Here is a 54348-nt window from a genome sequence, read left to right on the forward strand (position 1 = left end):
CACTGCCTCGCGCCCTCTCCGAACGCCCGGCGCGCTGCGCCGGGCCGGACGTCAAGGAAGGTTTGCGGGACCGCTTGCGAGGCACTGCCTCGCGCGTCCTCACCGCACCTTCGGCACCCGCACCACCCGCGTCCCGCTCGCCCGGTCGTGCCAGGTCAGCCGGTCGCGGTCGAACCACCCCCACCACAGGCCGAGCCCGGCCGCCAGCACCGACACCGTTCCCACGGCGTAGCGCAGCCACAGCGCCTTGCGGGTGGGCGCGGTGCCGTCGACGGCCACGACCCGGATCCGCCACGGGCGCATGCCCAGGGTCTGGCCACCGCGCCGCCAGCTGGCAGTGGCGTAGAGCCCGGTGACCACCCAGCAACCGGCCCACAGCAGCCACTGCAGCAGGCTGAACGGCGCGATGTTCTCGTGCGGGTCGTGGTGGCCGAGCCAGGTGTAGGCGAGCGTGAACACGGCCGACAGCAGCAGCCACAGCGCGACCACCGGCAGCAGGTCGTAGACCAGCGACAGCAGCCGGCGACCGACGTAGGCGGACGGTCGGGACGGGACGGGGGAGGCGGCGTCGGCGGGCATCGCAACAGGATAGCGGCTCGCGCGGTCGGCTAAGCTGGCGCCATGTCGAGCACCACCCCCGCCGAACGGCGCCGGCGCATGAACGCGCTGCCGCCCCTGCGCGAGTCCGACGCCGACGCGATCAACGGTTTCCTCGATGCCCTGTGGGCCGAGACCGGCGTCGCGCGCAATACCCTCGACGCCTATCGCCGCGACCTGGAAGGCCTCGCGCGCTGGCGCGACGGCGCCGGTGGCGGCCTGGCGATGCTCGACCGCGGCGCCCTGTTCGACTACCTCGCGATGCGCTCGCGCGAAGGCTATTCGCCACGCAGCAATGCCAGGCTCCTCACGGCGCTGCGCGCGTTCTTCGCCCACCTGCGCCGGCGCGGCGTGCGCGAGGACGACCCGGTTGCGCTGGTCGAGCCGCCGAAGCAGCCGAAGCCGCTGCCCAAGGCGCTTGGCGAGGCCCAGGTCGCGGCCCTGCTCGCCGCGCCCGACGTCTCCACGCCCTCCGGCCTGCGCGACCGCGCGATGCTGGAACTGATGTATGCCTGCGGCCTGCGCGTGAGCGAGCTGGTGCAGCTGCCGGCCACCGCGGTCAACCTGCGCCAGGGGATGCTGCGCGTCACCGGCAAGGGCGGACGCGAGCGGCTGGTGCCGATGGGCGAGGAAGCCCAGCACTGGCTGGAGCGCTACCTGTCCGAAGCGCGGCCCGCGCTGGCCGGCCGCCGCAACCTGCCGGCGCTGTTCCTGGGGCCGGACGGCCATCCGCCGAGCCGGCAGCAGTTCTGGGCCACGGTGAAGCGGGCGGCGGCCGCGGCCGGGATCGATCCCGCGCGGATCAGCCCGCACGGCCTGCGCCACAGCTTCGCCACCCACCTGCTCAACCACGGCGCCGACCTGCGCGCCCTGCAGATGCTGCTGGGCCACAGCTCGCTCTCGACCACGCAGATCTACACCCTGGTCGCGCGCGAGAAGCTGCGCCAGCTGCACGCGCGCCACCATCCGCGCGGCTGAAGGCGCGCCGCCTGTTGCACTGCCGCAAGGCACCCGGCGGCTTCGATGTTAGCGTTAACATTTTCGGCCCAGGGGAATGCCATGACACGTTCCATCCGTCCGCGGGCGCGCGCGAAGCGCCGGCTGCTGTCGTCCGTCCTCGCCGCGGCGCTGCTGCTGCCGGGCGCCGGCATGGCGCAGTCGCTGGAGCTCAACGAGCTCGAGTACTTCCATACCCGCGGCCTGGACGTGCTGGCCTTCAGCAACTACTACGACGGCCTGTTCAGCGATGCCAAGCATGCGGGCGTGGAGCTGATCCACCACGGCGCGCGCACCGCGACCAACGGCGACGTGCGCCTGTCGCCCACGCCCGAGCAGTGGGATCCGGTGGCGCAGATGGTCGACCGCAAGGTGGACCGGCGCACGGGCACCGTCACCACCCGCCTGGCGTATCCCGACCACGGCTTCGAGTACGACATCCGGGTCTCGCCGGCGGAGCAGGGCGTCCGGATCCAGGTGGTGCTGGACCGGCCGCTGCCGCGCGCGCTCGAGGGCCAGGCCGGCTTCAACCTCGAGTTCCTGCCGTCGGCCTACTGGGGCAGGAGCTGGGTGAGCGACACCGGCAGCGGCCAGCTGCCGCTGTACCCCGCCGGGCCGACCGCGCGCGGCGACGACGGCAAGCCCGTGCGCCTGCCGATGGCCACCGGCCGCAGCCTCACCCTGGCGCCAGAGGATCCGCAGCGCCGCATCACCATCCGCTCGACCAGCGGCGAACTGGGCATCTACGACGGCCGCAACCAGGCCCAGAACGGCTGGTACGTGGTCCGCGGCCTGCTGCCGGCGAAGCGCAGCGGCGTCGTGCTGGAGTGGACGCTGGAGGCCTCGACGGTCCCGGGCTGGACGCGCCCGACCGTGATCGGCCATTCGCAGGTCGGCTACCACCCGGCGCAGCGCAAGGTCGCGGTGCTCGAGGCCGACCGGTATGCGGACGCGCCCGGTCGGGTCCGCCTGCTGCGGATCGGCGAGGACGGCAGCGAACGCGAGGTCCATGCGGCCGACGCCGCACACTGGGGCCGCTACCTGCGCTACGAGTACTACACCTTCGATTTCTCGCACGTGCGCGAGCCGGGCATCTACGTGCTCGAAGGCGCCGGCCAGCGCAGCAACGCCTTCCGCATCGCCACGGACGCCTACGCCAATGCGTGGCAGCCCACGCTCGACGTGTTCTTCCCGGTGCAGATGGACCACATGTTCGTCAACGAGGCCTACCGCGTCTGGCACGGCCGCTCGCACATGGACGACGCCCGCCAGGTGCCGCCGAACAAGGAGCATTTCGACCTGTTCGGGCAGGGACCGGACCTCGATTCGCCGTTCCAGCCCGGCGAGCACATCCCCGGCCTGAACTACGGCGGCTGGTTCGACGCCGGCGACTTCGACATCCGCACCCAGACCCACTACGCGACGGTGATGGGGCTGGTGGACGTGTGGGAAGAGTTCCGGCCGCTGCGCGACGAGACCAGCATCGACCAGGAGAAGCAGCACGTGGAGATCCACGTGCCGGACGGCGTGCCCGACCTGCTGCAACAGATCGAGCACGGCACCCTGGCGCTGATCGCCCAGCATCGCGTGTTCGGCCACGCCATCCCCGGCATCGTCGAGCCGGACCTGGGCCAGTACACCCATCTGGGCGACGCGGCCAGCAAGACCGACGGCAAGGTGGACGACCCCAATGACCCCGATTCGCCCAACGACGACCGCCTGGCGTTCACCACCAACACCACGGCGCTCAACTACGGCTCGGCCGCGGCGCTCGCCGCCGCCAGCCGCGCCCTGCGCGGCTACAACGACGCGCTGGCCGAGGAATGCCTGGCGACCGCGATCAGGGTGTGGGATTTCGAGCATTCACGCGAGCCCAACCTGTTCCGGGTCGGCAACACCACCGGCGGGGATCCCCAGGACGAGGAGCTGCGCGCCGCCGTGCAGCTGCTGGCCACCACCGGCGATGCGCGCTACGCCGAGCGCATCCGCGAGCTGTGGCCGGTGATTGACGAGCGCTTCGGCTTCAACGGCCCGCTCGTCGTGCAGGTGCTCGACCGCATGGGCGAGGGCTTCCGTGCCCAGGTCCGCGAGCGGGCCGAACGCTTCCGCGCGGAGCGCGCGAAGATGGCGGAGGAAAATCCGTATGGCGTGCTCATCACACGCGGCGGCTGGGCCGGGAACGGCGCGGTGATCGGCATGGCCAACGGCAACTACCGCCTGCACAAGGCCTTCCCCGACCTGTTCGACATCGAACCGACCCTGCAGGGCCTGAACTACCTCTACGGTACCCACCCCGACTCGAACATCTCGTTCGTCTCGGCGGTGGGCGCGAAGTCCAAGCAGGTGGCCTACGGGTCCAACCGCGCGGACTTCAGCTTCATCGCCGGCGGGATCGTGCCGGGCGTGCTGGTGCTCAAGCCCGACTTCCCCGAGAACAAGGAGGACTGGCCGTTCTTCTGGGGCCAGAACGAGTACGTGATCAACCTCGGCGCCAGCTACATCTACCTGGTGCACGCGGCGCAGGCCCTGCTCGAGGGGCGGTAGCCGGGCGGCGGGGCGGGGCCGCGGCGCGGCCCCGCGACGGCCGTACGCAGCGGCGCGGCCAGCCGGCAGGAGCCGGCCGCATCGCGGCCGGGCTCAGCCGGGCAGCGAATTGGCCAGTGCGAACACCAGTGCCAGCACCAGCGCGGCACGCAGCAGCAGGATGCCGGCCTGCTCCCCCAGCCTGCGGAACCTGAAGTCCGGAACGCGCATCGACGTCGTCCTCGCCCGCCTTCCCCACGGGCATGCACGAAGCAGCAAGCAGGATCCGTGCCCGGCCGAAGCGCGAACGGGAGCACGGAAATCGGGGCCTGGAGTGACGCGGCGCGTCGGTTCCCGCCCGTTCGACTGCCGCGGCCTGGCACGGCGGCGCCTGCGCGTCGGGGCCGGAACGGACAAGCCCCCTGGACGGGGGCTCGGACCGGATCTGGCGGGGAGGGGGGGATTCGAACCCCCGAGGCGCTATAAACGCCTGCCTGATTTCGAGTCAGGTACATTCAACCGCTCTGCCACCTCCCCGGGAATGCGGGTGTCGCGCGGTCCCGGCACCGGATGCCGGGGGCGCAATGATACGGGCCGGGCTGCCCCCGGACAAGGCGCGAGGCTAGACTGGCCGTCCCCTCCGTTGTGGGAACAAGCCCCCCATGTCCGAGATTTCCGTGCCCGTGTCTTTCGGCGAGCTGCTCGACAAGATCTCGATCCTGCAGATCAAGTCCGAGCGCATGACCGACCCGGACAAGCTGGCCAACGTGCGCAAGGAACTGGCGGCGCTGGAGAACACCTGGATGGCCCATCCGGCCGCCGGCAGGGACATCGCCCGGCTGCGCGCCGAACTCAAGGCCGTGAACGAGCGGCTGTGGGACATCGAGGACCGCATCCGGCTCAAGGAGCGCGACCAGGCCTTCGACGACGAATTCATCCAGCTGGCGCGCAGCGTGTACTTCGAGAACGACGTGCGCGCCAGGGTGAAGAAGGAGATCAACCTCGCCCTGGGCTCGGCCTACGTGGAGGAGAAGTCCTACCAGGACTACGGCACCGGCTCGGGCGCCTGAGCGCCGGCGGTCAGCCCTGCGCCGGACTGCGGCGCGACGCCGCGGTGTCGGCGTAATCGGGTTCGCGGAAGGGCAGCAGCAGCTTTTCGAGCAGGCCCGGCTCGCTCGGCCCGATCCCGGTCTGTTCCACCGGCCCTTCCGAGTACGTGCCGAACAGGCGATCCCACAGGATCGCGTTGCAGGCGTAGTTGGTGTTGCTCTGCTCGAACACCAGCGAGTGGTGCCTGCGGTGCTGGTTGGCGTTGGTGAATACCCAGCGCAGCAGCGGCGTGTCGATGTCGAGGTTGGCGTGGGCGATCGAGGTGTTCACCACCGCCAGCACGGTCGCCCCGGCGAGGGCGTCGGCGCCCGCCCCGAACAGGCCGGCCAGCAGCACGGTCGGCAGGGCGAGCAGCAGGACCTCGAACGGGTGGTTCGCGCCGGTGTTGAGCGCGTGCAGGTTGTGGAAGGCATGGTGGAAGCCGTGCCCGCTGGCCCGCCACAGCCAGCCCCAGCGATGCACCGCGCGGTGGATCCAGTAGTAGATGAAGTCCGAGGCCAGGAACAGCAGCAGCACCTGGACCAGCAGCGGCCAGTCCGTCGGCCAGCCGAGGCCGAGTGCCTCGCGGGTCCTGGCCAGGGCGGGCAGCAGCGTGCGGCCGTACCAGGTCAGCACCAGCTGCAGCATCACCAGGGTGAGCAGGTAGAGGCCGACGAGCGTGGCCTTTTCGGCGGGACGCTGGCGCCAGCGCGGCACCGCCGGCACCAGCCGCTCCAGCACGGCGAGCACCAGGTGGGCGCCGGCCAGCGAAAGGATCGCGGCCGTGCCCTCGTCGAGGTCGAGGACGATCCACAGCGCCAGCGCGCCAGCCAGCAGCAGCGGCTGGGCGGTGTTGCGGACGGCCCGGCGCAGCCGGGGCCTGGGCGACAGGGGCTGGTTCGCGTGCATCATCGTTCCAGCGCGAGGTCGGCACGGTGACGCTAGCGCCGCGCACCGCCCAGCGCATGTGCCGGAGGCCACACCCCGGCGCGGCCGCCGGGACGGTTCAGCCGCGGTCGGCGACGTAGCGCTCGAACGCGGCCACCGCGTCGTCGACGGTCACCAGCTCCATCACCCCGTCGAACTCGATCTTGGTGCCCCACATCAGCTCGGCCGCGGGCTTGCCCAGGTACTTGCGGGCCGCGTCGTCGTAGCGGTCCACGCAGTAGCGGCGGTCGGAATAGGGGCCGCTGCGGGCAGGATTGCTGGCCGCGTGCAGGCCCAGCACCTTCGTGCCCATCGCATTGGCGATGTGCATCGGGCCCGAGTCGGGCGTCATCACCAGGTCGGCGCGGGCGAGCAGGGCGGGCAGCTGCTTGAGGGTGTCCTTGCCCACCAGGTCCAGCGCCGGGGCCCGCATCGCGGCGAGGATGGCGTCGGCGGTCTCGCGCTCGAGCCGGCTGCGCCCGCCGCACAGGACCACCCGCCAGCCGCGGGACGCGGCGTGGTCGGCGACCGCGGCGTAGCGGTCGGGGTACCAGTTGCGGCGCACGTGGCTGGAGCAGGGCGAGATCACCAGGGCGGGCGTGCCGTCCTCGGGCCACTGCGCGCGGGCCCAGTCGTGCGCCTCGCCGGGCACCGGCAGGTCCCAGCGCACGGTCTGCTGGCGCAGGCCCAGCGGCTCGCAGAAACTGCCGATGGCGTCGAGCACGTGGATGCCGGGGCGGTCGGGGATGCGCTCGCGCACGAACAGGCCGTGCAGGTCCTTCGAGCGCGAACGGTCGTAGCCGATCCGGCGCCGCGCCGGCACGAACGCCGAGAGCAGGTTGGCGCGGGCCGCCACCTGCATCTGCAGCAGCGCGTCGAAGCGGCGACCGTGCAGCTCGCGGCGCAGGGCACGCATGCCGGCCAGGCCGCTCTTCTTGTCGTAGACGAGGAACTCGACCCCGGGCAGGCCCTGCAGCAGCCGGTGCTCGCCGGTGCCGATCACCCAGGTCAGCGCCACCTCCGGCCAGGCGTCGCGCAGGGTGTGCACCAGGGGCAGCACGTGGGTCACGTCCCCCAGCGCCGACAGCCGCAGCAGGCAGATCGAGCGGGGGGCTTCGGGAGGATGCGTCACGGCTTGCTAGACTCGCTGGATGGTCATGGCCGCGTTCGACGCCAGCGAAAGCCTGACGCCCTTCCACGACACGCGTGGCAGCGGGGAATACGGGGCGATTCTGTTCGACTCCACGCAGTTGCGGCAAGTCGACCCGCGCTGGTTCGACCCCCGGGAGTGGGGCTCGCGCGCGCAGGAAGTCGGCGGCAGCGGCCGCGGCGGGGCGTGGTTCATCGAGGCCAGCCACGGCCCGCTGGTGCTGCGCCAGTACCTGCGCGGCGGCATGGCCGCGCACGTCAGCCGCGACCGCTACCTGTGGCGCGGCGCGCACCGGACCCGTGGCTTCGCGGAGTTCCGGCTGCTGCGCGAGCTGCTGCGGCGCAAGTGCCCGGTGCCGGTGCCGGTGGCCGCGTGCTACCTGCGCGGCCGCGCCACCTACCGGGCCTGGATCATCCTCGAGCGGCTCACCGGGGTGCAGTCGCTGGGAGCGCTGGCGCTCGCGGATCCGGAAGGCGCGCCGTGGGAGGCCGCGGGGCGGCTGGTGGCGCGCTTCCATCGCGAAGGGCTCGACCATGCCGACCTCAATGCCCACAACCTCCTGTTCGACGACGCCGGCAAGGGCTGGATGATCGATTTCGACCGTTGCCGGATGCACATCCCCGCCACCGCCTGGCGCGAGCGGAACCTGGCGCGGCTGCAGCGCTCGCTGCGCAAGCTGGCGGGAGCGGAGGGGCGCGAAGCGGTCGACGCCGGATTCGCGCGCCTGCGCCAGGCCTACGACGCGCGCTGGGCGCGGGGGATCTGATGGCCGCGCCGGCCTGGACGCTGCGCTTCCAGGGCGTGGGCAACGCCTCGGCCACGGCGCTCGGCGCGCCCATGGCCACCATCGAGCGCGACGGGGCCCCGTGGCTCACGATCGACTGCGGCAGCGAGGGCCTGACCGCCTACCTAGACCACTACGGCGAACCGCCGCGCGCGATCTTCGTCACCCACGTCCACCTGGACCACGTGGGCGGTTTCGAGCGCCTGTTCGTGTCCGAATACTTCGACCCGGCGCGGCGCGGGCGCATGCCGCTGTACGTGCCGGCGCCGGTGGTGCCGCTGCTGCACCGGCGCGTGGCCGACTACCCGAACGTGCTGGCCGAGGGCGGGGCGAACTTCTGGGACGCGTTCCGGCTGGTGCCGGTGGGCGAGGCGTTCTGGCACGACGGACAGCGGCTGGAGGTGTTCCCGGCGCGCCACCACTGGCCGGACACCGCCTTCGGCCTGCGCCTGCGCGGCAGCCTGGCCTACACCGGCGACACCCGGCCGATCCCGGAGCAGCTGCAGCGCCACGCCGGCGCCGGCGAACTGGTGGCGCACGACTGCGGACTGCACGGCAACCCGTCCCACACCGGCATCGAGGACCTGGAGCGCGAGTACCCGCGCGAACTGCTGTCGCGCTGCGTGCTCTACCACTACGGGTCCGCGGCGGACGGCGAGGCGCTGGCCGCGCGCGGCTTCCGGGTGGCGCACCCGGGCGAGGCCTTCCCGCTCGCCGATCCCGCGCCGCCGGGCGCCGGGGGATGACCATGCCGCGGGCGCCCGCCGGGCCGATGGACCTGCTGGGCCGGCCGCTGCGCGACCTGCGGCTGTCGGTGATCGAGGCCTGCAACTTCCGCTGCGGCTACTGCATGCCCGCCGACCGGGTGCCGGACGACTACGGCCTGGATGCCGCCAGCCGCCTCTCGTTCGACCAGATCGAGACCCTGGTGCGCGCCGCGGCGCGCCTGGGCGTCACCAAGCTGCGCCTGACCGGCGGCGAGCCGCTGCTGCGCAAGGGGCTGCCGGCGCTGGTGGCGCGGCTGGCCCGGATCGGGGGCATCGAGGACCTGGCCATGACCACCAACGGCGCGCTGCTGGCGCCGCACGCGCAGGCCTTGCGCGAGGCCGGGTTGCGCAGGCTCACCGTGAGCCTGGATGCGCTCGACCCGGCCGCGTTCCGCGCGCTGTCCGGGCAGCGCGGCCGGGTGGAGGACGTGCTCGCGGGCATCGCCGCGGCCGAACGGGCGGGTTTCGGTCCGCTCAAGATCAACTGCGTGGTCCAGCGCGGCGTCAACGAGGACCAGGTGCTGCCGCTGGTCGAGCGCTTCCGCGGTACCGGCCACGTGCTGCGCTTCATCGAGTACATGGACGTGGGCACCTGCAACGGCTGGCGCCGCGACGGCGTCGTGCCCTCGTCCGAGCTGCGCGCGCGCATCCACGCGCGCTGGCCGCTGCGGCCGCTGGACGCCCAATACCGTGGCGAGGTGGCCGAGCGCCATGGCTTCCTCGACGGCGGGGGCGAGATCGGGTTCGTCAGCTCGGTGACAGCGCCGTTCTGCGGCGACTGCCACCGGGCGCGGGTGTCGGCGGACGGGCGCCTCTACACCTGCCTGTTCGCGGACGCGGGCACCGACCTGCGGGCCGCGATCGAAGCCGGGGAGGCAGCCGTGGCCGCCCGCCTTGCGGAGCTGTGGCGCGCGCGCGCCGACCGCTACAGCGAGATCCGCGGCAGCGGCCGCACGCCCCGGCGCCGGGTGGAAATGTTCCTGGTCGGTGGCTGAGGCCTGCCGCCCGTGGCGGGTCCGCGGGCAGGGCCTGCGCCAGCGCGGCTGCGCGGCTACCATGCCCGCATGAGTCGCGCCGCGAAGCCGAAGCTGACCCACCTCGACGACGAGGGCCGTCCGGCCATGGTCGACGTCTCCGCCAAGGCGGCCACCACGCGCGAGGCGCGGGCCGAATGCCGGGTGCGCTTTCCGGCCCCGGTCGCCGCCGCACTGCGCGGGTCCGGGTTGCGCAGCGCCAAGGGCGGCATCGTCGACACCGCGGTAATCGCCGGGACGATGGCGGTCAAGCGCACCCACGAACTGATCCCGTTCTGCCATCCGCTGCCGATCGACGGCGTGCGCATCGCCATCGACTGGCACGGCGAGCGCGAGCTTCGGATCGAGTGCGCGGTGAAGACCACCCACCGCACGGGCGTCGAGATGGAGGCCCTGACCGGCGCCACCGTCGCCGCGCTCACCGTGTACGACATGTGCAAGGCGCTCTCGCATGCGATCGTACTCGGCCCGGCGAAGCTGCTGGGCAAGCGCGGCGGCAAGCGCGACTTCGGGAGCGTGGGCTGATGGCCAGGGTGACGCTGCTGTACTTCGCCAGCCTGCGCGATGCCGCCGGCGCGGCGTCGGAACCGCTGGAAACCGCGGCGCCGGACCTGGTCGCGCTGTATGCCGAGGCGCAGGCGCGGCACGGCTTCGCGCTTCCCGTCGAACGCCTGCGCGTGGCGGTGGACGGCGCCTTCGCCGACTGGCGCGACGCGGTGCGCGACGGCAGCGAGGTCGCCTTCATCCCGCCGGTGTCCGGCGGCTGAGCGGGAGCCGCGCGCATGCCGTCGCCGCGTTTCCGGATCGCCGATGCACCGTTCGACATCGCGCCGCTGCACGCGCGCCTGCAGCATGAGTGCGCCGGCGCGTGCGCCAGTTTCGAGGGCCGGGTGCGCGACCACAACGATGGCCGCCCCGTGCGCGGCCTGCGCTACGAGGCCTATGTCGAACTGGCCGAGGCCGAGGGCGCACGCATCCTGGACGAAGCGCTGGCCAGGTTCGACATCCTCGAGGCCTGCGCCGTGCACCGCACCGGCGAGCTGGCGATCGGCGAGCTCGCGGTCTGGGTCGGCGCCAGCGCCGCCCATCGCGACGCCGCCTTCGAGGCCTGCCGCTGGATCATCGACGAGGTCAAGGCGCGCGTCCCGATCTGGAAGCACGAGCGCTACGCCGACGGCGAAGCGGACTGGCTGCATCCCTGCCAGACGGATCCATCCGAGCCATAGGTCCTGCACCCCCCCGGTACGGGCGAAGGAGAGTGAACAACCGCGCCACGCCAACAGATCGCTCCGCCGAATCGCATTGAGACCGTCGCCACGGGCAACACATCCGACAGCCCGTCCAACCCTCCGCCAGAACCGCCTCCGCGACCACGCACACAAGTCCAGGATTCCGAAACCACTGCCATGCGCCACCCGACCGCCCGCCTCGCCCTTCTCCTGCTCGCCTTCGCGACCACGAACTCCACCGCGCAAGACCTCCTCCTCGTCGGCAACAAGACCGACGACACGCTCTGGCAGCTCTCGCTCGACGATGGCACGCGCGTCCGCGAACTGGCCAGCGGCGCCGGCCCGCACGAGATCGCGGTGTCTCCTGACGGCCGTGTCGCCGTGGTCACCGATTACGGCCAGGAGGAGCCCGGTCGCTCGCTGACACTGGTCGACGTCGCCACCGGCACGGTGCTGCGGTCCATCGATCTCGGCGGGCACCGCCGTCCGCACGGCGTCCGCTTCCTGCCCGATGGCGACGTGCTCGTCACCACCGAGCGCAGCCATGCGCTGCTGAAGGTGGACCTCGACGCGGGCGAGGTGGTGCAGGCGATCGACGTCGGCGACGGGCTCGGCCACATGGTCGCGCTCTCGCGCGACGGGGCGATCGCCTACGTGAGCAAGATCGTCGCCGGCGCCGTGGTGCGCGTGGACCTGGCCGAAGGCCGCGTCACCCACGAGCGCCCCGCCGGCAAGGGCGCCGAAGGCATCGAGGTCGCGCCCGACGGCACGGTATGGGTGACGAACCGCGGCGAGGACACCGTCACCGTGCACGATCCGGACACGCTCGAGGTGCTGGCCACGCTCGCCAGCGAAGGTTTCCCGATCCGCGTCGTCTTCACCCCCGACGGCCGCCACGCGCTGGTCAGCAACGCCACCGCCGCGACGCTGTCGGTGTTCGACGTCGCCACCCGCGCGCCGGTGGCGACGGTCGCGCTCAAGCCGCAGGGCGAGGCCTTCCGCGACACGATGCTCGGTCGCGACGCGTTGCCGATCGGGATCGCGGTCGATCCCGCCGCGCCGCGCGCGTACGTGGCAATCAGCGGCGCCAACCGCATCGCCGTCGTCGACACGGCGGAATGGAAGGTCGTCGATGCCTGGGAGACCGGCAACGAGCCCGACGCGCTGGGCATCGTCCGCGGAGGCGCGCGATGACGACGCGGCGGGGCCGGGCGATCGCCGCGTGCGCCGTCGTCCCGGTCCTGCTGGTGGCCTGCCGCAGCGTGCCGGTGGAGCCGCCGCCGCCCACCGGCAGCGTCGAGGTGGGCCTGGTGACGCCGCCGCCCGGCGCCACGCGCATGGAACTCGCTGCGAGCCAGCGCTTCGTCTACCCGAACCTCGAGGAACCGGTGGCGATGCCGGTCTATCCGCCCGAACTCCTGCCGCTGCGGCTCGCACCGCTGGACCTGTGCGTGGAGGTGGTGATCGGCGAGGACGGGCTGGTCCGCGAGGTGCGCCGGCGCATCGATGACGCCTGCCCGGGCGAGGCCGGGCCGCACGAGGCGCGCTTCGCGCAGCTGCTCGAGGACGCGGTGCGCCAGTGGATCTTCGAGCCGGCGCTGGTCTGCAGCACGCCCGACGGCCGCCCGTCGGAGGACGCCTGCGCGGAGCCGGACGTGGTCGAGACGCCGGTGGCGCTGCGCCTGTCGTACGTGTTCGGATTCAGCCAGCGCGATGGCGAACCCGTCGTCGAACTGCGCGGCGGCCGCCAGGGCGCTGCGGAGGGGCGCTAGCGCGCGGCTACGGTCCGGCGCGCTAGCGCGCCGGCGCCGGGCATGGTCGCGAACCCTGCTAGAATCCGCATCCCGGCCACGCATCGCGTGGCCGGCGTCTCAATGGTGGCCCCGTCGGCCCCTCGCGACGCTAGGTCGAAAACCCCGCCAGGGCCGGAAGGCAGCAACGGTATCGATCGACGCGGGTGCCGAGGCAAGCTGGCGGGGCCATCGCCATGTGTGGCCTTGGTTGTTGCTAGTGCGCATGGGCGGACAGGTGCTCGCCCATGGCGACGGTGGCAGGCCGCGGCGCCCTGGTGGGACGGGGGCGGTGGCTTCGCCACCGTGCCACCCGCTGCGCGGGTGGTCGAACCCCACTTGGGGTCCTCATCGCAACCTCTCTCCGCCAGATACGCAAAACGCCCCTTGCGGGGCGCTTCGCGTATCTGGCGGAGAGAGGGGGATTCGAACCCCCGAAGCGCTGTTTAGGCGCTTACACACTTTCCAGGCGTGCTCCTTCAACCACTCGGACACCTCTCCGGGAGGTCCCGGCGGGCGGCGTCCGGCCGCGCGCAGGGGCCGGAAATTCTAGCCGTCGCCCGGCTTTACCACAACCGAACGGGCGCGGGCCCGGGCCCGGCCGGAGGCGGCCGGACCGGACAAGCGGTGCCGTGGCACGGCACAATGCACGCATGTCCTACCTCGTCCTCGCGCGCAAGTGGCGCCCCCGGCGGTTCGCCGAACTGGTGGGCCAGGAACACGTGGTCCGGGCCCTGAGCAATGCGCTCGAGTCGGGCCGCGTCCACCACGCCTACCTGTTCACCGGCACCCGCGGCGTCGGCAAGACCACGATCGCCCGCATCTTCGCCAAGAGCCTGAACTGCGAGAAGGGCACCGGCGCCGACCCCTGCGGCGAGTGCGAGACCTGCCTGGCCATCGATGCCGGGCGCTACATCGACCTGCTCGAGATCGACGCCGCCTCCAACACCGGCGTCGACAACGTGCGCGACCTGATCGACAACGCGCAGTACATGCCCTCGCGCGGCCGCTACAAGGTGTACCTCATCGACGAGGTGCACATGCTCTCCAAGCCGGCGTTCAACGCGCTGCTCAAGACGCTGGAGGAGCCGCCGGAGCACGTGAAGTTCCTGTTCGCGACCACCGACCCGGAGAAGCTCCTGGTCACGGTGCTGTCGCGCTGCCTGCAGTTCAACCTCAAGCGCCTGGACGAGGAGCAGATCGGCGGACAGATCGCGAAGATCCTGGAGGCCGAAGGCATCGCCGCCGAGCCGGGCGCGGTGCGCCAGCTGGCGCGCGCGGCCGACGGCAGCCTGCGCGACGGCCTGTCGCTGCTCGACCAGGCCATCGCCTACAGCGGCGCCGGCGCCGCGGGCAAGGTGCTGACGGCCGATGCGGTGGCCGGGATGCTGGGCACGGTCGACCGCGCCCGGATCGGCGCGCTGCTGCAGGCGCTGGCCGACGGCGACGGTGCGGCGCTGATGGCCGCGATCGCGTCCCTGGCCGAGATGTCGCCGGACTGGGCGGGGGTGCTCGACGCGCTCGCCGCCGCGCTGCACCGGATCCAGGTGCGCCAGCTCGTTCCCGAGGCGGTCGTCGACGGCGACGGCCTGGACGTGGACGGGCTGGCCGCGTCGCTGCGGCCCGAGGTGGTGCAGCTCTGGTACCAGATGGCGCTCGCCGGGCGCCGCGACCTGCCGCTGGCCCCGGGGCCGCGCGCCGGCTTCGAGATGAGCCTGCTGCGGATGCTGGCGTTCCGGCCGGTGGAAGGCGCGGGGCAGGGGGCCGGCACGTCCGGTGGCGGCTCGGCCGGACGCGGCTCCCCGCGCGATGCCGCGACCGCCGCCGCGGCGGCCGCCCGAGCGGCGCTGGCCGACGAGTTGCCGCCGCGTGCGGAACCTTCCCGGCGCAGCGCTCCTGCGTCCGCGGCGCCGGAACCCGCGCCGCGGCCGGAGCCCGCACCCCCGCCGTCTGCCGCGCCATCGCGGCCGTCGGGCCCGGCCCCGGACGCGGGCGCCATCGAGATGGCGCCGAAGCCGCGGGTGACGGACCTGGACGCCGCCGGCTGGCTCGACCTCGTCGCCGGCCTTGCCCTGCGCGGCCCGGTGCGCGAACTCGCCGCCCACGCCGCCTTCATCGACTGGCGCGACGGCGTGCTGCGCCTGGGGCTCACGCCCGCCGACGACCACCTCAAGACCCCGTTCCTCGTGAACCAGCTGGCGCAGGCGCTCGCGCCCGCCCTCGGTGTCGCGCCGCAGCTGCGCTTCGAGGAAACCGCCGCCGCCGAGGCCGAGACCCTGCACGCGCGCACCGAGCGGCAGCGCGACGCACGCAAGGCGGCGGCCGAGCAGGCGTTCCTGTCCGATCCCGACGTGCAGCGGCTGATGCAGGAGCGCGGCGCCAGGCTGGTGCCCGATTCGATCCGACCCTTCGACCAAGGCTGAAACGACATGCGTGGAAACATCGCCCAGCTGATGCAGCAGGCGCAGAAGATGCAGGAGAACATGCAGAAGGTGCAGCAGGAGATCGCTGCGCTCGAGGTCACCGGCAGCGCCGGTGGCGGCATGGTCACCGTGACCCTGTCCGGCGCCAAGGAGTGCCGCAAGGTGCGCATCGACCCGAGCGTGCTCTCGGACCCGGAGATGGCCGAGGACCTGATCGCCGCCGCGTTCAACGACGCCTCCAACCGCATCGACGCCGCCTCGCGCGAGAAGATGGCCGCCGCGACCGCGGGTCTGCCGATCCCGCCGGGCATGAAGCTGCCGTTCTGATCCAGTGCGGGCGAAGGCCGTGCGGCGCCACGCGGCGCCGGCGCGCGGCCCGTCCCCCGAGCCGCCACGTCGATGTCGTCGCTCCTTGAACAGCTGATCGAGTCCTTCCGGATCCTGCCCGGCGTGGGCCAGAAGACCGCGCAGCGCATGGCCTACCACGTGCTCGAACGCGAGCGCGAAGGCGGCCGGCGGCTGGCCGAGGCGCTGGCCGAGGCGGTCGAGCGCGTCGGCCACTGCGAGCGCTGCCGGGATTTCAGCGAGGCCCCCGTGTGCGCGACCTGCGCCAGCGCCGCGCGCGACCGCCACCAGCTGTGCGTGGTCGAATCGCCGGCCGACCGGCTCGCGATCGAGCAGGCCACCGGCTATCGCGGCCTGTATTTCGTGCTGCAGGGCCGCCTGAGCCCGCTCGACGGCGTCGGCCCGCGCGAGATCGGCCTCGACCGCCTGGCCCAGCGCCTGGCCGAGGGCGAGGTGCGCGAACTGATCGTCGCCACCAATCCCACCGTCGAGGGCGAGGCGACCGCGCACTACCTGGCGCAGATCGCGCGCCAGCACGCGGTCCGGCCCAGCCGCCTCGCCCACGGCGTGCCGTTGGGTGGCGAACTGGAGTACGTCGACCGCGGCACCCTGTCGCACGCGTTCGGCTCGCGCAGCGAAATGGACTGAGCGCGGCGCCTGCGCGTTTGCCGCCCGGCGCGGCGAAGCGGCAGAATCGGATCCCGACTCCGACGCCCGCATCGCCATGCCCACGATCTTCCACCGCATCATGCGCCGGGAACTGCCGGCCGACATCGTGTTCGAGGACGAACACGTCATCGCGTTCCGCGACATCGCGCCGCAGGCGCCGGTGCACGTGCTGTTCGTGCCCAAGGAGGACTTCGCCACCCTCAACGACGTGCCCGCCGACCGCCCGGAGGTCGTCGGCCGCCTCGCCATCGCGGCGGCCTCGTATGCCAAGGCCCAGGGCTTCGCCGAGGACGGCTACCGCATCGTCATGAACTGCAACGGCGATGGCGGCCAGACCGTGTACCAGATCCACCTGCACCTGCTGGCCGGCGCGCCGCTCGGCCGGTTCGGCACCGGCGCCTGACCAACCGCGCCGTCCTCCCCCGCCTGCGGGGCAGGGGCGGATGCAGGCGAGCGGGAAGGGTCTCGAGGAGAAAACGAAGAACGCCCGGCGCGGGCCGGGCGTTCGAGCGGATGCGCGGAATGTCCGGAGGCTACTGCCGCGCGGCGCCAGCCGGGTTCAGTGCCGGGACGGTGCCCCAGACCACAGGGCCTTCGTTGACGCCGGCGGCCTGCTTGCCGGGCCACAGCCTGGTGGCCTCCACGTCGATCCTGGCGAACCGGTACGCGCGGCGGTCGAGCGCGCGCTGCTCGTAGCCGCTGATCCGGCCGGTGAAGCTCACCTCGCGTCCGGCGACCAGTTCCGACGGGTCGTCGAAGCCCGTGCTGCAGGCGAGGAAACGGCCATATCCCATGTCCGATACCGGGCGCCCGCTGGTGGCGAGGCGGTTGGATTCGACTTCCACGCAGACCGAGTCGCCGCGGGATTCCACCTGGACGACGCGACCGCCCCAGTGCACGGGCGTGCCGGTGTAGTCGGACTTCAGCGCCGAGTGCGCGTTGATCCGGTTGAGGTCACCTGCATGGACGTTGGCCGGCTGCGAAGCGTAGGCGGCAAGCAGCAGCGGCAGTGCGACGGCGGCGATGCGATGCATTTTCATGGCAGAAGTCCCTTGTGCCAGTGGGTCGGGCGAGGCCGGAGGGCATGCGCCTTGGGACCTGTGTACCCCACCACGGCGGGGGCGTCAACCCGACGGCCGGCCCCTGCGGCCAGCGGGTGCGGGGTGCCGGGGGCCTCGATCCGGACTCACCGGGGGCGGTGCCGGCGCAGGTCTAGCGCCAGCTGGCGCGGGTCCTCGCCAGCCGCCGGACCATAGCGCCAGCGCACGAAACGCCGGCCCAGCGCCCTGAGCGCGTCCGCATCCCGGGGTCGCAGGCGCGCGACCCGTTCCACCCAATGCAACGCCGGTTCGTGCGGCGCGCGGGCCAGGTCCAGCCGGGCATACCGGCCCCCCAGCCTGCGCCACGCGCGCAGCACCGGATCGCCGCTGCGTTCGGCGCGCGCGGCCAGCCACAGCATCCAGGCCACGGCCAGGCCGGCGGCCAGCGCGAACAGCGCGATCAGCCCGCGCGCACCGGTGCGCTCGAGTCCGACCGGCCGCAGGATCGCCGCCTGGCGCGCGGCGTCGAACCCCAGCACCAGGTCGTTCCAGCCGCGTCGCAGCCAGTCGCCGAGGTCGAACATCGGCACGATCCCGGGCAAGGCGGTGAACCCCCCACCGGCGATGCGATCGTCGATGGTGTCGTAGATGCGTTCGGGGGCCACCGCCGCGGTCGGGTCGACCCGGACCCAGCCAGGGCCCTCCAGCCAGACTTCGGCCCAGGCGTGCGCGTCCTCGTTGCGCACCACCCAGTAGTCGCCGAACGCGTTGCGCCGCCCGCCGGCGTAGCCGGTGACCACCCGTGCCGGGATGCCGGCGGCGCGCATCAGGATCACGAAGGCCGAGCTGAAGTGCTCGCAGAAGCCCTGCTTCCAGTCGAACAGGAACTCGTCCGCGGAATGGCGTCCCGGCAGCGGCGTGGACAGGGTGTAGCCGAACTCGGCGCGGATCATGCGCATCGCCCGCTCCACGATCGCCGCGTCGTTGCCCGGGCCGTTATCCGCCCGCCACTGGCGCGCGAGCGCGACGGTGCGCGGGTTGTAGCCCGGCGGCAGCTGCAGCGCGCGCCGGCGCAACGCCTCGGGCAGTTCGGGCTCGAAGCTCGCCGGTCGCCGGGCCTGCATGCGCCAGCGCGTCACCGAGGTGAGCGGCGCCGGCGCTTCCAGGACGAGGTCCCAGGACTGCGTCGTGCCCGCGGGCGTGGCCTGCGGCAGTTCCAGCGCCACCACCGTGGCGCGTTCGGTGGGCTCGATCTCCACCAGGTAGTCCCACGCCGGGCCGGCCGGCGTGGCGGCGGCGGGCGGCAGCGCGCGGGTGTCGCGCGCGCGGCGCCAGGTGCGTCCATCGAAGTCCAGCAGCACCGGGCCGCGCCAGTACATCTGCGATGGGGGCGGTGCCTCGCCCTGGAAGCTGACCCGCAGCGCGGGGCGCTCGTCGTTCATCATGTCCAGCCACTGGCCGGGTTCCATCTCGTCCGACAGCCCCGGCAGCGACAGCACGCGATCGGGCACGCCCCACAGCGGGGACGGGATGCGCGGGAACAGCCAGAACGCCGCCAGCGCCAGCGGCAGTCCGATCGCCGCCAGGCGCAGCACCGCGCCGAGCCGGCGCGCGGGCGCGACCGGCGCCAGGTCGCCCGATTCGTCGTCGGCCAGCTGGTGCAGCGCGCCCAGCGCCACGATCGCGCCGGCCATTCCGAGCAGCAGCGACAGCGGACCCTGGTCGAGCAGGAACGTGGCGAACGGCGCGAACAGCGCGAAGCCCACCAGGCTGCGCGCGTCGCGCATCGAGCCCAGTTCCGCCGGCTTGAGCGCCAGCATCGCGGCCAGCAGCGCGCACGCCACGTCGCGCCCGAGGCCGAAGCGGTAGATGGCGAGCACGGCGGCGACCAGCCCCAGCGCCAGCAGGGTACGCAGCCACGCCCGCAGCGGCGCGCCACGCGACAGGCAGGCGGTGGCCAGCGCGACTGCGACGGTGACCGCGGCCAGCAGCCCCGGCAGCCGCGGCAACAAGGGCAGCAGGCAGGCGCCGGTGGCGGCCAGGGCCCATGCGCGACCCGCCGCGGTGAGGGTTGCAGGCTCAGCGCGACGCATCCGCGTCCCCCGGCAGCAGGGCCAGTGCGCGCAGGCAGGCATGGCGGTGGCCCGGGCCGCGGCCCGGCCCGATGTCGGCTTGCCCCGGCAGGCGCAGGCGGTAGCGGCGCAGCTCGCGTTCGGCCTCGTCGACCCAGCGCGCCAGGCGCCGGATCCGGGCTTCGCGGCCCAGCGTCGCGAGCATGTCCCAGTCCAGGACCACGTCGGTGCCAAGTGGCTGCTCGAACTCGCGCACCATGAGCGTGCCGCGCCGCGCGGAGGCCTTCCATGCGACCGCGCGCCGGCTGTCGCCGCGGCGCCACTCGCGCAACTGGTGCACGTCCTCGCCCGCCGGATGCAGCCGCGACCGCAGTCCGTCGCCCTCGGCCAGCGGCAGGGGCGGGCCGGCCGGCTCGGGCGCCGGATACACCAGCAGCGGTGCGTCCGCCCACGCATACGCCCAGGCACGCGCCAGTCCCAGCGGGCGCGTGGTCGAGATCCGGATGCGGCCGGGGTCGAACCAGCCGCGGCGCGAGGTGGGCAGGGCCAGCACCGCTTCGCCGGCGCCGTCGGCCAGCGACAGGGTGGCAGTGCGCCCGGCGCACGCCACCTGCAGTCCTCGGCGGGTGCGGCCGGGCGCGGCGCGTGCGTGCACGCGCAGCTTCAGCTCGGTGCCGGCCGGCACCGGCTCGGCGCCGATCGCATGGACTTCGAGCCCGGCCAGCTGCAGCTGCGCGTGCAGCAGGCCTGCGACTGCTGCCCCGGCCAGCACCAGGCACAGCAGCAGGGCCGGGTTGTTGTTGTAGTTCAACGCGCCCAGGCCCATGGTCGCCAGCAGCGCGCAGAAGAACGCGCCGAAGCGGGTCGGCAGCACGTAGATCGTGTGGCGGTCGAAGCGCACCGGCAGCGTGGCCGGTGCGCGCCGGCGCACCCAGCGGTCGAACCGCGCGCGAGCGCGCCGGCGCAGGGATGCCGCGATCATGCGCGCCGCGCACCCGGTGCGCGTCCGTGCCGATCGCGTCGCGGGCGGGCCGGAACCACGGTTCCGCGCATGGCTCAGTCCACGGCCACGTCGCGCAGGATCGCCTCCGCCAGCGTGGCGCCGTCGCCGGCGTCGTTCTCCGGCACCAGGCGGTGGGCCGCGACCGGGACGAACAGCGCCTGCACGTCCTCGGGCAGCACGTGGTCGCGCGCATGCAGCAGGGCATGGGCGCGGGCCGCGCGCAGCAGGGCGATGCCGGCGCGAGGCGACAGGCCCATGCGCACGCCGGGCGCATGGCGGCTGCGGCCCAGCAGTGCCTGCACGTAGCCGACCAGGGCTTCGCTCGCGTGCGTGGCGAGCACGGCGCGCCGCAGCCGCATCACGTCCTCGGCGCCCAGCGCCGGCAGCGCCTGGGCGATGAGGCCGCGGCGGTCTTCGCCGGCGAGCAGCGCGCGCTCGGCGGCTTCGTCGGGATAGCCCAGGGTCAGGCGCAGCAGGAACCGGTCGAGCTGGGAATCGGGCAGGGGATAGGTGCCCGACAGGTCCACCGGGTTCTGGGTGGCGATCACGAAGAACGGCTCGGGCAGGCGGTGGGTGGTGCCGTCCACCGTCACCTGGTGCTCGGCCATGGCCTCGAGCAGCGCGCTCTGGGTGCGTGGCGGCGCGCGGTTGATCTCGTCGGCCAGCAGCACGTTGGTGAAGACCGGCCCCGGGTGGAACTCGAAGCCGCGGCCCTGGGTGTCGTAGATCGAGACGCCGACGATGTCCGAGGGCAGCAGGTCGGACGTGAACTGCACCCGCTGGAACCCCAGTCCGAGCGTGGCCGCGAGCGCGTGGGCCAGGGTGGTCTTGCCGAGTCCCGGCAGGTCCTCGATCAGCAGGTGGCCGTCGGAAAGCAGGGCGACGAAGGCCAGCCGTACCTCCCGCGCCTTGCCCAGGACCAGCTGGTTCACCTGCGCCTGGGCGGCCGTCAACGCTTCTTGATCGCGCTCGGTTAGCATGGCCGGTTCCTGGATGGCGGCAGACACGACGCTCTCCTTTTCCAATCGGGTCGAGTGTAGCGGGGGTAGTGGCGCCATGCGCGAAAACGGGGTGACGCGTGCTGTCTTCATCGCGCTGTGGCTGGCGATCGTGCCGGCCAAGCTGCTGGTGGCCGCGCGCCTGCCGCTGTTCGTGGACGAGGCGTTCTACTGGCAGGAGGGCCACCACCTGGCCTGGGCGTACTCCGACCTGCCGGGCCTGACCGCATGGACGATCCGCCTCGGCGACGCGCTGTTCGGCGACGGCGTGCTGGCGGTGCGCTCGCTGTTCCTGCTGGTGTCGCTGGCGCTGCCCTGGCTGGTGGTGTCGCTGGCGCGGCGGGAATGCGGCGCGAACGCAGGATGGACCGCCGGCTGCGGCGCGCTGGTGCTGCCGCTGTTCGCGATGCTGGGCGTGATGGCGCTGCCCGACGTGCTGCTCGCCGCGGCGACGCTGCTGGCGCTGGACGCACTGACGCGGATGCTGCGCGAAGTGAGCCACGGCGACGCGGCGCAGCTCGCGCTGGCGCTGGCGGTCGGCGCCCTCAGCCACTACCGCTTCATCGCCGCGCTCGGGGCGGGGTTCGTCGCCCTGCTGCTGATGCCGCAGGGGCGCGCGCTGCTGCGCGATCCGCGGATGGTCGTCGCGCTGGCGGTGGGCGCCGCGGCGTGGATGCCGCTGCTGGCGTGGAACCTGGAGAACGCCGAAGCCGGGCTGCGCTTCCAGCTGGTCGACCGCCATCCCTGGACGCTGCACCTAGACGGGATCACGTTCCCGGCCGTCCAGGGGATCCTGGTGACGCCGCTGCTGTTCGTGGCCCTGCTGGTCGCGGCATGGCGCTTCCGCGACGCCGAAGCGCCGGGGCAGCGGCTGCTCGCGCTGAGCGGCGGCATCGTGGTGCTCGGGTTCTTCGCCTTGGGCTTCTTCGCCGACACCGAACGGGTGAGCTTCCACTGGCCGCTGCCGGGCTACGTGGCGCTGCTTCCGCTGCTGCCGGCGGTGCTCGAGCGCTGGCCGCGCGGCTGGCGGATCGCCACCTGGGCGCTGGCCGGATGCGGGCTCGTGGCGGTGCTGGGCTACTACCTCGCGGTGTCCTCGCCGGCGGCGCGCGAGCGCATGGCCGCGCTCAAGTGGTATCCGTCCAACTTCGCCGGCTGGAACGAGCTCGCCGACGAAGTGCGCCGCGCGCGCGCCGGGCTGCCGCCGGATGCCCGGCTGGTGGCCGACAACTTCAAGATCGGGGCCGAACTGGGGTTCGCCCTGCGCGAGACCCGGATCCCGGTGCTCGACCACCCGCTCAACCGCGCCCACGGGCGTGCGCCGCAGCTCGCGCTGTGGGGCCTGGACGCGCGCCGCGAGACATTGGCCGGCGCGCCGCTGCTGCTGGTGGTCGGCGCCACGGACGTGCCCTACCGCGACCTGCTGCAGCGCTACCACGCCCTGTGCCGCCGGTTCGGGCCGCTGCCGCCGCCGCGCGTGCTCAACATCGACCACGGTCGCCAGCGCTTCGTCCTGCTGGCCTGGCCCGAAGGCCTGCCCGAGGTGCAGGATCCGGTCGCGTGTTCGACCCCGGCGATGGCCTGGATCGACCGGCCGGTCGCGGGCGCGCGGGTCGCCGGCACGCTCGAGGTGTCCGGCTGGGCGTTCAAGGACGGGCCCGGCCTCGACCGCGTCGAGGTGCTGGTCGACGGACGCCCGGTGGCGGAAGCCGAATACGGCCTGCCGAGTCCCGGCACGGCGCTGTACTGGCGCATTTCCAGCGACCCCAACCATCCCGACGTCGGCTTCCGTGCGCGCGTGGACGCCAGCGACCTGCGTCCGGGGCGGCGCTGGCTGGGCCTGCGCCTGCACGGTCGCGACGGCAGCGTGGAGGACTGGAGCGAGCTGCCGCTCCTGGTCGAGCCCGCTGCAGTGGCCGGCGACTGAGCCTGCGTCCCGGGGTCAGGGCAGCGCGACGCCCTGCGCGCGCAGCAGCCGCGCGGTGGCGATGAGCGGCAGCCCGACCAGCGCGGTCGGGTCGCGCGAGTCGATGGCGTCGAACAGCACGATGCCGAGGCCTTCGGACTTGAAGCTGCCGGCGCAGTCCAGCGGCGATTCGGCGTCCACGTAGCGCGCGATCTCGTCGCTGGACAGGCTGCGGAAGCGGACCGTGGTGGTGTCGAGCGCCTGCTCGACGCGGCCGTCGCGGGCCAGCGCGACCGCGGTCAGGAACACCGCCTCGCGCCCCGACATCCGCTGCAGCTGGGCGATCGCGGCCTCGCGGGTGCCGGGCTTGCCGAGGACCCGGCCGTCGCAGCTGGCCACCTGGTCGGAGCCCAGGACCAGCGCGCCCGGGCGAAGCGCCGCCACGGCCGCAGCCTTGGCCGCCGCCAGGCGCAGCGCCAGGGTCGCCGGCGGTTCGCCGGGCAGGGGCTGCTCGTCGACCTCGGGCCGCGCGGTGTCGAACCGCAGCCCCAGGCGCGCCAGCAGCTGCGCGCGGTAGCGGGAGGTGGAGGCCAGCACCAGTGGCGGCATGCGCGGTCCTTCAGTGCAGCGATGCGCGGGCGCGTTCGATCTGCAGGAGCTGGTCGTCGATGCTGTCGCGCGCGGCGTCGATCGAGGCGCGCACCGAATCGAGCTGTTCGAGCGAGGCGTCGTGGCCATGGCGCTGCAGCCACAGGCGCTGGCGCAGCATCTCCTGCATCGCCTCGCGCACCGGGTTGCGTTCGTCGCCGGCGATCGCCTCGATCTCCGAACGGGCCAGCCGCAGCCGGTCTTCGAGCGCGTCGGCCGAGTCCAGCAGGCGGGCCACCGCACGGGTCCGCTGCTCGCCGCGGCGCCGGAACCAGGTCGCGAACGCGACCGCGAGCGCGACCAGGAGCAGGGAAAGTGCGAAAATGGTCACGCCGAGGCTCCCGATGCGGGAGGTCCAGTCTGACCCGTGGCGTGGGCACGGGCAAATCCGCCGCGCCCGCCGGGCCGGTTTGACAGCCGGGCGCCGCATCCTTAACATTCATCGGCTTATGTCCGCGGAACTGCCCGAAATCCTGGACGCTTGGCGGATGGTCGCCGGGCGACGGGAGTTCGAGGGGCGGACCGCGCTGTCCGCGCTGCCCCGGCTGCGCGACGCGCTGTCCGACGCGGAGGGCGAGGTGGAGTTCGCGCTGTCGTTCGACCACGACGCCCTGCGGGTCCCGTACCTGGAACTGAAGCTCGCTGCGGAGCTGCCGCTGCAATGCCAGCGCACCCTGCAGCGGTTCCTGTTCACGGTGCGGACGGTGCAGCGGCTCGGCCTGATCCGCGACGAGGCGGACGAGGCCGCGCTGCCCCCCGGCTACGAGCCGCTGCTGGTCCCGGCCAGCGGCGAGATCCGGCCACTGGACCTGGTCGAGGACGAACTGATCCTCGCCATTCCGGTGGTCCCGGTGAAACCGGGCACCGAGACGGTCGAGCGCGATTGGCCGGTGCCGCCCGAAGAACAGGCGAGGACCAGTCCGTTTGCCGGGCTGGCCGCGCTGAAGAAGCCAAACTGAACCCCTGAAGTACCACGCGCCGCCACGGCGCCGAGCAGTCGCCACAACAGATTACGTTTCCGGAGCAATCCCATGGCTGTGCAGAAGTCCCGCGTCACCCCCTCCCGTCGTGGCATGCGCCGTTCGCACGACGCGCTCACGGCCAAGCAGCTGGCGACCGACCCGACCTCGGGCGAAACCCATCTGCGCCACCACGTCACCGCCGACGGCTATTACCGCGGCAAGCAGGTGATCCAGCCCAAGACCCGGATCGTCGAGGAAGACTGATCCCCGGTCCGGGTCCGCGCGGACCCGGCGACCACAGGCAAGCCGGCGGTCGGCCACGGCCCCCGGCCCCCGCGGCGCCCCGCGCCCGCACCGACCCGAGGTCCGTCCCCGAGATGACCGAGCGCATCTATTCCCGCATCGCCGGTACCGGCAGCTACCTGCCGTCCAAGGTCCTGACCAACGACGACCTGGCGAAGATCGTCGACACCAGCGACGAGTGGATCTCCACGCGCACCGGCATCCGCGAGCGGCACATCGCCGCAGAAGGCGAGACCACGGTCGACCTCGGTCTCCAGGCCGCGCAGCGCGCGCTCGGGGCCGCCGGCGTGGACGCAACGGAGATCGACCTGATCGTCTTCGGCACCACCACGCCGGACCTGGTGTTCCCGTCCTCGGCCTGCCTGCTGCAGCAGCGGCTGGGCATCGCCGGGTGCGGTGCGTTCGACGTCAACGCCGCATGCTCGGGGTTCCTGTACGCGCTGTCGGTCGCCGACAAGTTCATCCGCGCGGGCGACGCGAAGACCGTGCTCGTGGTCGGCGCCGAGACCCTGACCCGGATGGTCGACTGGACCGAGCGCACCACCTGCGTGCTGTTCGGCGACGGCGCCGGCGCGGTCGTGCTCAAGGCCGATTCCGAGACCGGCATCCTCAGCACCCACCTGCATGCCGACGGCAGCAAGAAGGAGCTGCTGTGGAACCCGGTCGGCGTCTCGGTGGGTTTCGACACCGGCGCGCACAACGCGGGCGTGCGCATCCAGATGGCCGGCAGCGACGTGTTCAAGTACGCGGTCAAGGCGCTCGACTCGGTGGTCGAGGAAACGCTCGAGGCCAACGGCCTGGACCGCCACGACATCGACTGGCTGATCCCGCACCAGGCCAACCTGCGCATCATCGAGGCCACGGCCAAGCGCCTGGACATGCCGATGGAGCGCGTGATCGTGACCGTGGACCGCCACGGCAACACCTCGTCGGGCTCGGTCCCGCTGGCGCTGGACGAGGCGGTGCGCTCGGGCAAGGTGCAGCGCGGCCAGCTGCTGCTGCTCGAGGCCTTCGGCGGCGGCTTCACCTGGGGTTCGGCGCTGCTGCGGTACTGATCGATGCAGCGGCGGCGTCCAGGACGGGCGCCGCGATGGCAAGGCAACAGGAGGACGCCGGATGGGAAAGGAAGGTCAGGTCAGGCGCCTGGACGTCGAGGGTGGCGTCGCTTGGTTCAAACGCTACGGCAGCGCGCGGCGCGCGTTGCGCATGCGGGCGATGGACTGGACGGCGATGCGGCTGGGCGTCACCCCGCTGCGCGCCCCGCCGCGCCATGTCGGGCCTGACGGGCGCCGGGTCGAACAGCGCCGCCTGACCGAACTCGCTTCGCTCGACGTGAACGTCCCGCGCGTCCTGGCGCAGGGCGACGACTGCCTGCTGCTGAGCGACATGGGCCAGACGCTCGCCGACCGCCTGCGCCGCAGCGGGCCCGACGAGGCCCGGACGCTGGTGTCGCGCGCGGTCGAGGCGATCGCCGCCGTGCATGCGCGTGGCGCCTACCTGGGCGCGCCGGTGGCCCGCAACCTCACCGTGGATGCCGATGGCCGGATCGGCTTCATCGATTTCGAGGAGGACCCGGGCGAGGTCATGCCGCTCGCCGATGCGCAGGCGCGCGACTGGCTGGTGTTCAGCGCTGGCGTGTCGCGGCACGTGCCGTTCGACGAGCAGGAACTCGCCGGGCTGCTGGCGGCGGGACTGCGGCGCGAACGGCCACCGTCGCGCAGCGCGCTGGCCTGGACGGTCGAGCGGCTGGGCTTCCTGCGCCGGCCGACCGCCTGGCTGGGCGGGCGCGCGGCCGGCATCGGCAAGGCGCTGGGCAGCCTCCGGCGTGCGATCGGGAGCAGCGGCGGGAGCGTACTCGCGCTGGCCGCGGCCCTGGCGCTCGACCTTCTGCACGACGGCGACATCGAACTGCTGGTCCTGCTGGCGGGCATGCTCGACTGATTCCGCCTCGACCCTACGGTCGGGTACAGACAATCCCAAGGCCGGCCCGTTACCATCTGCGGCCGTTTTTTCCCGCGCCGAGCCGTCGTGACCGATCCGCAACTCGCCTTTGTGTTTCCCGGCCAGGGGTCCCAGTCGATCGGGATGCTGGCCGGCCTCGCCGGGGCGCACGCCGTGGTCCGCGCCAGCTTCGAGGAAGCCTCGCAGGGTGCGGGCGTCGACCTGTGGGCGCTGGCCCAGCAGGGCCCCGAGGATCGGCTCAACCAGACCGAGTTCACCCAGCCGGCGCTGCTCGCGGCCGGGGTCGCGGTGTGGCGCGCCTGGCAGGCGGCCGGCGGTGCGCAGCCCGCACTGCTGGCCGGGCACAGCCTGGGCGAATACGCGGCGCTGGTCGCGGCCGGTGCGCTGTCGCTCGCGGATGGCGCACGCCTGGTGCGCCTGCGCGGCCGGCTGATGCAGGACGCCGCGCCCGCCGGCACCGGCGCGATGGCGGCGGTGCTGGGCGCCGAGGACGCGCTGGTGGACGAGGTCTGCCGCGAAGCCTCGCAGGACGGCGTCGTGGTGCCGGCCAACCACAATTCGCCGGGCCAGATCGTGATCGGGGGCCACGCCGCGGCGGTCGACCGCGCGCTGGCGCTGCTGGGCGGGCGTGGCGTGCGCAAGGCGGTGAAGCTGGCGGTGAGCGTGCCTTCGCACACGCCGCTGATGCGCGAAGCGGCCAACCGCCTCGGCGAGGCGATGGCCGACGTCGCCTGGAACGATCCGTCGATCCCGGTGGTGCAGAACGTGGACGCCGAGGTCCACCAGGGCATCCAGGCGATCCGCGACGCCCTGGTGCGCCAGCTCTACCTGCCGGTGCAGTGGACCGGTTGCGTGCAGGCGCTCGCCGCCGCGGGCGCGACCCGGATCGGCGAGTGCGGCCCGGGCAAGGTCCTCACCGGCCTGGCCAGGCGCATCGACAAGGGCCTCGACGCGCGCGCACTCGGCGCGCCGGAGGACTTCGACGCGGCGCTCGACGCATGGCGCGGCTGACGCCGCCGGCAGGCCGGGGTTTCCGGCGTTGCCGCGGTTTGGGCGACAATGCGCGCCGCGACCCCACCATCCCACGACAGGCGGACAGGCAATGACCCAGCAACTCCAGGGAGAGATCGCACTGGTGACCGGCGCAAGCCGCGGCATCGGCGCCGCGATCGCCGACACGCTGGCGGCCCAGGGCGCGATGGTGGTCGGCACCGCGACCAGCGAGGCCGGCGCGAAGGCGATCGGCGAGCGGCTCGCCGCGCACGGCGGACGGGGCCGCGTGCTGGACGTCTCCGTCCCGGGACAGGTCGAGGCCCTGATCGACGCGATCGGCAAGGAAATCGGGCCGCTGACGATCCTGGTCAACAATGCCGGCATCACCCGCGACGGGCTGCTGATGCGCATGGGCGACGAGGACTGGCAGGCGGTCATCGACACCAACCTCAGCAGCGTCTACCGCGCCTGCAAGGCCGCCATCCGCGGGATGATGAAGGCGCGCAAGGGCCGCATCATCAACATCGCCTCGGTGATCGGCGCCACCGGCAACGCCGGCCAGACCAACTACGCGGCGGCCAAGGCCGGCATCATCGCCTTCAGCAAGTCGCTGGCCAAGGAAATCGGCTCGCGCGGCGTGACCGTGAACGTGGTCGCGCCGGGTTTCATCGAGACCGACATGACCGCCGCCCTGCCCGAGGACGTGAAGCAGGGCCTCGTGGGCCAGATCGCCCTGTCGCGCCTGGGGCAGCCGTCGGACATCGCCAATGCGGTCGCCTTCCTCGCCGGGCCGGGCGCCGGCTACATCACCGGAGAGACCATCCACGTCAACGGCGGCATGTACATGCCCTGATCCGGCCGTTCCCCGGTGTCGCCGCGATCGCTGGCGGCATCGATAAGTTGCCGATTTTCAAGGGAAAGCGTAGCCCCGTCCGGGAATGCGCCTGCCCGAACCCGGGGTCGCGCCGCGGCAACGCGCTATCCTCGCCCCGGCTCAGACCTTAAACTTGTCACCGTAACATCCTCCGCGGAGCTACAGCCAATGAGCAGCATCGAAGAACGCGTCAAGAAGATCGTCGTCGAACAACTGGGCGTGAAGGAAGAGGAAGTCAGCGCCAATGCCTCCTTCGTCGACGACCTCGGCGCCGACTCGCTCGACACCGTCGAACTGGTGATGGCGCTCGAAGAAGAGTTCGAGTGCGAGATCCCCGACGAGGAAGCCGAGAAGATCACCTCGGTGCAGCAGGCGATCGACTACATCAAGGCCCACGTCAAGGCGTGACGCCCGCGGAGCGCCACGCCTGGCTTCGCGCCGGGCGTGGCCGCGCCGGCGCAATCGATCCGGCCCGCGCGGCCGGAGCTGGACAACCCCGGGGCCGCGATGCGGCCTCGCGCGTTTTGCGGCGCCCGGCCGGGGCGCGACGCCACCATGAATCGAGAGGAGAGAGTCGAACATGACCAAGCGCCGCGTCGCCATTACCGGCCTCGGCATCCTGTCGCCGCTCGGCGTTGACCTGGCGTCGAGCTGGGACGGCGTCGTCAGCGGCCGTTCCGGCATCGGCCCGATCACCCATTTCGACGCGTCGGCCTTCGCCACCCGGATTTCGGGCGAGGTGAAGGGCTTCGACGCGAGCCGCTGGATCCCGGCGAAGGACATCAAGAAGATGGATCCCTTCGTCCACTACGGCGTGGCCGCGGCGTTGATGTCGATCGCCGATTCGGGCCTGGAGATCCGCGAGGACAACGCCGACCGCATCGGCGTGGCCATCGGCGCCGGCATCGGCGGACTGAAGGGCATCGAGGAAACCGCGGTCAAGTACCACGACGGCGGGCCGCGCAAGATCTCGCCGTTCTACGTGCCCAGCACCATCATCAACATGGTCGCCGGCCATGTCTCGATCATGACCGGCGCCAAGGGCCCGAACATCGCCGTCGTCACCGCCTGCACCACGGCCACCCACAACATCGGCCTGGCCGCGCGGATGATCCAGTACGGCGACGCCGACGCGATGATCGCCGGCGGCGCCGAGTTCGCGACCACGCCGACCTCGCTGGGCGGCTTCTGCGCGATGAAGGCGCTGTCCACCCGCAACGACGACCCGCAGCGCGCTTCGCGTCCGTGGGACGCCGGCCGCGACGGCTTCGTGATGGGCGACGGCGCCGGCGTGCTGGTGCTCGAGGAGTACGAGCGCGCGAAGGCGCGCGGCGCGCGCATCTACGCCGAGCTGGCCGGTTTCGGCATGAGCGGCGACGCCCACCACATGACCGCGCCCAGCGAGAACGGCGAGGGCGCCGCGCGCTGCATGGTCGCAGCGCTGCACGACGCCGGCATCGACCCGTCGGAAGTCGGCTACATCAACGCCCACGGCACCTCGACCCCGCAGGGCGACCTGGCCGAGACCATGGGCATCAAGTCGGTGTTCGGCGCGCACGCCCCCAGGCTGATGGTCAGTTCGACCAAGTCGATGACCGGCCACCTGCTCGGCGCGGCCGGCGGCGTGGAGGCGGTGTTCTCGGCGATGGCCCTGCACACCGGCGTGATCCCGCCGACGATCAACCTCGAGAACCCGTCCGAGGGCTGCGACCTCGACTACGTGCCCAACACCGCGCGCGAGGCGCAAGTGGACGTGGCGCTCTCGAATTCGTTCGGCTTCGGCGGCACCAACGGCACCCTGGTGTTCCGGCGGGTCTGAGGCCCGCCCGCCCCGCCGTCGCCGGCACGGGCACGCGGCGGCGGCGTGACCGCGCCGTCCCCCATCCGATCGCGCGTGACCACCCCCGATCCACCGCAGGCGCCCGACGTGCTGACCAGCAGGCCGCTTCCGCCCGAGACCGACCTCCTGGCGCTGCACCGCGTCGATCCGGGCCGCTACCGGTTGCTGCTGCAGTCCGTCGCGCACGGCACCGCGCAGGCGCGCTGGGACCTGCTGCTGCTGGCCGACGGCGGTGCGCTCACCCTGGGTCGCGACGGCGTCACCCGCGACGCGTCCGGGGCGACCGTGCCGGGCACGTTCCTGCAGGCGCTCGATGCCGCGTGGCGCGCCGTGCGTACGACGCGCGAGGAGCCGCGCTGGCCGTTCCGCGGCGGCTGGGCGCTGCTGCTGGGCTACGAGCTGGCGCGAGAGCTGGAAGCGGTACTCACCCTGCCCGATGCACCCGGCGCCCTTCCGGTGGCGCAGGCGTTGCGCTGCCCCGCGGCCGTGCTGCGCGACCACGCCAGCGGCGACTGCGTCGCGGTCGCCGAGGCGGGACACGGCTGGATGCTCGACCAGGTCGAACGGGACCTGGCGGCGGCCGCCCGGATGCCCGACTGGCCGGCCTGGGTGCCGCCCGCGACGGTGCACGAGGGTCCTGCCGGGGACTTCGTGGCCGGCGTCGCGCGCGTGATCGACTACCTCGCCGCGGGCGACGTGTTCCAGGTCAATCTCTCGCGCGCCTGGCGCGCGGAATTCGCCGAGGCGCTGGACCCGGCGCGGCTGTACGCGCGCATGCGCGAGGCGAGCCCCGCACCGTTTTCCGGCCTGTACGCCGGCGACGGCTGGGCGGTGGCCAGCGCCTCGCCCGAGCGCCTGGTCTCGATCCGCGGCGACCTGGTCGAGACCCGTCCGATCGCGGGCACCCGTCCGCGCGTGCCCGGCGACGACGACGAAGCCCGCGTGCGCGAACTCATCGGCCATCCCAAGGAACGCGCCGAACACGTGATGCTGGTGGACCTGGAGCGCAACGACCTGGGCCGCGTGTGCGTGCCCGGCAGCGTCGAGGTCGACGAACTCATGACGATCGAGAGCTACGCCCACGTGCACCACATCGTCAGCAACGTGCGCGGCCGCCTGCGCGCCGACGCCGGCCCGGGCGACGTGGTCGCCGCCACGTTCCCGGGCGGCACGATCACCGGCTGCCCCAAGGTGCGCTGCATGCAGGTGATCGCCGAACTCGAGCGCACCGGCCGCGGCACCTACACCGGCGCGATGGGCTGGCTCAACCGCGACGGCGACCTCGACCTGAACATCCTGATCCGCAGCGCCGAGGTGGAGGGCACCGAGGTCCGCTTCCGCACCGGTGCCGGGATCGTGGCCGACTCCGACCCGGCGCGCGAGCTCGACGAGACCCGGGCGAAGGCGCGCGGCCTGCTGCAGGCGCTTGCGGCCGGCCCCGGCGGGGCCACGGTATCCTAGGCCGATGATCCCGACCTCCCCACCGACGGAGCAGGCGCATGGCATCGGCTAGGCGCACGCTCGGCGTGCTGTTCGTGCTCTCGGCGCTGGCCGCGGGGGCCGTCGCGTACTGGCTGTACGACCGCTACACGGGCTTCGCCGACGCGCCGCTGTCGGGGATCGAGGCGGGAACGACGCTGCAGGTCGAGCGCGGCGATTCGTTCCGGCGGGTGCTGGCCAGGCTGCGCGAGTCCGGCGTGCGCGACGGCCACGACCTCGAGTGGCAACTCCTGGCCAGGGAGCTGGGGACGGACGCGCGGATCCAGGTCGGCGAGTACGCGCTGGAGCCGGGGATGACGCCGCGCACGCTGCTCCAGCGCATGCGCGACGGTCGCGTCATCAGCTACCGCTTCACCATCGTCGAGGGCTGGAACATGCGCGAGCTGCGCGCGGCCCTGGCCAGAGCCACGTCGCTGGTGCAGACCATCGGCGAACTGGACGACGCGGCGCTGATGGAGAAGCTGGGTCGTCCCGGCGTGCACCCCGAAGGCCGGTTCCTGCCCGAGACCTACGTCTACACGCGCGGCGACAGCGACCTCGACGTGCTCCGCCGCGCCAATGCCGCGCTCGAGCGGGTGCTGGAGCAGGCGTGGGCCCAGCGTGCGCCCGACCTGCCGCTGGCCAGCCCCGACGAGGCCCTGGTGCTGGCCTCGATCATCGAGAAGGAAACCGGCATCGCCGAGGAGCGAGCCCGCATCGGCGGCGTGTTCGTGCGCCGGCTGAAGCTGGGCATGCGGCTGCAGACCGATCCGACCGTGATCTACGGCATGGGCGCCAGCTTCGACGGCAATATCCGTCGCGCCGACCTGCTCGCCGACACGCCGTACAACACCTACACCCGCGACGGGCTGCCGCCGACGCCGATCGCGATGGCGGGCGCGGACGCGATCCGCGCGGCGACGCAGCCGGCCGAGGGCGACGAACTGTACTTCGTCGCGGTCGGCGACGGCAGCGGCCGCCACGTGTTCTCGCGCACCCTGGCCGAGCACAACAACGCCGTGCGCGAATACGTGCGCCGCTACCGCGAGAGGTTCGGCCCGCGATGAGCCGTCCCACAGGCGCCACATCGGCGGCCGCCGGCCCGGACGGCATCGAGGCGCATCCGCGGCTGGTTTCGCTCGAAGGCGGCGAGGGCGCCGGCAAGACCACCGTGCTCAACGCGCTGCGCGAGGCGCTGCGCGAAGGCGGCGCCGACGTGGTGATCACGCGCGAACCCGGCGGCACGCCGCTGGCCGAACGCATCCGTGGCCTGCTGCTCGACCGCGAACACGGAACGCCCACCGCCGATGCGGAGCTGCTGCTCATGTTCGCGGCCCGCGCCCAGCACGTGCACGAGACGATCCGGCCCGCGCTCGCCCGCGGCGCCTGGGTGCTGTGCGACCGCTTCACCGATTCGAGCTACGCCTACCAGGGCGGCGGGCGCGGCATCGACCCGGCGTGGATCGCCGAACTCGAGCGGCGCGTGGTCGGCCTGCGCCCCGGCCTGACCCTGCTGCTGGACATCGACGTCGCCCGCGGACGCGCCCGCACCCGCGGCCGCGACCTGGTGCCGGACCGGATCGAGTCCGAGCGCGACGACTTCTTCGAGCGCGTGCGCGCCGCCTACCGCGCGCGCGCCGCCGCCGAGCCGGCGCGCTTCCGCGTCATCGACGCCTCGCGGCCGGCCGACGAGGTGGCGCGCGAGGCGGTGCGCCTGCTGCGCCAATGGCGGGACGGCGCATGATCCCGGAACTCGCGCCCTGGCAGCAGCGCGCCTACGACCAGGCGGTGGCGACCCTGGCCGAGGGCCGGCTCGGCCACGCGCTGCTGCTGTGCGGGCCCGCGCGCCTGGGCAAGCGCGCGGTCGCCGAAGCGCTGGCGCGCTACGTGCTGTGCCAGTCGCGCGGCGCCGACGGTCGTGCCTGCGGCACCTGCCGCAGCTGCCGCCTGTTCGAGGCGCGCTCGCAGCGCGACCCGGTCGAGGTGCGGCCCGACGGATCGCTGGCGCATCCCTGGGGGCACAGCGCGCATCCGGACTACATCCTGGTCGGCTACGAGTGGCGGCTGAAGCCGTCGCCGCCGAAGCCGCGCACCGAGATCGTGATCGACCAGGTCCGCGAGCTGTCCGAACGGCTGGCGCTGTCGGCCGAGCACGGCGCGCGGATCGCGATCGTCGAACCGGCCGACGCGGTCAACTACAACGCCTGGAACGCGATCCTCAAGACGCTCGAGGAACCGCAGCCCGGTCGCTACCTGTGGCTGGTGGCGTCGAACCCGTCGCGCCTGCCGGCGACCATCTGCAGCCGCTGCCAGCGCCTGGAGATGCGCATGCCGCCGCGCGACGAGGCGCTGGCCTGGCTGCGCGCGCAGGGACACGCCGAGTCCGCGGCGCAGTCCGCCCTCGACGCCGCGCGCGGCCATCCGGGGCTGGCGGACGCCTGGCTGCGCGACGGCGGCCTCGCGCTGCGCAAGGAGGTCGCCGCCGACCTCGCCCGGATCGCGCGCGGCGAAGCGGCCCCGATCGAGACCGCGCAGCGCTGGGCCGCGGACGAAGATGCCCCGCAGCGCCTGTACCACGCCGCCGACCTGGCACTGGCCGAGGCCGCGGGGTTGACCGATCCGGCGCGAATCCGGAAGCTGGCGGAGTGGTTCGATGCGGCCAACCGCACCCGGGACCTGCTGCGCACCACGGTGCGCGCGGATCTGGCGATCGCGGAGCTGCTGGTCGCGTGGCGCGCCGGTCCGGCGCAACATGCGCCGGGACAGGAGCGAGGGCGTAACCGATGAGCAGCACCCCGGGCGGCGCACGGCAGGGCATCCTGTCGCTGGCGCTCAAGGACAAGGCGACGCTGTACAGCGCGTACATGCCGTACCTCAAGCACGGCGGCATCTTCGTGCCGACGCCGCGCCGCTATTTCCTCGGCGACGAAGTGTTCCTGCTGCTGACCCTGCCCGAATCCAACGACCGCCTGCCGGTCGCCGGCAAGGTGGTCTGGGTGACGCCGACCGGCGCCCAGGGCGCGCGCACCGCCGGTGTCGGCGTGCAGTTCTCCGACACGCCCGAGGGCGAGGCGGTCAAGAACCGGATCGAGACCCTGCTCGCCGGCAGCCTCACCGCGGAAAAGCCCACCCACACGATGTGATGCGCGCCGTGGCCGGCCGCCCCACGCGACCGTGGATGCTGCTGCTCGCCGCGCTGCTGGCGTGCGCGGCGCCGGCCTGCGCGGCGCAGGGCCAGACGCAGCGCGAGGAGCCATGGCTGTGGCTGGACGACGGCCACGTCCGGCTCGCGATCGCGCCGGACCTGGGCGGCCGCGTGGTGCACCTGTCGCTGCCGGACCGGCCCAACCTGCTCAAGGTCGGCGCCGCGCTGGCGCAGGTGCCGCCGCCCGAACCGGCGGCCGACGGGATCGACATCCCCTACCTGGGCCACGTGCTGTGGACCGGCCCGCAGTCGGGCTGGTGGCTCGACCAGGACGTGCATGCGCAGCGCCGCGACGCCGCCGCGCCCTGGCCGCCGGACCCGTGGCTGGCCTACGGCCGCAACCGCGTCGTCGAACGCTCCGCGTACGCGGTCGCCCTCGAAGGCGTCGACAGCCCGGTCAGTGGCCTGCGCGCGCGCCAGCGCTATCGCCTGTCGGGACGGGCGCCGGCCACGGTCGAACTCGAGGCCGGGGCGGTCAACGTCCGCGACCGCGAGATCGAACGCGACCTGTGGTTCAACACCCGCCTGCCCGCCGCCAGCCGCGTGTTCGTGCCGGTGGCCCGTCCGGAGGACGCGCGCCTGCGCGCAGACGGCGACGACTTCTTCGCGGGTCCCGTCGCCTGGTGGGAGGACGGGCTGTTTTCGCTGCAGGCCGATCCGCCGCCGCAGGGCAAGGGCGGGCGTCGCGGCAAGGTGTTCATCCGTCCCTCCGCGGGCTGGATCGCCGGATTCAACGCCGGCCAGCTGCTGCTGATCCGCTTCGACCTGCAGCCCGACGCATCGATCCATCCCGAGCACGGACAGGTCGAGGTGTACCAGCAGTGGCACCACGACGACCCCGATGCCGGCCTGCTCGAACTCGAGGTGCACGCGCCGCTGCGCATGCTCGCGCCGGGCGAATCGATGCGCGCGGCCGAGACCTGGACGGTGCTGCCCTACGACGGGCCGGAGATGCTCGAGGCCCAGCGCGCCGCGCTGCTCGAGGCCCTGGGCGAGGTCGGGCTCGCGCCCTGAGGCGCCCGCGCGGCGCGAATCCCGATGTGCCTGCGGCGCAGGCGCGGTAGTCGAACCGCCGGACGTCGTCGCACGGACCGGGGTCGCGCGCGCTCCCGCGCCCGTGGCGCGCGGCGCCTGCTTGCGTTAGTCCGCCTGGCCGGCGTCCGCGCGCAGCGCCGGGTTGTCCCAGCCCGGGCGCGGCGCGAAGCGGTCGCCGTAGCGGTCCTGCAGCGCCTTCAGGCGCGCCAGCACGTTCTCGACGCCGAGCTCGCGGATGGTCTGGATCGGGCCGCCGCGGAACGGCGCGTAGCCGGTGCCGAAGATCACGCCGGCATCGAGCAGGTCCGCGTCCTCGACCACGCGCTCGTGCAGCGCGGCCACCGCCTCGTTGAGCAGCGGCAGCACCAGGCGGTCCTCGAGGTCGCCGGGCGCCTTGTAGTCCTTCGGCACTTCGGGCTTCTTCGGCTTGCCGTTCTCCCAGGCGTAGATGCCCTGGCCGTCCTTCTTGCCGCGCTTGCCGGGCTCGGGCGGCTGCGACAGCGCCGGCGGGATCGCCAGGCCGAGGAACGGCGCCAGTTCCTGGCCGACGCCGTAGGCGACGTCGAGGCCGACCGTGTCGATCAGCTCGATCGGCCCCATCGGCATGCCGAACTTCACCGCGACCTTGTCGATCACCGGCGCCGGGATGCCCTCGGCGTACGCGGTTGCCGCCTCGAGCATGTACGGGAACAGCAGGCGGTTGACCAGGAAGCCGGGCGTGCCGGCGACCGGCACCGGCAGCTTGTCGAGGGCCTTGCAGAACGCGGCCAGGCGGCGTTCGGTCTGCGGCGCCATCGCGTCGTGGCGCACGATCTCCACCAGTGGCATCAGCGCCACCGGGTTGAAGTAGTGCAGGCCGGCGAACTGCGCCGGGCGCGCGATGTGTTCGCGTAGCTCCTCGAGCGGGATCGAGGAGGTGTTGGTGGTCAGCAGCGCGTCGCGCTTGAGCCGCGGTTCGACGTTCGCGTACAGCTCGCGCTTGGCATCGGCGCGCTCGATGATCGCCTCGATCACCAGGTCGGCATCGGCCACGCCGGCGCCGGCGAGGTCGGACTTCAGCCGCGCGGCCACCGCCGGGCGCTTGCCTTCGTCCTTCACCCGCTTGGCGAACAGCTCCTGCGCGCGGGCGATGGCGCCGTCGATGAACTTCTGTTCGCGGTCCTGAAGCGTGACCTCGAAACCCTTGTACGCGGCCCACGCGGCGATGTCGCCGCCCATCACGCCGGCCCCGACCACGTGCACGCGATGGATGCCGTGCGGATCCTTGCCGCCCAGGCCCTTGAGCCGCTCCATCAGGAAGAACACGCGGGTGAGGTTGCGCGCGGTCGGGGTGCCGGCCAGCTTCACCACCGACCTCTGCTCGGCCTTGAGCAGGGCCTGGATCCCGCCGCCGCTGCGGCGCCAGGTCTCGATCAGCGCGTAGGGTGCGGGGTAGTGGTCCTTGCGCGCCTTGCGCGCGACCTGCCTGGCCAGCACCGGCGCGAGCACCTGCCGCACCGGCCAGGTATTGGTGAACCAGCCCAGGAAGCGCTGGCGGAACGGACGCTGCGTGCCGCGCAGGGCCAGCTCGGCCGCGGCATCGACCAGCACCGCCGGCTCGACCACCTTGTCCACCACGCCCATGGCGCGGGCCGCGGAGGCGGACAGGTTGCGCCCGGTCAGCATCACGTCCATCGCCGCCGGCGCCCCCACCAGGCGCGGCAGGCGCACGCTGCCGCCCCAGCCGGGGTAGATGCCGAGCTTGACTTCGGGCAGGCCGATCCGGGTCGAGGGGTCGTTGCTGGCCACGCGGTAGTCGCAGGCCAGCGAGATCTCGGTGCCGCCGCCCATGCAGAAGCCGTGGATCGCGGCCACCGTGGGGCAGGGCAGCTCGGCCAGGCGCTGGAACGCCTGCTGGCCGCGGCGGATGGAGTCGCCGATCGTGCCCTTGCGGTCGAACTCGGCGAACTCGCGGATGTCGGCGCCGGCGATGAAGCCCTTGTCCTTGGCCGAGCGCAGGACCAGGGCCCTGGGCGGGTCGAGCGCCAGGCGTTCGAGCAGGGTCTCGAGTTCGATCAGCACGTCCTGGCTGAAGGTGTTGACCGACTCCCCGGCGCGGTCGAACGCCAGGACCAGGACGCCGTCGGGGCGCTGCTCGACCTGCCAGTGGCTGAAGCGCAGACCATCGAGGCCAGCAATCATGCGGGACCATCCGTTAGGGTATGGGAAGCCCCTTATGATCCAGAGGGTGTCGCGCCGCAGTCAAATCCGCCCGCCGGGCGGTCGCGGGCCGGCCGCCTTGCGCCGCGCCCGGGGCGCCCCCAGTTCAGGCGGCAGGCCGGAACTTCCGGCCCGTTCCGCGGTCCCAGGTCCCGGTCGCCAGGCCGGGCGGTTTGCGTAAGGCAGGAGCGCCAGGCCGGATGGCCGAGATCGATACCCAACAACTGGACCTGGAGCTGGTCAGGCGCGTGCAGCGCGGCGACAACGCCGCGTTCGACCTGCTGGTGCGCAAGTACCAGCACCGGATCGCGGCCCTGATCGGGCGCTACGTGCACGACTGGAGCGAGGTCCAGGACGTCGCCCAGGAGACCTTCATCCGCGCCTATCGCGCGATCGGCAACTTCCGCGGCGACTCCCAGTTCTACACCTGGCTGCACCGGATCGCGGTCAACACGGCCAAGAACCACCTGGTGGCCGGCAACCGCCGCCCGCCGGGGGCGGACGTGGACGTGGAGGACGCCGAGCAGTTCGATTCGGGCATCCGCCTGCGCGATGGCGACACGCCCGACCGTGAACTGATGCGCCAGCAGATGGAACAAACGGTGATGCGCGCGGTCGAAGCATTGCCCGAGGAGCTCAGGCTCGCGATCACGCTGCGCGAGGTCGACGGCCTGAGCTACGAGGAGATCGCCCAGCGCATGGGTTGCCCGATCGGCACGGTCCGGTCGCGCATCTTCCGTGCGCGCGAGGCGATCGACCAGGAGCTCAGGCCCCTGTTGGACAGCGATACCAGAGCGGAGCGAGCGGCACGATGATCCACGTCGACGACAACGAGCCGGTGCAGATCAGGCCCGATCCCGACAAGCTGTTCCTGTACCACCGGCAGCAGCTGTCGGCGATGCTCGACGGCGAACTCTCGCCCGACGAGGCGCGCTTCATGCTGCGCCGGCTGCAGCACGACACCGTGCTGGCCGCGTACTGGGAGCGCTGGCAGCTGTGCGGCGACGTGCTGCGCGGCCAGCGCAACGACCTGCTGCCGCCCGATTTCGCACGCCGCGTGGCGGACGCGCTGGCCGGCGACACCGCCGCCGAGGCCCAGTCTCCCGCGGGCCGGACCGGCCCGCGCCTGGGGCGCTGGGGTGGCGGGGCCGCGATCGCGGCATCGGTGGCCCTGCTGGCCGTGTTCGCCACCCGCCAGCTGCCGGCGCCAGGCGAGGTCGCGCCCGGGCCGGCGCAGGCCGCGCCGCTGGTGGCCGAGGCCGGACGGACAGCCCCGGTCGTCCCGTCCCCTGCCGATCGGGAACCGGTTCGCGACGCCGTCGCCGATGCCACGCCGGCGCCGGCGCCGGCGCCGGTCCTGGCCGAGGTTCCCGAAGCCGGGGCCATGCTGGCCGCCTCGGCTGCGGCCCTGGCCGAGACGCCACGCCGCGCCGCCGAGCGCCGTGCCCGCGCGCAGTCGCCGGCGGTGGCGCGCGGCACGCGCGCAGAGCCTGCACCGGCACCGTCGCAGGCGACGCCGGCGGTCCCGGACGAACCGGCCACGTTGCTGGCTGCCGTGCCGTCCGGCGGGCCGTCCGCGGAGACGTCCCACCCCTTCCCGATGCCATCGGCCGAGCCGCGGCCGTGGCCGCGCTCGCTGCTGCCGTCGCCCAGCGGCTATGCCGTTTCCGGCGGTGGCCTGGCCCCGCGCGAGCGGGTGTTCGAGCCGTTCCTGCCCGCGCCGGCGCCGGTGCTGCGCTGGCCCCCGCCCGACGACGTGGCCGAGGCGCCCGCCGCGGACGGACGCCGGCCCTGAGCGCGAACGTGCATGATGTCGGCGCCGCGCGGATGCGCGGCGTCCCGGGCGCGGGCGCTGGATCCGCGTCGCCGAGCAGTACCGATCGAACCCGAGAACCTGTCCGATGAAAACACCGGTGTCCGCCTTCGCCCTGATCCTGCTGGCTTCCGCCGCGACCACCGCGGTGGTGCTGCCGATCGCCACCGCGCAGACCGCGCCCGAGGCAGCGGTCCCCGCGGCCTCCCAGGCGACCGCGGCGCCAGCCGCGCCTCTGGTCACCGGCCTGCCGGACTTCACCCGGCTGGTGGAGGAGGTCGGTCCGGGCGTGGTGAAGATCGACACCACCATCGGCTCGCGCCGCAGCCAGTCCGAGGAGGAGGCGCTGGAGGAGCAGATCCCCGAGATCTTCCGCCGCTTCTTCGGTCCCGGCTTCCAGATGCCGGGGCCCGGTGGCCGCGGACAGGCGCCGCGCGGGCGGGCGATGGGGACCGGCTTCATCATCTCCGGCGACGGGTACATCCTCACCAACCACCATGTGATCGACGGCGCGGACGAGGTCAAGGTCACGCTGACCGATCGCCGCCAGTTCGACGCCAAGGTCGTGGGCAGCGACGAGCGTTCCGACGTGGCCGTGCTCAAGATCGACGCCTCCGGGCTTCCGACGCTGCGCATCGGCGATTCCTCGAAGGTCAAGGCGGGGCAGTGGGCGGTGGCGATCGGATCGCCGTTCGGCTTCGAGCAGACCGTCACCGCCGGCATCGTCAGCGCGGTGGGGCGCAGCAACCCGTACGCCAACCAGCAGTACGTGCCCTTCATCCAGACCGACGTCGCGATCAACCAGGGCAATTCCGGCGGCCCGCTGCTGAACACCAGCGGCGAGGTGATCGGCATCAATTCGCAGATCTTCAGCAACTCCGGTGGCTACATGGGCGTGGCCTTCGCTATCCCGATCGACGTGGCCATGAACGTGGCCGACCAGATCAAGAAGACCGGCCGGGTCCGCCGCGGCCAGCTCGGCGTGATGTTCCAGGCCAACCCGATCACCACCGAGCAGGCGCGCGGCTTCAAGCTGCCCGACACGCTCGGCGCGCTGGTGAGCGAAGTGGTCCCCGGCAGCGCCGCCGAGAAGGCCGGCATCGAGGTCGGCGACGTGATCCGCAGCGCCGACGGTGTGGTGATCCGCCAGCCCGGCGACCTCCCGCCGATCGTGGGCAACAAGGCGCCGGGCACGAAGGTCAGGATCGTCGTGTTCCGCGACGGCCGCGAGCGCAGCTTCGACGTGGTCCTCGACGAACTCGACGACGAGCCGGTCGCCGGTGCGCGCGGCGCCGCCCCCGGTTCGAAGTCGCCGACGCCGTCCGCCGACACCAACGTGCTCGGCCTGGCGGTGCAGGAGCTGGGCGAGGCGCAGCGCCGCCAGCTCGGCCTGCAGGGACGGGAAGGCGTGCAGATCGCCCGCGTCCAGGGCCGCGCCGCGCGCGAGGCGGGCCTCGCGCCCGGCGACGTGATCCTGCGCGTGGGCCGCACCCCGGTCGACAGCGTGGCCGCGTTCGAACGCCAGCTGCGCGGCGTGAAGCCGGGGCAGACCGTGATGCTGCTGGTGCGCAGCCGTTCCGGCGGCACCGCCTACGTCGCCATCACGCCCGAGGCCGGGGAATGACCCGGCCGGCCTGACCGGGCGGCGGCCGGGTGCCGCCGTCCCCGCCTGCCCGGCGCGGCCAGGGGCCCGCGGGCACCCTCGCGCGCGGGCGCCTCGCGGGGGGGCGACGGTCGCTATGCGATAATCCCGCGTCGTCCACCCGATCGAGCGAGCGGCTGCCGCCACCCCCATGTCAGACCCGATGCGGCAGATCCGCAACTTCTCCATCATCGCCCACGTCGACCACGGCAAGTCGACCCTGGCCGACCGCATCATCCAGCTGTGCGGCGGCCTGACCGAGCGCGAGATGGAAGCGCAGGTGCTCGACAACAACCCGATCGAGCGCGAGCGCGGGATCACCATCAAGGCGCAGTCCGTGTCGCTGCCCTACAAGGCGCGCGACGGGCAGACCTATCACCTCAACTTCATCGACACCCCCGGCCACGTCGACTTCTCCTACGAGGTCAGCCGCTCGCTGGCCGCCTGCGAGGGCGCGCTGCTGGTGGTCGACGCCGCCCAGGGCGTGGAGGCGCAGTCGGTGGCCAACTGCTACACCGCGGTGGAGCAGGGGCTGGAAGTCGTGCCGGTGCTGAACAAGATCGACCTGCCGACCGCCGACATCGACCGGGCCAAGGCCGAGATCGAGGCGGTGATCGGCATCGACGCGTCCGACGCGGTCGCGGTCAGCGCCAAGACCGGGCAGAACGTGGAGGAGGTGCTGGAGGCGATCGTCCACCGCATCCCGCCGCCGAGGCCGCGCGATACCGACAAGCTGCAGGCGCTGATCATCGACTCCTGGTTCGACAACTACCTGGGCGTGGTCTCGCTGGTGCGCGTGATGCAGGGCCAGATCAAGGCCGGCGACAAGCTGCTGGTGATGTCGACCGGCCGCACCCACCAGGTCGACGGCGTCGGCGTGTTCACCCCCAAGCGCAAGGTCACCGGCAGGTTGTCGGCCGGCGAGGTGGGCTGGGTCACGGCCTCGATCAAGGACGTGCACGGCGCGCCGGTCGGCGACACCCTGACCCTGGCGTCCGATCCGGCGCCGGCCCCGCTCCCCGGGTTCCAGGAGATGCAGCCGCGCGTGTTCGCCGGCCTGTTCCCGGTCAACGCGGAGGACTACCCCGACCTGCGCGAGGCGCTGGAGAAGCTGCGCCTCAACGATGCGGCGCTGCGCTTCGAGCCGGAGAGCTCGGAGGCGATGGGCTTCGGCTTCCGCTGCGGCTTCCTCGGCATGCTGCACATGGAGATCGTGCAGGAGCGGCTGGAGCGCGAGTACGACCTCGACCTGATCACCACGGCGCCGACCGTGGTGTACGAGGTGCTGAAGACCGACGGCACCGTGATCCCGCTGGACAACCCGGCCAAGCTGCCGCCGGTGAACCAGATCGAGGAGATCCGCGAACCGATCATCCGCGCCAACATCCTCACCCCCGAGGACTACATCGGCAACATCATCAAGCTGTGCGAGGACAAGCGCGGCGTGCAGCTGGGCATCCAGTACCTGGGCAGCCAGGTGCAGATCAGCTACGAGCTGCCGATGGCCGAGGTGGTGCTGGACTTCTTCGACAGGCTCAAGTCGGTCAGCCGCGGCTACGCCTCGCTCGACTACCACTTCGTCCGCTTCGAGGCGGGCCCGTTCGTGCGCGTGGACACGCTGATCAACGGCGACAAGGTCGACGCGCTGTCGATCATCGTCCACCGCAGCCACGCCGACCGCCGCGGCCGCGAGCTGTGCGAGAAGATGAAGGACCTGATCCCGCGCCAGCAGTTCGACGTGGCGATCCAGGCCGCGATCGGCTCGCAGATCATCGCCCGCACCACGGTCAAGGCGCTGCGCAAGAACGTGCTGGCCAAGTGCTACGGCGGCGACATCACCCGCAAGAAGAAGCTCCTCGAGAAGCAGAAGGAGGGCAAGAAGCGGATGAAGCAGGTCGGCCGCGTGGAGATCCCGCAGGAGGCGTTCCTCGCCGTGCTGCAGGTGGACAACAAGTAGGGGATGGCCTGAGATGATGAAATGGTTCGAGCTGGGGCTGGTCGTCCTGACCTTCGCGACCGGCATCACCTGGCTGCTCGACCGGCTGGTCTTCGCCAGGCGGCGGGCCCGGCAGTCGGGCCTGCTCGAGCCGAAGGAGCCGGTGCTCGTCGACTACTCGCGGGCGTTCTTCCCGGTCCTGTTCGCAGTGCTGGTCCTGCGCAGCTTCATCGCCGAGCCGTTCCGGATCCCGTCCAGCTCGATGATGCCGACCCTGCTGATCGGCGACTTCATCCTGGTCAACAAGTTCAGCTACGGCATCCGCCTGCCGGTGACCAACCGCAAGGTGATCGAGATCGGCGAGCCGCAGCGCGGCGACGTGGTCGTGTTCCGGCCGCCGCACCATCCCGACCAGGACTGGATCAAGCGGATCGTGGGACTGCCGGGCGACGTGGTGGCCTACCGCGACAACACCGTGTACGTGAACGGCGAACCGTTCCAGTACGGCCCGCCCCGGCCCTACCAGGGCGTCGGCCGTGGCAGCGACATGACCGGCGCCGACCTGATCGAGGAGACCATGCCCGGCCGGACCCACCAGATCCTCGAGACCCGGCGCCCGGGCGGCTTCGATCCCGGGGAGGGGGAGTGGCGGGTCCCGGAAGGCGAATATTTCGTGATGGGCGACAACCGCGACAGGAGCGACGACAGCCGGTTTTGGGGTACGCTCCCCGAGAGCCAGCTGAGGGGCAAGGCTTTCCTGGTCTGGATGAACCTCGATTCCAGCGCGCCTGGCTGGGTCGACTGGGGCCGGATCGGAAGCAGCATCCCGTAGGTCGACCGGGGCGGCTGGCGCGAAAAGGATCAACGGGGGACGGACATGAACATGCGTCGCAGGCAGGGCGGAATCACGCTGCTGGGCTTCATCATCGTCGCCGGCGTGGCGGGCTTCTTCGTCTTCATCGGGATCAAGCTGTTCCCGATGTACTCCGAGTACTACGCGGTCAAGTCGGCCCTCAAGGGCCTGGCGGCCGAACCGGGCGTGGCCAACTACACCCCGGCCCGGATCCAGCAGCTGTTCTTCCGCCGGCTGGACATCAGCTACTCGTCGCACGTGAAGAAGGAACACGTGAAGATCGAGCGGGTCGGCGCGGGATGGCAGGTCGACGTGGTCTACGAGGTCCGCGAGCCGCTGGTCGGCAACCTCGACGCGGTGGGCCGCTTCCACGCCACCCAGATGCTCGACGGATCCGGTGGCGGCGCCAACTGACCGGGCGCCCGACGCGTTCGCCGGGCACGTCTTCTCCACGCCTTCCCTGCTGGCCCAGGCGCTGACGCATCGCAGCGCCGGGGCGCCGCACAACGAACGGCTCGAATTCCTCGGCGACGCGGTCCTCGGCCTGATCGTGGCCGAGGCCCTGTACGCGCGCTGGCCGAAGGCCGACGAAGGCTCGCTGACCCGGGCCCGCGCCGAGCTGGTACGCGAGTCCGCGCTCGCCGCCGTGGCCCGACGGCTGGAGCTGGGCGAGCAGCTGGTGCTGGGCCCGGGCGAGATGAAATCGGGCGGGCACCGGCGCGATTCGATCCTGTCCGATGCGCTGGAGGCGGTGATCGGGGCGATCTACCTCGATGCCGGCTACGAGGCCTGCCGCCGCGTGGTCCTGCCCTGGTTCGAGGAAGCGGTCTCGGCGGTGCCGGCCAGCAAGGTCGGCAAGGACGCCAAGACCCGGCTGCAGGAATGGCTGCAGGCGCGGCAGAAGCCGCTGCCGCAGTACGTGCTCGAGCAGGAGGCCGGCGAGGAACACGCGCGGGTCTTCACCGTGCGCTGCGTGCTGTCCGACCCCGCCCTGGAGGGCGAGGGCAGCGGCGGCTCGCGCCGGGCCGCCGAGCAGATGGCGGCCGAAGCCGTGCTCGGGCGCCTGCCCGGCCAGTGAGGATTTGCCCTCGCCCCGCGGGGGCGCGGACAATCCCCGCATGAACACCCAGACCCACCGGGCCGGCCACGTGGCGGTCGTCGGCCGGCCGAACGTCGGCAAGTCCACCCTGGTCAATGCCCTGGTCGGCGCCGAACTGAGCATCGTCTCCAACCGGCCGCAGACCACGCGCCACCGGCTGCTCGGCATCGCCACGGTGCCGGGCGGGCAGCTGGTGCTGGTCGACACTCCCGGCATCCACCGCGAGGGCGGCAAGCGTCCGTCGTCGGCGCTCAACCGCGTGCTCAACCGCGCCGCGCGCGGCGCGCTCGAGGGCGTGGACGCGGCGGCGCTGGTGGTCGAGGCCGGGCGCTGGGACGAGGAGGACGCACTCGCCTTCGACACCCTGCGCGACAGCGGCCTGCCCGTGGTGCTGGTGGTCAACCAGGTCGACCGCATCGCCGACAAGGCGAAGCTGCTGCCGTACCTGCAGCAGGTCGCCGAAGGCCGCGACTTCGCCGCCGTGCATCCGGTCTCGGCGCTGCGCCGGCAGGGGCTCGAACCGCTGGTGGCCTCGCTGCTGTCGCTGCTGCCCGAGCAGGAACCGCTGTACGGCGAGGACGAGATCACCGACCGCAGCCAGCGCTTCCTCGCCGGCGAACTGGTGCGCGAACAGCTGATGCGCCAGCTCGGCGACGAACTGCCCTACGCGACCACGGTCGAGATCGAATCCTTCACCGAGGAACCCTCGCCCAGGGCGGGCGTGATGTACCGCATCGGCGCCGTGATCTGGGTCGAGCGCGACGGCCAGAAGGCGATCGTGATCGGCAAGGGCGGGGCGCGCCTGCGCGAGATCGGCCGCCGTGCGCGCGAGCGCATGGAGCAGCTGTTCGGCGCCAAGGTGTTCCTGCAGACCTGGGTGCGCGTGCGCGAGGGCTGGTCCGACGACGAGTCCGCGCTGCGCACCCTCGGCTACGGCGACTGAGCGCGCCGGCGATGCGCGCCGCCATGCGCTGACATGCGCTACTCGGGTGAAACCGCCTACGTCCTCCATGCCCGGCCCTGGCGCGAGTCCAGCCTGCTGGTCGACCTGCTGACGCGGGCGCACGGGCGGATCGGCGTCATCGCCCGGGGGGTGCGCGGGCCGCGCCGGCAGATGCAGCTCGCGGCCCTGCAGCCGCTGCAGCACGTGCGCTTCGACGGCGTGCAGCGCGGCGAACTCGGCTACCTGTCGTCGGTGGAGGCGCTCGACGCGCCGCCGCTGCTCGCCGGACATGCCAGCCTGGCCGCGTTCTACATCAACGAGCTGGTGCTGCGGCTGGCGCCCGGCCACGATCCGCACCCCGAGCTCTACGCGCTGTACGGCGAGGTGCGCGCGCGGCTGCACGATGCCGGCGACCTGGCCTGGACGCTGCGCCGCTTCGAGCGCGACCTGCTGCAGGCGCTGGGCGTGGGGTTCGACTTCCGCGTCGATGGCGACGGCGCTCCGATCGATCCGGCCGCGCGCTACCGGCTCGAGGCCGAACACGGGCCGCGCCGGGTGCTGGGCGAGCGCAGCGGCGAATCGCGCCAGCGCCACGCCACCGGCGCCGCGCTGCTCGCGCTGGCGGCGGACGTGCGTCCCGGCGCCGAGGACCTCGACAGCCTGCGCCTGGCGATGCGCGAGCTGGTGTCCCGGCACGTCGGGCCGCGCGGACTGCGGTCATGGCAGCTCGCGGCGGACCTGGCGCGGGTGTCGGGACGCGTGCCGGCTCAGGACGCCGAGAGCGTGTCCTGAGCGGCGTCGAGGAAGGCACGCAGCGCGGTGCCCGAGCCCGGTGCGGCCTGCAGCCGCAGCGTGGCTTCGAGCAGGCGCGCGGCGCCGACGAATCCGCAGCCCGAGCGCAGCCGGTGCAGCTGGTCGCGCACGGTGCCGACGTCGCCCCGCTCGGCCGCCGCCGCCACCGCGTCGCGCGTGGCCGGAAGCTCGGAGACGAACAGCTGGCGCAGCCCGGACACGTTGGCCTGGCTGTTGCCGAGCGCGGCCAGGGCGCGCACGTCGTCCCAGACCGGCAGTCCGTGGAGTCGCGCATAGACCCCGGCGTCCTCCGCGGTCGCGGCGGGTCCGCCCCGGCCGAGGGCGCGGCGCAGCGCGGCGGTCCAGTCGGCGGCCGGCATCGGCTTGACGAGCACGTCGATGAAGCCGGCCGCGCGCAGTGCCTCGTGTTCGCTGCGCTCGTGCGAGGCGGTGTGGGCGAGGGCGGGCGTCGCGAGGCCGCGTCCGCGCAGCAGCGACAGCAGTTGCGCGCCGCTTCCGTCCGGGAGCCGCGCATCGAACAGCCAGAGATCGTGCGTGCACGCCGTCGCCGCTTCGATCGCGCCGGCCAGGTCGCAGGCCACGTCCACCTCGGCGGGCAGGGCCCGCGTCGCGGCCAGCAGGAAGGCGCGACTGGTGGGATCGTCCTCGACCAGCAGGATCCTGGGGTTCATCCTCGCCTCCCTGCGCAGCGGATATGCTCGACCCATGCCCGCGCGCATCTTAACGCTGTTGCTGCTGGCGCTCTGCGCCTGGCCGGCGCAGGCGCGCACCGCGACGGCGCGGATCGGCTCGCTGGAGGTGGCGGGCGCCGAACTCGACGGCGTGGTCGTGCGCCTGTCGTGGCCGGCCGGCGCGGCGCACGGCGAGCTGTCGATCCAGGCCGCGCGGATCGCGGCGCCCGCGCTGGGCCCGGAATACCGGCAGGTGCGGTGGCGCTGCCCGCTGTCGCACGATGGCGCGGGCGCATGGCATTGCGCCGGGCCGCTTCAGGGTCGCGGCGGCGCGCGCATGCACCTGTCGGTGGACCTGTCGTCCGTCTGCACCGGTGCCCGCCTGTCGCAGGGCAACGCGCGGCTGCAGCTGCGGCGCGAGGCCGTGGCGCCCGACGTTACCCGCCTCGACCTCGTCCGCGTGCCGCTCCTGTGGGCCCAGGCATTGCTGCAGCGTGCGTGGACGCAGGCAAGCGTCGGGGACGGCGTCGCCGACGGGACCATCGTCGTGCACACGCCGCCACGCCAGCCGCTGCATGTCGAGGGGCGCCTCGACGTCGACGGCCTCGCCCTGGACACCACCGACGCCGCGGTCGCGGTGGCCGGACTGGACGGCGCCATCGGCTTCGACTGGCTGCAGCCGGACACGGGCCCGGCGCGGATCGTGGCCAGCGGCGAGGTCCGCGACGGCGAAGTGCTGGTCGGGAACACCTACGTGGCGATCGCCGGGAGGCCGGCCGGATTCGCGCTGGAGGCGCGGCAACAGGCGGACGGTGGCTGGCGGCTGCCGCGCCTGGCGTTGCGCGACGGCGACGCGCTGCAGGTCGAGGGCGATGCGAGCTTCGCCGCCGATGCGAGCCTGCGCGCGCTGTCGCTGCAGGCCCGCAGCGCCCGGCTCGCGGCATTGCCCGAACGCTACCTGTCGGGCTGGCTGGGCCTGGCGGGCCTGTCGGGGCTTGAACTGGACGGCGCCGCGGACGCGACGCTGCAGGTCTCCGGCGGCATGCTGCAGGCGCTCGACGCGCGCCTGCACGACGTGTCCATGCGCGATCCGCGCGATCGCCTGCGCATCGAAGGCCTCGCGGGCGAGCTGCGCCACCGCGCCCGTGGCGCGGCGCAAGGCCGGCTGTCCTGGCGCGAGGGCGCCCTGTACGGATTGGCGTTCGGGGCGATCGAACTGCCGCTCGCCAGCCGCGACGGCGTGCTGCGCCTGCGTGCCCCGGCGTCGCTGCCCATGCTCGGCGGCGAGCTGCGGCTGCTCGATTTCGCCCTGGATCCCGGCGGCGCCGAAGGGTTGCGCCTGGGGTTCGGGCTCGAGCTCGACGGCCTGGACGTCGGCCAGCTGAGCGCAGCGCTCGGCTGGCCGGCCTTCCGCGGCAGCCTCGATGGGCGCATCCCGCAGGCACGCTACGCCAGCCAGCGGCTCGACTTCGACGGCGGCCTGTCGATGCGGGTGTTCGATGGCCGCGTCGACGTGTCCGCACTGTCGATGGAGCGCCCGTTCGGGGTCGCGCCCACGCTGTCGGCCGATCTCTCGCTGCACGGCCTCGACCTGGAAGGCCTGACCGGCGCCTTCGACTTCGGCAGCATCACCGGGCGCCTGCATGGCCGCATCGACGGCCTGCGCCTGGTCGACTGGACCGCCACCGCCTTCGACGCCTGGCTGCACACCGAACCCGCGCCGGGCGTGCGCCAGCGCATCAGCCAGCGCGCGGTGCAGGACATCTCCAGCGTGGGCGACGCCTCGTTCGTCGGCAGCCTGCAGGGCCGGCTGGTGGCCCTGTTCGACGACTTCGGCTACCGCCGCATCGGGATCGGCTGCCGGCTGGCCAACGAGGTCTGCCGGATGTCGGGCCTGCATTCAGCGGGCGCTGGATTTACTATCGTCGAGGGTTCGGGCGTTCCCAGGCTGCAGGTGGTCGGGTTCAATCGCAATGTGGATTGGCCGACCCTGGTGGAACGCCTGGCCGCCGCGGCCGCCGGCGATGTCGCGCCGGTGGTGGACTGACCGGCCGCCCGGCCGGCTGCACTGGAAAGGGAGCCAACCATGCGTCGCCTGCTGGGAATACCGGTCCTGCTCGCCCTCGCGCTGTGCGCGTGCGTCACCATCAATGTCTATTTCCCGGCCGCCGAGGCCCGCGAGGCCGCGCGCGAGTTCGTCGAGAAGGTGATCGGCGAGGAGGGCGACGCGCCGGCGCCCGAGGCCCCGCCGCCAGGCGACGGCGGAATGGCCGTGCACAGGCTGCGCTTCGATCCGTTCGTGCTGCTGGGCATCGGCAGCGCCCAGGCCCAGGACACGCCCGACATCACGATCCGCACGCCGGCGATCCAGGCGATCCAGGCGCGGATGGAATCGCGCTTCAATTCGGTGCTGCGCCCGCACTTCGACTCGGGGGCGCTGGGCTTCGTCGACGACGGCACGATCGTGGTGCGCGACGCATCGAAGCTGGCGATCAAGGACCGGGTCGCGGTAAACGCGGCGGTCGCCGACGACAATCGCGACCGCAACGCGGTGTACCGCGAGATCGCCGTCGCCAACGGCCATCCGGAGTGGGAGCCGCAGATCCGGCAGGTGTTCGCGCGGCAGTGGATCGCCAGCGCGCGCCCGGGCTGGTGGTACCGGCAGGGCGGGGCCTGGAAGCAGAAGTAGCGGCTGCCGCGGGGCGCGGCGCCATGCCGCGTCCGGTGCGCGGCGGCGACATCTGCGACAATCGCCGGCCCCGCATGCACGCCTGACCCTCGTGGCCCGGATCGACCAGACGCCCTTCGAACTCGAGATCATCGACCTCAGCCACGACGGCCGCGGCGTCGCCCGCCGCGAAGGCGGCAAGACCGTGTTCGTCGCCGATGCCCTGCCGGGCGAGCGGGTGCTGGTGCGCCAGACCGCGCGTTCGCGCAACTTCGACGAGGCCGCCACGCTCGAGGTGCTGCAGGCCTCGCCCGACCGCGTCGTGCCGCGCTGCGCGCACTTCGGCGTGTGCAGCGGCTGCGTCCTGCAGCACCTGGAGGACTCGAAGCAGATCCTGGCCAAGCAGCGGGTGCTGCTGGAGAACCTGGAACGCATCGGCCACGTGTCGGCGGGCAGCGTGCTGCCGCCACTGACCGGCGGCGCCTGGCACTACCGGCGCAAGGGCCGCTTCTCGGTGCGCCGGGTGGAGAAGAAGGACAAGACCCTGGTCGGCTTCCGCGAGCGCGACCCGCGCTTCGTCGCCGACCTGCACGAATGCCACACCGTGGTGCCGGGCGTGGCCGAGCTGGTGGTCCCGCTTTCGAGGCTGGTGGACGGCCTGCAGGCGCGGCGCGAGGTGCCACAGGTCGAGTTCATCGTCGGCGACCCGGAACCGGAGTTCGACGGCGTGGCCCTGGTGTTCCGGCACCTGCAGCCGCTGTGCGAAGCGGACCTGGCGGCGCTGCGCCAGTTCGGGCAGCGGCACCGGGTGGCCATCCACCTGCAGCCGCGCGGCGTGGACTCGGTGCATCCGCTGTGGCCGCACCGGCCGCGGCACGCGTTCCGGCTCGCCCCCTGGGACATCACCCTGTCGTTCCGGCCGCTCGACTTCATCCAGGTCAACGCGCGCCTGAACGAGGCGATGATCGCGCGCGCGCTGGAGCTGCTCGACCTGCGTCCGGGCGAGCGCGTGCTCGACCTGTTCTGCGGGCTGGGCAACTTCACCCTGCCGATCGCGCGCAGCGCCGCAGAGGTCGTGGGCGTGGAAGGGGAGGCCGGGCTGGTGGCGCGGGCGCGCGACAACGCCGCGCTCAACGGCCTGGGCAACGCCGCGTTCCACGCCGCCGACCTCACCCGGGACCAGCGCGGCACGCCGTGGATGCGCCAGGGCTTCGACAAGCTGCTGCTCGACCCGCCGCGCTCGGGCGCGATCGAGGTGCTGAAGCAGCTGCCGCTGGAGCGTTTCGGCCGCATCGTCTACGTCAGCTGCCACCCCGGCTCGCTGGCACGCGACGCGGGGTACCTGGTGAACGAGCGGGGGTGGAGGCTGGTGAGTGCGGGGGTGATGGACATGTTTCCCCACACGGCCCACGTCGAGAGCATTGCGCTGTTCGAACCCGCATGAAAGCATGCGTGGGGTGGTAGGGAGTGCGTCGCGCGTGGCGACGCGTTCATCGTCCGGGCACACGGCCCATGTCGCGGCGCGGACATGTTTCCCCACACGGCCCGTGGCGAGAGCATTGCGCTGTTCGAGCACGACTGACATGGCCCTTGAGATCGAACGCAAGTTCCTGGTGACCGGAGAGGGCTGGCGCGAGGCCGCGCATGCCGTGCTGCCGATGGCGCAGGGCTACCTCAACGACGTCGGCGCCATGGACCGCGGCGAGCAGCACGCCTCGATCCGGGTCCGGATCCAGGGCGACGAGGCCTTCCTGAACATCAAGTCGCGCGAGATCGGCCGCAGCCGGCAGGAGTTCGACTACCCGGTCCCGGTGGACGAGGCGCGTGCGCTGCTGGCGCTGTGCGTGGGCGGGGTGATCGACAAGCGCCGGCACCTGGTGCGCCACGAGGGCCACGTGTGGGAGGTCGACGAGTTCCTCGGCGACAACGCCGGACTGGTGGTGGCCGAGATCGAGCTCGGGAGCCCCGACGAGGCGTTCGCGCTGCCGCCGTGGGCAGGGCGCGAAGTCACCGACGAACCGCGCTACTACAACCTGGCCCTGGCCTCGCATCCGTACGCGCGCTGGAGCGCGGACGAACGCCGTGGCCCCGGCTGAGCCGTCCGGAGGACATGCCATGGCCGCCGAAGCCCGCCCGCTGAGGATCGACATCTGGTCGGACGTGGTCTGTCCCTGGTGCTGGATCGGCAAGCACCGCTTCGCGCGCGGCCTGGCCCTGCTGGGCGATGCCGCGCCGCGCGTGAACGTGCGCTGGCATCCGTACCTGCTCGATCCCGATGCCGGGACCGATCCGGTGCCGCTGCGCGAGGCCTACGCGGCGAAGTTCGGCGGGGCAGGGCGCACGGAGCAGATCCTCGCGTCCACCCAGGCCGCGGCGCGGGCCGAAGGCCTGCCGATGGACTTCGACCGGGGCCAGGTGCGGGTGACCACCCTGCCGGCGCACCGGCTGCTGTGGCTGGCCGCGCGCGAGGGCGACGCGGACGCGGTCGGCGAGGCGCTGTTCCGGGCCCACTTCGCCGAAGGCCGCAACCTGGCCGACGCGGAGGTGCTGGTGGCGGCCGGCGAGGCCGGCGGATTGCCCGGCGAACGCGTCCGGACGCTGCTCGCCGGGAGCGAGGGCGCGGCCGAGGTCCGCGCCGCGGTCGCGCGGGCCCAGGCGATGGGCATCCGTGCGGTGCCGACGTTCGTCCTCGACGGTCGATTCGCGGTCCAGGGCGCGCAGCCGCCGGAGCTGTTCGCGCGGGCCCTGCGCCAGGCGGCGGACGGGGCGGGGCCGGACGACGGCGCGCAGGGCACGGGCGCGGACTGCGGGCCGGACGGCTGCCGCGCGTGAAGGCCGCGGCGTGGCGCGGGGTCTCCGCGCGCGCGCCCATCTGCCACAATGTGCCGGTGCGCGACCGCGCACGTGAAGGAGATTGCCCGGATGCTCGTGATCGGCATTGCCGGCCTTGAACTCGGCGCCCAGGAGCGCGACTGGCTGCAGAACGACGCCTGCGCGGGCGTGATCCTGTTCAAGCGCAACTTCGCCTCGCGTGCGCAGGTGACCGAGCTTTGCGCGGCGATCCGCGA

Annotated in this window: 56 protein-coding genes, 2 tRNA genes and 1 other RNA gene (1 of these 59 only partly in view); 46 read left to right on the forward strand and 13 right to left on the reverse strand. The window is 72.8% G+C overall.

The window, feature by feature from the left end:
* Positions 1–99 precede the first annotated feature (99 nt).
* Entirely contained in the window at positions 100–579 is a 480-nt protein-coding gene (locus LUTJ29_RS0110770) for an RDD family protein (RefSeq protein WP_027072517.1), read from the reverse strand.
* A gap of 42 nt (positions 580–621) precedes the next feature.
* Between LUTJ29_RS0110770 and xerD the strand changes: the two genes are divergently transcribed.
* Entirely contained in the window at positions 622–1575 is a 954-nt protein-coding gene (gene xerD, locus LUTJ29_RS0110775) for a site-specific tyrosine recombinase XerD (protein WP_027072518.1), read from the forward strand.
* Between the two features lie 81 nt (positions 1576–1656).
* Positions 1657–4137, forward strand: coding sequence for a glycoside hydrolase family 9 protein (locus LUTJ29_RS0110780; RefSeq protein WP_027072519.1), 2481 nt, complete (start codon positions 1657–1659; stop codon positions 4135–4137).
* 425 nt (positions 4138–4562) lie between these two features.
* Here LUTJ29_RS0110780 and LUTJ29_RS0110790 read toward each other — a convergent pair.
* Positions 4563–4653 (reverse strand) — tRNA-Ser (locus LUTJ29_RS0110790).
* A 125-nt stretch (positions 4654–4778) separates the two neighbouring features.
* On the opposite strand from LUTJ29_RS0110790, the gene LUTJ29_RS0110795 reads away from it, so the two are divergent.
* Positions 4779–5186 carry a DUF6165 family protein gene (locus LUTJ29_RS0110795; RefSeq protein WP_027072520.1) on the forward strand — a complete coding sequence of 136 codons (408 nt, stop codon included), beginning with the start codon at positions 4779–4781 and terminating at the stop codon, positions 5184–5186.
* A gap of 10 nt (positions 5187–5196) precedes the next feature.
* Here the strand turns inward: LUTJ29_RS0110795 and LUTJ29_RS0110800 are convergent, their stop codons facing one another.
* Both LUTJ29_RS0110800 and LUTJ29_RS0110805 read right to left on the reverse strand, forming a co-directional pair.
* Positions 5197–6114 carry a sterol desaturase family protein gene (locus tag LUTJ29_RS0110800; protein ID WP_144774153.1) on the reverse strand — a complete coding sequence of 306 codons (918 nt, stop codon included), beginning with the start codon at positions 6112–6114 and terminating at the stop codon, positions 5197–5199.
* 97 nt (positions 6115–6211) lie between these two features.
* The gene (locus tag LUTJ29_RS0110805; protein WP_232221199.1) at positions 6212–7264 is read right to left on the reverse strand and encodes a glycosyltransferase family 9 protein; all 1053 of its coding nucleotides are present in this window, start codon (positions 7262–7264) and stop codon (positions 6212–6214) included.
* 25 nt (positions 7265–7289) lie between these two features.
* On the opposite strand from LUTJ29_RS0110805, the gene LUTJ29_RS0110810 reads away from it, so the two are divergent.
* The 9 genes from LUTJ29_RS0110810 to ffs all read left to right on the forward strand — a co-directional run bounded on the left by LUTJ29_RS0110810 (position 7290) and on the right by ffs (position 13076).
* Entirely contained in the window at positions 7290–8048 is a 759-nt protein-coding gene (locus LUTJ29_RS0110810; protein WP_027072523.1) for a 3-deoxy-D-manno-octulosonic acid kinase, read from the forward strand.
* The gene (locus tag LUTJ29_RS0110815) at positions 8048–8812 is read left to right on the forward strand and encodes an MBL fold metallo-hydrolase (protein ID WP_043741177.1); all 765 of its coding nucleotides are present in this window, start codon (positions 8048–8050) and stop codon (positions 8810–8812) included. The genes LUTJ29_RS0110810 and LUTJ29_RS0110815 overlap by 1 nt, the downstream gene beginning before the upstream one ends.
* Complete coding sequence (gene moaA, locus LUTJ29_RS0110820; protein ID WP_027072525.1) at positions 8809–9828, forward strand: GTP 3',8-cyclase MoaA; 1020 nt, start codon at positions 8809–8811, stop codon at positions 9826–9828. The genes LUTJ29_RS0110815 and moaA overlap by 4 nt, the downstream gene beginning before the upstream one ends.
* A 69-nt stretch (positions 9829–9897) precedes the next feature.
* The gene (gene moaC, locus LUTJ29_RS0110825; RefSeq protein WP_027072526.1) at positions 9898–10392 is read left to right on the forward strand and encodes a cyclic pyranopterin monophosphate synthase MoaC; all 495 of its coding nucleotides are present in this window, start codon (positions 9898–9900) and stop codon (positions 10390–10392) included.
* Positions 10389–10634, forward strand: a complete 246-nt coding sequence (locus tag LUTJ29_RS0110830; protein ID WP_027072527.1) for a MoaD/ThiS family protein — start codon at positions 10389–10391, stop codon at positions 10632–10634. The genes moaC and LUTJ29_RS0110830 overlap by 4 nt, the downstream gene beginning before the upstream one ends.
* 15 nt (positions 10635–10649) lie before the next feature.
* A complete protein-coding gene (locus LUTJ29_RS0110835) occupies positions 10650–11093 on the forward strand; it encodes a molybdenum cofactor biosynthesis protein MoaE (RefSeq protein WP_027072528.1) in 444 nt (147 codons plus the stop codon).
* Positions 11094–11273: 180 nt separating this feature from the next.
* Positions 11274–12290: a beta-propeller fold lactonase family protein gene (locus LUTJ29_RS17180; RefSeq protein WP_051322938.1), complete on the forward strand. Its 1017-nt coding sequence runs from the start codon at positions 11274–11276 to the stop codon at positions 12288–12290.
* Complete coding sequence (locus LUTJ29_RS0110845; protein ID WP_027072529.1) at positions 12287–12868, forward strand: hypothetical protein; 582 nt, start codon at positions 12287–12289, stop codon at positions 12866–12868. The genes LUTJ29_RS17180 and LUTJ29_RS0110845 overlap by 4 nt, the downstream gene beginning before the upstream one ends.
* A 111-nt stretch (positions 12869–12979) precedes the next feature.
* Positions 12980–13076, forward strand: an RNA gene (gene ffs, locus LUTJ29_RS18440) — signal recognition particle sRNA small type.
* A gap of 218 nt (positions 13077–13294) precedes the next feature.
* On the opposite strand, the gene LUTJ29_RS0110850 is transcribed toward ffs, so the two are convergent.
* Positions 13295–13387 (reverse strand) — tRNA-Ser (locus tag LUTJ29_RS0110850).
* Between the two features lie 152 nt (positions 13388–13539).
* Between LUTJ29_RS0110850 and dnaX the strand changes: the two genes are divergently transcribed.
* The 4 genes from dnaX to LUTJ29_RS0110870 all read left to right on the forward strand — a co-directional run bounded on the left by dnaX (position 13540) and on the right by LUTJ29_RS0110870 (position 16726).
* Positions 13540–15309 carry a DNA polymerase III subunit gamma/tau gene (dnaX, locus tag LUTJ29_RS0110855; protein ID WP_027072530.1) on the forward strand — a complete coding sequence of 590 codons (1770 nt, stop codon included), beginning with the start codon at positions 13540–13542 and terminating at the stop codon, positions 15307–15309.
* Between the two features lie 6 nt (positions 15310–15315).
* A complete protein-coding gene (locus LUTJ29_RS0110860; RefSeq protein WP_027072531.1) occupies positions 15316–15636 on the forward strand; it encodes a YbaB/EbfC family nucleoid-associated protein in 321 nt (106 codons plus the stop codon).
* A gap of 72 nt (positions 15637–15708) precedes the next feature.
* Positions 15709–16302, forward strand: coding sequence for a recombination mediator RecR (gene recR / locus LUTJ29_RS0110865; protein WP_027072532.1), 594 nt, complete (start codon positions 15709–15711; stop codon positions 16300–16302).
* A gap of 76 nt (positions 16303–16378) precedes the next feature.
* Positions 16379–16726 (forward strand): histidine triad nucleotide-binding protein, encoded by a 348-nt coding sequence (locus LUTJ29_RS0110870; protein ID WP_027072533.1) that lies wholly within the window; start codon positions 16379–16381, stop codon positions 16724–16726.
* Between the two features lie 130 nt (positions 16727–16856).
* On the opposite strand, the gene LUTJ29_RS18125 is transcribed toward LUTJ29_RS0110870, so the two are convergent.
* The 4 genes from LUTJ29_RS18125 to LUTJ29_RS0110890 form a co-directional block, all read right to left on the reverse strand.
* On the reverse strand, positions 16857–17363 hold the full coding sequence (locus LUTJ29_RS18125; protein WP_084524839.1) for a Slp family lipoprotein: 507 nt from the start codon (positions 17361–17363) through the stop codon (positions 16857–16859).
* A 146-nt stretch (positions 17364–17509) separates the two neighbouring features.
* The gene (locus tag LUTJ29_RS0110880) at positions 17510–19456 is read right to left on the reverse strand and encodes a DUF3488 and transglutaminase-like domain-containing protein (RefSeq protein ID WP_027072534.1); all 1947 of its coding nucleotides are present in this window, start codon (positions 19454–19456) and stop codon (positions 17510–17512) included.
* Positions 19443–20417: a DUF58 domain-containing protein gene (locus tag LUTJ29_RS0110885; RefSeq protein WP_051322940.1), complete on the reverse strand. Its 975-nt coding sequence runs from the start codon at positions 20415–20417 to the stop codon at positions 19443–19445. The genes LUTJ29_RS0110880 and LUTJ29_RS0110885 overlap by 14 nt, the downstream gene beginning before the upstream one ends.
* Before the next feature lie 74 nt (positions 20418–20491).
* Complete coding sequence (locus LUTJ29_RS0110890) at positions 20492–21418, reverse strand: AAA family ATPase (RefSeq protein WP_144774170.1); 927 nt, start codon at positions 21416–21418, stop codon at positions 20492–20494.
* Positions 21419–21509: 91 nt separating this feature from the next.
* Here LUTJ29_RS0110890 and LUTJ29_RS0110895 point away from each other — a divergent pair, with 91 nt between their 5' ends.
* Positions 21510–23363 carry a glycosyltransferase family 39 protein gene (locus tag LUTJ29_RS0110895; RefSeq protein ID WP_232221200.1) on the forward strand — a complete coding sequence of 618 codons (1854 nt, stop codon included), beginning with the start codon at positions 21510–21512 and terminating at the stop codon, positions 23361–23363.
* 15 nt (positions 23364–23378) lie between these two features.
* On the opposite strand, the gene LUTJ29_RS0110900 is transcribed toward LUTJ29_RS0110895, so the two are convergent.
* Positions 23379–23951 carry a Maf family protein gene (locus tag LUTJ29_RS0110900; protein ID WP_027072538.1) on the reverse strand — a complete coding sequence of 191 codons (573 nt, stop codon included), beginning with the start codon at positions 23949–23951 and terminating at the stop codon, positions 23379–23381.
* 10 nt (positions 23952–23961) lie between these two features.
* The gene (locus LUTJ29_RS0110905) at positions 23962–24321 is read right to left on the reverse strand and encodes a death domain-containing protein (protein WP_027072539.1); all 360 of its coding nucleotides are present in this window, start codon (positions 24319–24321) and stop codon (positions 23962–23964) included.
* A gap of 118 nt (positions 24322–24439) precedes the next feature.
* On the opposite strand from LUTJ29_RS0110905, the gene LUTJ29_RS0110910 reads away from it, so the two are divergent.
* The 14 genes from LUTJ29_RS0110910 to LUTJ29_RS17190 all read left to right on the forward strand — a co-directional run bounded on the left by LUTJ29_RS0110910 (position 24440) and on the right by LUTJ29_RS17190 (position 36622).
* Complete coding sequence (locus LUTJ29_RS0110910; RefSeq protein ID WP_027072540.1) at positions 24440–24949, forward strand: YceD family protein; 510 nt, start codon at positions 24440–24442, stop codon at positions 24947–24949.
* Positions 24950–25021: 72 nt separating this feature from the next.
* Entirely contained in the window at positions 25022–25216 is a 195-nt protein-coding gene (rpmF, locus tag LUTJ29_RS0110915; protein ID WP_027072541.1) for a 50S ribosomal protein L32, read from the forward strand.
* A gap of 113 nt (positions 25217–25329) precedes the next feature.
* Positions 25330–26310: a beta-ketoacyl-ACP synthase III gene (locus LUTJ29_RS0110920; RefSeq protein WP_027072542.1), complete on the forward strand. Its 981-nt coding sequence runs from the start codon at positions 25330–25332 to the stop codon at positions 26308–26310.
* 61 nt (positions 26311–26371) lie between these two features.
* Positions 26372–27196, forward strand: coding sequence for a hypothetical protein (locus LUTJ29_RS0110925; protein WP_043741182.1), 825 nt, complete (start codon positions 26372–26374; stop codon positions 27194–27196).
* An 87-nt stretch (positions 27197–27283) separates the two neighbouring features.
* Positions 27284–28228, forward strand: coding sequence for an ACP S-malonyltransferase (gene fabD / locus LUTJ29_RS0110930; protein ID WP_027072544.1), 945 nt, complete (start codon positions 27284–27286; stop codon positions 28226–28228).
* A 91-nt stretch (positions 28229–28319) separates the two neighbouring features.
* Positions 28320–29063, forward strand: coding sequence for a 3-oxoacyl-ACP reductase FabG (gene fabG, locus LUTJ29_RS0110935; RefSeq protein ID WP_027072545.1), 744 nt, complete (start codon positions 28320–28322; stop codon positions 29061–29063).
* Positions 29064–29252: 189 nt separating this feature from the next.
* The gene (gene acpP / locus LUTJ29_RS0110940) at positions 29253–29492 is read left to right on the forward strand and encodes an acyl carrier protein (RefSeq protein WP_027072546.1); all 240 of its coding nucleotides are present in this window, start codon (positions 29253–29255) and stop codon (positions 29490–29492) included.
* 172 nt (positions 29493–29664) lie between these two features.
* Positions 29665–30903, forward strand: a complete 1239-nt coding sequence (gene fabF, locus LUTJ29_RS0110945; RefSeq protein ID WP_027072547.1) for a beta-ketoacyl-ACP synthase II — start codon at positions 29665–29667, stop codon at positions 30901–30903.
* A 108-nt stretch (positions 30904–31011) separates the two neighbouring features.
* Positions 31012–32385: an aminodeoxychorismate synthase component I gene (locus LUTJ29_RS0110950; RefSeq protein ID WP_027072548.1), complete on the forward strand. Its 1374-nt coding sequence runs from the start codon at positions 31012–31014 to the stop codon at positions 32383–32385.
* A gap of 38 nt (positions 32386–32423) precedes the next feature.
* Positions 32424–33470: an endolytic transglycosylase MltG gene (mltG, locus tag LUTJ29_RS0110955; RefSeq protein ID WP_027072549.1), complete on the forward strand. Its 1047-nt coding sequence runs from the start codon at positions 32424–32426 to the stop codon at positions 33468–33470.
* Positions 33467–34147 (forward strand): dTMP kinase, encoded by a 681-nt coding sequence (gene tmk / locus LUTJ29_RS0110960; RefSeq protein ID WP_051322942.1) that lies wholly within the window; start codon positions 33467–33469, stop codon positions 34145–34147. The genes mltG and tmk overlap by 4 nt, the downstream gene beginning before the upstream one ends.
* Positions 34144–35190 carry a DNA polymerase III subunit delta' gene (locus LUTJ29_RS0110965; protein WP_027072551.1) on the forward strand — a complete coding sequence of 349 codons (1047 nt, stop codon included), beginning with the start codon at positions 34144–34146 and terminating at the stop codon, positions 35188–35190. Before tmk ends, LUTJ29_RS0110965 begins: the two co-directional genes overlap by 4 nt.
* Entirely contained in the window at positions 35187–35546 is a 360-nt protein-coding gene (locus LUTJ29_RS0110970) for a PilZ domain-containing protein (RefSeq protein WP_027072552.1), read from the forward strand. The genes LUTJ29_RS0110965 and LUTJ29_RS0110970 overlap by 4 nt, the downstream gene beginning before the upstream one ends.
* The gene (locus LUTJ29_RS17190; RefSeq protein ID WP_084524840.1) at positions 35546–36622 is read left to right on the forward strand and encodes a DUF4380 domain-containing protein; all 1077 of its coding nucleotides are present in this window, start codon (positions 35546–35548) and stop codon (positions 36620–36622) included. Before LUTJ29_RS0110970 ends, LUTJ29_RS17190 begins: the two co-directional genes overlap by 1 nt.
* 126 nt (positions 36623–36748) lie before the next feature.
* Here LUTJ29_RS17190 and LUTJ29_RS0110980 read toward each other — a convergent pair whose 3' ends face one another.
* A complete protein-coding gene (locus tag LUTJ29_RS0110980; RefSeq protein WP_027072553.1) occupies positions 36749–38824 on the reverse strand; it encodes a 3-hydroxyacyl-CoA dehydrogenase NAD-binding domain-containing protein in 2076 nt (691 codons plus the stop codon).
* A 218-nt stretch (positions 38825–39042) separates the two neighbouring features.
* On the opposite strand from LUTJ29_RS0110980, the gene rpoE reads away from it, so the two are divergent.
* The 9 genes from rpoE (at position 39043) to recO (ending at position 47920) form a co-directional block, all read left to right on the forward strand.
* Positions 39043–39657 (forward strand): RNA polymerase sigma factor RpoE, encoded by a 615-nt coding sequence (gene rpoE / locus LUTJ29_RS0110985; RefSeq protein ID WP_027072554.1) that lies wholly within the window; start codon positions 39043–39045, stop codon positions 39655–39657.
* Complete coding sequence (locus LUTJ29_RS17195) at positions 39654–40637, forward strand: RseA family anti-sigma factor (protein ID WP_051322944.1); 984 nt, start codon at positions 39654–39656, stop codon at positions 40635–40637. The genes rpoE and LUTJ29_RS17195 overlap by 4 nt, the downstream gene beginning before the upstream one ends.
* 118 nt (positions 40638–40755) lie before the next feature.
* A complete protein-coding gene (locus tag LUTJ29_RS0110995; RefSeq protein ID WP_343122690.1) occupies positions 40756–42279 on the forward strand; it encodes a DegQ family serine endoprotease in 1524 nt (507 codons plus the stop codon).
* A 181-nt stretch (positions 42280–42460) separates the two neighbouring features.
* A complete protein-coding gene (gene lepA, locus LUTJ29_RS0111000) occupies positions 42461–44254 on the forward strand; it encodes a translation elongation factor 4 (protein WP_027072556.1) in 1794 nt (597 codons plus the stop codon).
* A 16-nt stretch (positions 44255–44270) separates the two neighbouring features.
* Positions 44271–45065 (forward strand): signal peptidase I, encoded by a 795-nt coding sequence (lepB, locus tag LUTJ29_RS0111005; RefSeq protein ID WP_027072557.1) that lies wholly within the window; start codon positions 44271–44273, stop codon positions 45063–45065.
* 51 nt (positions 45066–45116) lie between these two features.
* Positions 45117–45500 carry a DUF4845 domain-containing protein gene (locus LUTJ29_RS0111010; protein ID WP_027072558.1) on the forward strand — a complete coding sequence of 128 codons (384 nt, stop codon included), beginning with the start codon at positions 45117–45119 and terminating at the stop codon, positions 45498–45500.
* A complete protein-coding gene (gene rnc, locus LUTJ29_RS0111015) occupies positions 45484–46164 on the forward strand; it encodes a ribonuclease III (protein WP_027072559.1) in 681 nt (226 codons plus the stop codon). The genes LUTJ29_RS0111010 and rnc overlap by 17 nt, the downstream gene beginning before the upstream one ends.
* Positions 46165–46204: 40 nt before the next feature.
* Entirely contained in the window at positions 46205–47128 is a 924-nt protein-coding gene (gene era / locus LUTJ29_RS0111020) for a GTPase Era (RefSeq protein ID WP_027072560.1), read from the forward strand.
* A gap of 33 nt (positions 47129–47161) precedes the next feature.
* Complete coding sequence (gene recO / locus LUTJ29_RS0111025) at positions 47162–47920, forward strand: DNA repair protein RecO (RefSeq protein ID WP_027072561.1); 759 nt, start codon at positions 47162–47164, stop codon at positions 47918–47920.
* On the opposite strand, the gene LUTJ29_RS0111030 is transcribed toward recO, so the two are convergent.
* The gene (locus LUTJ29_RS0111030; RefSeq protein ID WP_043741185.1) at positions 47896–48612 is read right to left on the reverse strand and encodes a response regulator; all 717 of its coding nucleotides are present in this window, start codon (positions 48610–48612) and stop codon (positions 47896–47898) included. The two genes, recO and LUTJ29_RS0111030, sit on opposite strands and share 25 nt — an antisense overlap.
* A gap of 34 nt (positions 48613–48646) precedes the next feature.
* Between LUTJ29_RS0111030 and LUTJ29_RS18130 the strand changes: the two genes are divergently transcribed.
* The 6 genes from LUTJ29_RS18130 to nagZ form a co-directional block, all read left to right on the forward strand.
* Positions 48647–50659: a hypothetical protein gene (locus tag LUTJ29_RS18130; protein ID WP_156911567.1), complete on the forward strand. Its 2013-nt coding sequence runs from the start codon at positions 48647–48649 to the stop codon at positions 50657–50659.
* A gap of 39 nt (positions 50660–50698) precedes the next feature.
* On the forward strand, positions 50699–51301 hold the full coding sequence (locus LUTJ29_RS0111040; RefSeq protein WP_027072563.1) for a YdbL family protein: 603 nt from the start codon (positions 50699–50701) through the stop codon (positions 51299–51301).
* A gap of 91 nt (positions 51302–51392) precedes the next feature.
* Positions 51393–52724 carry a 23S rRNA (uracil(1939)-C(5))-methyltransferase RlmD gene (rlmD, locus tag LUTJ29_RS0111045; RefSeq protein WP_027072564.1) on the forward strand — a complete coding sequence of 444 codons (1332 nt, stop codon included), beginning with the start codon at positions 51393–51395 and terminating at the stop codon, positions 52722–52724.
* A 139-nt stretch (positions 52725–52863) separates the two neighbouring features.
* Complete coding sequence (locus LUTJ29_RS0111050; RefSeq protein ID WP_027072565.1) at positions 52864–53376, forward strand: CYTH domain-containing protein; 513 nt, start codon at positions 52864–52866, stop codon at positions 53374–53376.
* A 40-nt stretch (positions 53377–53416) separates the two neighbouring features.
* Positions 53417–54112 carry a DsbA family oxidoreductase gene (locus LUTJ29_RS0111055; RefSeq protein WP_027072566.1) on the forward strand — a complete coding sequence of 232 codons (696 nt, stop codon included), beginning with the start codon at positions 53417–53419 and terminating at the stop codon, positions 54110–54112.
* Positions 54113–54202: 90 nt separating this feature from the next.
* A protein-coding gene (gene nagZ / locus LUTJ29_RS0111060) for a beta-N-acetylhexosaminidase (RefSeq protein ID WP_027072567.1) crosses the window boundary here: on the forward strand, positions 54203–54348 show its 5' end (the start). The gene runs 862 nt beyond the window's last position; 146 of the gene's 1008 nt are visible here — the first part of the coding sequence; the start codon lies at positions 54203–54205; its stop codon lies beyond the right edge, outside the window.

This window comes from Luteimonas sp. J29 (assembly GCF_000472505.1).
Taxonomy (GTDB): domain Bacteria; phylum Pseudomonadota; class Gammaproteobacteria; order Xanthomonadales; family Xanthomonadaceae; genus Luteimonas.

Coding starts and splice junctions, on each gene's coding strand:
- LUTJ29_RS0110770 (WP_027072517.1), bottom strand. CDS start 579: ATGCCCGCCGACGCCGCCTCCCCCGTCCCGTCCCGACCGTCCGCCTAC.
- xerD (WP_027072518.1), top strand. CDS start 622: ATGTCGAGCACCACCCCCGCCGAACGGCGCCGGCGCATGAACGCGCTG.
- LUTJ29_RS0110780 (WP_027072519.1), top strand. CDS start 1,657: ATGACACGTTCCATCCGTCCGCGGGCGCGCGCGAAGCGCCGGCTGCTG.
- LUTJ29_RS0110795 (WP_027072520.1), top strand. CDS start 4,779: ATGTCCGAGATTTCCGTGCCCGTGTCTTTCGGCGAGCTGCTCGACAAG.
- LUTJ29_RS0110800 (WP_144774153.1), bottom strand. CDS start 6,114: ATGCACGCGAACCAGCCCCTGTCGCCCAGGCCCCGGCTGCGCCGGGCC.
- LUTJ29_RS0110810 (WP_027072523.1), top strand. CDS start 7,290: ATGGCCGCGTTCGACGCCAGCGAAAGCCTGACGCCCTTCCACGACACG.
- LUTJ29_RS0110815 (WP_043741177.1), top strand. CDS start 8,048: ATGGCCGCGCCGGCCTGGACGCTGCGCTTCCAGGGCGTGGGCAACGCC.
- moaA (WP_027072525.1), top strand. CDS start 8,809: ATGACCATGCCGCGGGCGCCCGCCGGGCCGATGGACCTGCTGGGCCGG.
- moaC (WP_027072526.1), top strand. CDS start 9,898: ATGAGTCGCGCCGCGAAGCCGAAGCTGACCCACCTCGACGACGAGGGC.
- LUTJ29_RS0110835 (WP_027072528.1), top strand. CDS start 10,650: ATGCCGTCGCCGCGTTTCCGGATCGCCGATGCACCGTTCGACATCGCG.
- LUTJ29_RS17180 (WP_051322938.1), top strand. CDS start 11,274: ATGCGCCACCCGACCGCCCGCCTCGCCCTTCTCCTGCTCGCCTTCGCG.
- LUTJ29_RS0110845 (WP_027072529.1), top strand. CDS start 12,287: ATGACGACGCGGCGGGGCCGGGCGATCGCCGCGTGCGCCGTCGTCCCG.
- dnaX (WP_027072530.1), top strand. CDS start 13,540: ATGTCCTACCTCGTCCTCGCGCGCAAGTGGCGCCCCCGGCGGTTCGCC.
- LUTJ29_RS0110860 (WP_027072531.1), top strand. CDS start 15,316: ATGCGTGGAAACATCGCCCAGCTGATGCAGCAGGCGCAGAAGATGCAG.
- recR (WP_027072532.1), top strand. CDS start 15,709: ATGTCGTCGCTCCTTGAACAGCTGATCGAGTCCTTCCGGATCCTGCCC.
- LUTJ29_RS0110870 (WP_027072533.1), top strand. CDS start 16,379: ATGCCCACGATCTTCCACCGCATCATGCGCCGGGAACTGCCGGCCGAC.
- LUTJ29_RS18125 (WP_084524839.1), bottom strand. CDS start 17,363: ATGAAAATGCATCGCATCGCCGCCGTCGCACTGCCGCTGCTGCTTGCC.
- LUTJ29_RS0110880 (WP_027072534.1), bottom strand. CDS start 19,456: ATGCGTCGCGCTGAGCCTGCAACCCTCACCGCGGCGGGTCGCGCATGG.
- LUTJ29_RS0110885 (WP_051322940.1), bottom strand. CDS start 20,417: ATGATCGCGGCATCCCTGCGCCGGCGCGCTCGCGCGCGGTTCGACCGC.
- LUTJ29_RS0110890 (WP_144774170.1), bottom strand. CDS start 21,418: ATGCTAACCGAGCGCGATCAAGAAGCGTTGACGGCCGCCCAGGCGCAG.
- LUTJ29_RS0110900 (WP_027072538.1), bottom strand. CDS start 23,951: ATGCCGCCACTGGTGCTGGCCTCCACCTCCCGCTACCGCGCGCAGCTG.
- LUTJ29_RS0110910 (WP_027072540.1), top strand. CDS start 24,440: ATGTCCGCGGAACTGCCCGAAATCCTGGACGCTTGGCGGATGGTCGCC.
- rpmF (WP_027072541.1), top strand. CDS start 25,022: ATGGCTGTGCAGAAGTCCCGCGTCACCCCCTCCCGTCGTGGCATGCGC.
- LUTJ29_RS0110920 (WP_027072542.1), top strand. CDS start 25,330: ATGACCGAGCGCATCTATTCCCGCATCGCCGGTACCGGCAGCTACCTG.
- LUTJ29_RS0110925 (WP_043741182.1), top strand. CDS start 26,372: ATGGGAAAGGAAGGTCAGGTCAGGCGCCTGGACGTCGAGGGTGGCGTC.
- fabG (WP_027072545.1), top strand. CDS start 28,320: ATGACCCAGCAACTCCAGGGAGAGATCGCACTGGTGACCGGCGCAAGC.
- acpP (WP_027072546.1), top strand. CDS start 29,253: ATGAGCAGCATCGAAGAACGCGTCAAGAAGATCGTCGTCGAACAACTG.
- fabF (WP_027072547.1), top strand. CDS start 29,665: ATGACCAAGCGCCGCGTCGCCATTACCGGCCTCGGCATCCTGTCGCCG.
- mltG (WP_027072549.1), top strand. CDS start 32,424: ATGGCATCGGCTAGGCGCACGCTCGGCGTGCTGTTCGTGCTCTCGGCG.
- tmk (WP_051322942.1), top strand. CDS start 33,467: ATGAGCCGTCCCACAGGCGCCACATCGGCGGCCGCCGGCCCGGACGGC.
- LUTJ29_RS0110965 (WP_027072551.1), top strand. CDS start 34,144: ATGATCCCGGAACTCGCGCCCTGGCAGCAGCGCGCCTACGACCAGGCG.
- LUTJ29_RS0110970 (WP_027072552.1), top strand. CDS start 35,187: ATGAGCAGCACCCCGGGCGGCGCACGGCAGGGCATCCTGTCGCTGGCG.
- LUTJ29_RS17190 (WP_084524840.1), top strand. CDS start 35,546: ATGCGCGCCGTGGCCGGCCGCCCCACGCGACCGTGGATGCTGCTGCTC.
- LUTJ29_RS0110980 (WP_027072553.1), bottom strand. CDS start 38,824: ATGATTGCTGGCCTCGATGGTCTGCGCTTCAGCCACTGGCAGGTCGAG.
- rpoE (WP_027072554.1), top strand. CDS start 39,043: ATGGCCGAGATCGATACCCAACAACTGGACCTGGAGCTGGTCAGGCGC.
- LUTJ29_RS17195 (WP_051322944.1), top strand. CDS start 39,654: ATGATCCACGTCGACGACAACGAGCCGGTGCAGATCAGGCCCGATCCC.
- lepA (WP_027072556.1), top strand. CDS start 42,461: ATGCGGCAGATCCGCAACTTCTCCATCATCGCCCACGTCGACCACGGC.
- lepB (WP_027072557.1), top strand. CDS start 44,271: ATGAAATGGTTCGAGCTGGGGCTGGTCGTCCTGACCTTCGCGACCGGC.
- LUTJ29_RS0111010 (WP_027072558.1), top strand. CDS start 45,117: ATGCGTCGCAGGCAGGGCGGAATCACGCTGCTGGGCTTCATCATCGTC.
- era (WP_027072560.1), top strand. CDS start 46,205: ATGAACACCCAGACCCACCGGGCCGGCCACGTGGCGGTCGTCGGCCGG.
- recO (WP_027072561.1), top strand. CDS start 47,162: ATGCGCTACTCGGGTGAAACCGCCTACGTCCTCCATGCCCGGCCCTGG.
- LUTJ29_RS0111030 (WP_043741185.1), bottom strand. CDS start 48,612: ATGAACCCCAGGATCCTGCTGGTCGAGGACGATCCCACCAGTCGCGCC.
- LUTJ29_RS18130 (WP_156911567.1), top strand. CDS start 48,647: ATGCCCGCGCGCATCTTAACGCTGTTGCTGCTGGCGCTCTGCGCCTGG.
- LUTJ29_RS0111040 (WP_027072563.1), top strand. CDS start 50,699: ATGCGTCGCCTGCTGGGAATACCGGTCCTGCTCGCCCTCGCGCTGTGC.
- LUTJ29_RS0111050 (WP_027072565.1), top strand. CDS start 52,864: ATGGCCCTTGAGATCGAACGCAAGTTCCTGGTGACCGGAGAGGGCTGG.